At 33.6% G+C, this 41,579-nt stretch carries 35 protein-coding genes and 1 pseudogene; 5 read left to right on the top strand and 31 right to left on the bottom strand.

What is annotated here, in order from left to right:
• Positions 1-213, top strand: a pseudogene (locus BUB48_RS14380) (IS982 family transposase); the annotation flags it as partial.
• Between the two features lie 744 nt (positions 214-957).
• On the opposite strand, the gene BUB48_RS18340 reads toward BUB48_RS14380, so the two are convergent.
• The 8 genes from BUB48_RS18340 to BUB48_RS14335 form a co-directional block, all read right to left on the bottom strand.
• Entirely contained in the window at positions 958-1,419 is a 462-nt protein-coding gene (locus BUB48_RS18340) for a hypothetical protein (RefSeq protein WP_207648348.1), read from the bottom strand.
• Positions 1,420-1,691: 272 nt separating this feature from the next.
• Entirely contained in the window at positions 1,692-2,363 is a 672-nt protein-coding gene (locus BUB48_RS14365) for a hypothetical protein (protein WP_073026995.1), read from the bottom strand.
• 774 nt (positions 2,364-3,137) lie between these two features.
• Positions 3,138-3,476: a hypothetical protein gene (locus tag BUB48_RS14360; RefSeq protein ID WP_073026992.1), complete on the bottom strand. Its 339-nt coding sequence runs from the start codon at positions 3,474-3,476 to the stop codon at positions 3,138-3,140.
• Positions 3,477-3,553: 77 nt separating this feature from the next.
• Positions 3,554-4,390 carry a DUF1848 domain-containing protein gene (locus BUB48_RS14355; RefSeq protein WP_073026990.1) on the bottom strand — a complete coding sequence of 279 codons (837 nt, stop codon included), beginning with the start codon at positions 4,388-4,390 and terminating at the stop codon, positions 3,554-3,556.
• Between the two features lie 62 nt (positions 4,391-4,452).
• Positions 4,453-4,911 carry a DUF5680 domain-containing protein gene (locus tag BUB48_RS14350; RefSeq protein ID WP_073026988.1) on the bottom strand — a complete coding sequence of 153 codons (459 nt, stop codon included), beginning with the start codon at positions 4,909-4,911 and terminating at the stop codon, positions 4,453-4,455.
• A 470-nt stretch (positions 4,912-5,381) separates the two neighbouring features.
• Positions 5,382-5,612 (bottom strand): hypothetical protein, encoded by a 231-nt coding sequence (locus BUB48_RS14345; protein WP_073026986.1) that lies wholly within the window; start codon positions 5,610-5,612, stop codon positions 5,382-5,384.
• Positions 5,613-5,968: 356 nt separating this feature from the next.
• Positions 5,969-6,964 carry a hypothetical protein gene (locus BUB48_RS14340; RefSeq protein ID WP_073026984.1) on the bottom strand — a complete coding sequence of 332 codons (996 nt, stop codon included), beginning with the start codon at positions 6,962-6,964 and terminating at the stop codon, positions 5,969-5,971.
• Between the two features lie 121 nt (positions 6,965-7,085).
• On the bottom strand, positions 7,086-10,166 hold the full coding sequence (locus BUB48_RS14335; RefSeq protein WP_073026982.1) for a TrlF family AAA-like ATPase: 3,081 nt from the start codon (positions 10,164-10,166) through the stop codon (positions 7,086-7,088).
• Positions 10,167-10,499: 333 nt separating this feature from the next.
• Between BUB48_RS14335 and BUB48_RS14330 the strand changes: the two genes are divergently transcribed.
• Positions 10,500-11,390, top strand: coding sequence for a tyrosine-type recombinase/integrase (locus BUB48_RS14330; protein ID WP_073026980.1), 891 nt, complete (start codon positions 10,500-10,502; stop codon positions 11,388-11,390).
• Between the two features lie 263 nt (positions 11,391-11,653).
• On the opposite strand, the gene BUB48_RS14325 is transcribed toward BUB48_RS14330, so the two are convergent.
• From BUB48_RS14325 to BUB48_RS14235, 18 genes are all read right to left on the bottom strand, one after another.
• The gene (locus tag BUB48_RS14325; RefSeq protein WP_034843320.1) at positions 11,654-11,854 is read right to left on the bottom strand and encodes a hypothetical protein; all 201 of its coding nucleotides are present in this window, start codon (positions 11,852-11,854) and stop codon (positions 11,654-11,656) included.
• 327 nt (positions 11,855-12,181) lie between these two features.
• Positions 12,182-12,454 carry a hypothetical protein gene (locus tag BUB48_RS14320; RefSeq protein WP_073026978.1) on the bottom strand — a complete coding sequence of 91 codons (273 nt, stop codon included), beginning with the start codon at positions 12,452-12,454 and terminating at the stop codon, positions 12,182-12,184.
• Positions 12,455-12,486: 32 nt separating this feature from the next.
• Complete coding sequence (locus BUB48_RS14315) at positions 12,487-13,224, bottom strand: DUF1444 family protein (protein WP_073026976.1); 738 nt, start codon at positions 13,222-13,224, stop codon at positions 12,487-12,489.
• 170 nt (positions 13,225-13,394) lie between these two features.
• The gene (locus tag BUB48_RS14310; protein WP_073026974.1) at positions 13,395-13,976 is read right to left on the bottom strand and encodes a DUF7713 domain-containing protein; all 582 of its coding nucleotides are present in this window, start codon (positions 13,974-13,976) and stop codon (positions 13,395-13,397) included.
• A 29-nt stretch (positions 13,977-14,005) separates the two neighbouring features.
• Positions 14,006-14,899, bottom strand: a complete 894-nt coding sequence (locus BUB48_RS14305; RefSeq protein ID WP_073026972.1) for an ADP-ribosylglycohydrolase family protein — start codon at positions 14,897-14,899, stop codon at positions 14,006-14,008.
• A gap of 29 nt (positions 14,900-14,928) precedes the next feature.
• Positions 14,929-15,939: a PDDEXK family nuclease gene (locus BUB48_RS14300; protein WP_084524675.1), complete on the bottom strand. Its 1,011-nt coding sequence runs from the start codon at positions 15,937-15,939 to the stop codon at positions 14,929-14,931.
• Between the two features lie 96 nt (positions 15,940-16,035).
• Positions 16,036-18,066 (bottom strand): protease Lon-related BREX system protein BrxL, encoded by a 2,031-nt coding sequence (gene brxL, locus BUB48_RS14295; protein WP_073026970.1) that lies wholly within the window; start codon positions 18,064-18,066, stop codon positions 16,036-16,038.
• 13 nt (positions 18,067-18,079) lie between these two features.
• Positions 18,080-20,638 carry a BREX-1 system phosphatase PglZ type A gene (gene pglZ, locus BUB48_RS14290; protein ID WP_073026968.1) on the bottom strand — a complete coding sequence of 853 codons (2,559 nt, stop codon included), beginning with the start codon at positions 20,636-20,638 and terminating at the stop codon, positions 18,080-18,082.
• Positions 20,639-20,697: 59 nt separating this feature from the next.
• Positions 20,698-21,858, bottom strand: coding sequence for an RNA-binding domain-containing protein (locus BUB48_RS14285; RefSeq protein ID WP_073026966.1), 1,161 nt, complete (start codon positions 21,856-21,858; stop codon positions 20,698-20,700).
• Between the two features lie 18 nt (positions 21,859-21,876).
• Positions 21,877-25,491, bottom strand: coding sequence for a BREX-1 system adenine-specific DNA-methyltransferase PglX (gene pglX / locus BUB48_RS14280; protein ID WP_073026964.1), 3,615 nt, complete (start codon positions 25,489-25,491; stop codon positions 21,877-21,879).
• Positions 25,492-25,504: 13 nt separating this feature from the next.
• Entirely contained in the window at positions 25,505-29,065 is a 3,561-nt protein-coding gene (gene brxC, locus BUB48_RS14275; protein WP_073026962.1) for a BREX system P-loop protein BrxC, read from the bottom strand.
• A gap of 36 nt (positions 29,066-29,101) precedes the next feature.
• Positions 29,102-29,686, bottom strand: coding sequence for a DUF1788 domain-containing protein (locus tag BUB48_RS14270; RefSeq protein ID WP_073026961.1), 585 nt, complete (start codon positions 29,684-29,686; stop codon positions 29,102-29,104).
• Complete coding sequence (locus BUB48_RS14265; protein WP_073026959.1) at positions 29,687-30,292, bottom strand: DUF1819 family protein; 606 nt, start codon at positions 30,290-30,292, stop codon at positions 29,687-29,689.
• 593 nt (positions 30,293-30,885) lie between these two features.
• Positions 30,886-31,359, bottom strand: coding sequence for a hypothetical protein (locus BUB48_RS14260; protein ID WP_073026957.1), 474 nt, complete (start codon positions 31,357-31,359; stop codon positions 30,886-30,888).
• A 919-nt stretch (positions 31,360-32,278) separates the two neighbouring features.
• On the bottom strand, positions 32,279-33,346 hold the full coding sequence (locus BUB48_RS14250; protein WP_073026953.1) for a DNA sulfur modification protein DndB: 1,068 nt from the start codon (positions 33,344-33,346) through the stop codon (positions 32,279-32,281).
• A gap of 361 nt (positions 33,347-33,707) precedes the next feature.
• The gene (locus tag BUB48_RS14245) at positions 33,708-33,920 is read right to left on the bottom strand and encodes an aspartyl-phosphate phosphatase Spo0E family protein (protein ID WP_034835510.1); all 213 of its coding nucleotides are present in this window, start codon (positions 33,918-33,920) and stop codon (positions 33,708-33,710) included.
• A gap of 166 nt (positions 33,921-34,086) precedes the next feature.
• Entirely contained in the window at positions 34,087-34,371 is a 285-nt protein-coding gene (locus BUB48_RS14240; protein ID WP_073026951.1) for a stage V sporulation protein S, read from the bottom strand.
• 191 nt (positions 34,372-34,562) lie between these two features.
• Complete coding sequence (locus tag BUB48_RS14235) at positions 34,563-35,447, bottom strand: GGDEF domain-containing protein (protein WP_073026949.1); 885 nt, start codon at positions 35,445-35,447, stop codon at positions 34,563-34,565.
• A 104-nt stretch (positions 35,448-35,551) separates the two neighbouring features.
• Between BUB48_RS14235 and BUB48_RS19200 the strand changes: the two genes are divergently transcribed.
• Complete coding sequence (locus tag BUB48_RS19200) at positions 35,552-35,797, top strand: helix-turn-helix domain-containing protein (RefSeq protein WP_034835500.1); 246 nt, start codon at positions 35,552-35,554, stop codon at positions 35,795-35,797.
• 244 nt (positions 35,798-36,041) lie between these two features.
• On the opposite strand, the gene BUB48_RS14225 is transcribed toward BUB48_RS19200, so the two are convergent.
• Positions 36,042-36,329: a stage V sporulation protein S gene (locus tag BUB48_RS14225; protein ID WP_073026947.1), complete on the bottom strand. Its 288-nt coding sequence runs from the start codon at positions 36,327-36,329 to the stop codon at positions 36,042-36,044.
• A 372-nt stretch (positions 36,330-36,701) separates the two neighbouring features.
• Between BUB48_RS14225 and BUB48_RS14220 the strand changes: the two genes are divergently transcribed.
• Together BUB48_RS14220 and BUB48_RS14215 are read left to right on the top strand one after the other, a co-directional pair.
• Positions 36,702-38,768 carry a CHC2 zinc finger domain-containing protein gene (locus tag BUB48_RS14220; protein WP_073026945.1) on the top strand — a complete coding sequence of 689 codons (2,067 nt, stop codon included), beginning with the start codon at positions 36,702-36,704 and terminating at the stop codon, positions 38,766-38,768.
• A gap of 98 nt (positions 38,769-38,866) precedes the next feature.
• Positions 38,867-39,154 carry a hypothetical protein gene (locus tag BUB48_RS14215; RefSeq protein ID WP_052221639.1) on the top strand — a complete coding sequence of 96 codons (288 nt, stop codon included), beginning with the start codon at positions 38,867-38,869 and terminating at the stop codon, positions 39,152-39,154.
• A gap of 120 nt (positions 39,155-39,274) precedes the next feature.
• Here the strand turns inward: BUB48_RS14215 and BUB48_RS19195 are convergent, their stop codons facing one another.
• The 4 genes from BUB48_RS19195 to BUB48_RS14195 form a co-directional block, all read right to left on the bottom strand.
• Positions 39,275-39,481: a sodium ion-translocating decarboxylase subunit beta gene (locus BUB48_RS19195; RefSeq protein WP_084524673.1), complete on the bottom strand. Its 207-nt coding sequence runs from the start codon at positions 39,479-39,481 to the stop codon at positions 39,275-39,277.
• A 134-nt stretch (positions 39,482-39,615) separates the two neighbouring features.
• Positions 39,616-40,125, bottom strand: coding sequence for a hypothetical protein (locus BUB48_RS14205; RefSeq protein ID WP_073026943.1), 510 nt, complete (start codon positions 40,123-40,125; stop codon positions 39,616-39,618).
• A 597-nt stretch (positions 40,126-40,722) separates the two neighbouring features.
• Complete coding sequence (locus BUB48_RS14200; protein ID WP_073026941.1) at positions 40,723-41,013, bottom strand: hypothetical protein; 291 nt, start codon at positions 41,011-41,013, stop codon at positions 40,723-40,725.
• Between the two features lie 4 nt (positions 41,014-41,017).
• The coding region (locus tag BUB48_RS14195; protein WP_139249999.1) for a ParM/StbA family protein at positions 41,018-41,579 on the bottom strand (562 nt) is incomplete at its 5' end.

The raw sequence follows: 41,579 nt of genomic DNA, 5'->3' as shown, positions 1-41,579 counted from the left end.
AGGCAAGCTATCTTTAGATTAAGGCGAAGGATTGAAACGTCAGCATCCCAGCTTGTTTGTCAACTCAATATTGAGAGAGTACTAGCGAAGTCTTTTTGGGGGTTACAAACAAGGATTAAAACCAAATTATTGGCTTATAACTTGTGTTATTACATCAATAAACTTATAGGCCGTGAGTCACATTCAAGAATCAAAGAGTTAGTATTTGGTTAATTAATCCACACAAAATTATCTAGCAAGGATTTTATACCCTTATTAGTTGGTATAATATTCCTTAAAATCAAATCTTACTACCTAGCACAAGAGGTTAATTTATCTTCATCCCAATCTGTTTTCCGTTTAGCCATGCAGATACCTCCCGAGTTAGGAATTAAGTATAAAGGAATACGGAACAAAGGAGAATGATATCGTAATGTAATTCAACCACCACTTCATTAAGTCCTTTACCCCTTGCTTTTAGCCTTTTTTCTAATGAAATTCTTATCGCTTTTCCCTTATTCATCTGTTCTCTGAAAAACAAAATGCCACTGACATCAGTTTGACACCTTTATTATGGTGACTGTGTCAATGGCACTTGGTCCATTTCCCTTAAACCTATTTCTACTCTTATTATAACGTGGAACAACTTTATTTTAAACGTTAAATTTCTATTTGAATTAAGGTATAGTAGTGAGATAAAATTCTATATAACCTTAGATGTAAGGAGGTATTAAGTAGTATGAGAGGAAGTATTTTTAGAACTATAAAGTTGCTTATACTTATAAATATATTCCTGGTTCCATTTATAATCGCAGTTCAAAATATTATCATACGCTTTATCATAGGTCTATTCATAGGTTTTTCATTTATTTTATTATTGTCATTCAGCAGTAAAATAGAAAGTTTATGTAAAAAGAATAATTAATAATGCAGAAAGGCATTGGTAAGTTTTAACCTATCAATGCCTTCTTCATTGATTCATTGGAGTTTACTGTTTTTAGTTTTGTAGTTTTTTATATAATTCCAGTATGCCTTTACTTCATCCCGTTCTAACATTTCAAAGATGCTTTCAATTTCATCAAGAAATTCATTGTATGCCTTGCGGATATGAGGCCTCATTTTTACTTTTAGATGAGGTAATGAGTAATTACAAAATACTAAATCCCTGAGGACTAAAAATTCTGCTATACTTATTTCAAATATAATTTCCTTCCTATTATAGGGTTTGGTCATCAAGATAAACAGTTTAGTCATTATCATTTCTGTGTTGTTGATATTTTCACGTATCGCAAAGTTGTTTATAATTTCTTCCTCATACTTTAATATCTCATAGTGTCTATTTACCTGCTGCATTAATGGCAATAGCAATTTCTTAGGAATATTAATCTCAATACTTTCTGCATTAAATTTCGAATAAATTTCTTCCGCTTTTAAAATCATATTATAAGCCCTCCCTATTATTATGAAATCCCTGTTTACAAAACTCCACTATAATATAAAGAGGGCTATATACTCTTTTCAAGTTTTATGGTTCGTTAGATGAACGGTTCTATTTCTTGTTAACGGGGCTTAAGCACTAAGAACAGATTCAATTTTGCAGCGGTTGCCATGCTATTAAGCAATTTTTTATTTGCTTTGAGGCATAAAATAAAAATATTGCGCAAAACAAGTAATTTAATATAGTATCGTTCTACTTATTATGCAAAGATACTCTACCTCTTTATAAAAGAATATTTATAATATACATATTGTTCTGATTTATTTGGCTCAAAGTATACTTGAAATAATTTTTTATCTTCATCTTGCAAAAATACCGATTTTGCCCCAATTGATTTATTAATATCAGAAACGTATATTTTGCCTTCTCTCAAAATGTATATTTTTGTTTCAGGGATTGTTCCTGAAGTTGAAACAATCTCCTTTTTACCATCATCGTCTAAATCAACTTCCATTGTATGTCCATCTATCTGTATTATGGAATCTTCCGTCTTTTCTTCAACAAACCAGTAAAATGCCTGCGCATAATTTGCACCCAATATTCCATAAATCTTTACTGCCTTCTTTCCAAACACCTGAACTTCAGCAATTCCCATTAAATGGTCTGGTGTGTTCTCCATTGACACTTGACCTATATAATAAGATTTATCATTTAAATTAATTCCACCATTAATTTGGCTGTTTTCATTATCCGTAAAGAGAAATGCGCTAAGTCTTTTATTGATTATTTTTTCTACAATAATTTTATTAACATTATTCAATTGCAGATTTTCTAGTTTTGTATTGCTTATTTCAAAAAATTCTAATGGATATGTGTTATCTTCTTTATTACATCCATTGAGTAAAGAAGTTAAAATTAATAGTATAACTAATAACTTAAGTTTCATCATCTTCGACCCCTATGATAATCTTGGTTGTGTTAAGTAGCATTGATGCAAAATACGTCAAATGCTTTAATTTCAAGCATTAGATGGTTATTAAACCTCAGAATTCGTATACCCCCCTAATTTTCATCAAATTCATGCTTGCATCCTCTTGAAAATGCCTTAAAATCTGCTCATAAATTTTTGTCAAGGTCGGGCTGAAAGTCCGTTAATTTCAGCCTTGACAGAAATTTAATTGAGCAGATTAAAATTCCGTCAGAGGATGAAAGCACTTAAATTTTGCGAAGCATTTTTTCATATTTTACTTTACACTACCATAATCTTTTATTTTTTGCTAACCCTTTTCTTCGACACATAATCCTATAGAAGCATGCAGTCACCTAAAACCCTAGAATTCCTATATATCATACCATAAAATAACATTCGTTAGAATATGCATGTTATTCTATCTACTAGTTGGCAAAATAAGGATTTTTGAGTCTATTTTATGTATAATAATATCAAGAAATTAGTGTTTTATTTTGTAATGTTTCGCTATTTTAAAATTTCGGACTATTAAGATGAAATAAAAAGGCTCTGTATATACGCAGAGTCTTTATTTCATCTTTGAATCAAGCGCTTAACATTATAATAAAAACTTAGTTTTCAAAATCTGTTTCCTTCAGAGTTGATGATTTTTTCCAAGTTTGATATGCATCAATATTATCCTCTCTATCTTCTACCACTGCAGTTTTATAATACCTGCTGAAATATTCGTGCTCAATAAAGTCGTCTTTATCAGTTATTTATTCGAAGATAAACTTGCGACACACGCTGTTTCCAACCAACTTTACGCGCTATTTCATCCATGTTTTCTACAGTAGTAAATGATTTCACTTTTCCCAGGATAGTATCGAGCGTTTCCTGCGTTGGTTCTTTTGTCATATTAACTTTATAAATTACGGCAGGACGTCTAAAACTGATTTCAACACTCTTTATCGCATCTGAAATTCCCATTAAATCCTTTTTAAAAGCCCTGGAAGAATTAGTGCTTACATTATGCTCAATACTGCAGCCAGTTGCCGTCATTAATACGGACATAATCAACAGGATACATAATACAGGCTTTTTCATCATGTTTCACCCCATAATAGTATATTTCCTCTTGATAACCATCAACTCTTACTGGTTAAATACAGGAAACTATATTTCAATTATCTCGCATAGCAATAAAGGCATCCATGTCCGCAACTCTGCCCACTGTATGCTCCAATATCTCTTGACCTGGTACATCCGCATCCTTTTCTTTGCCCTGCATCTTTTGCATGGGATGCTCTTTTACCGAACAATTCTTCAAGATAGGCCCCATCTATACAATGCCCCTTCTTCACCCCAGGTACTCCTTCAATGATGGGGCTGGTACATGTATAAATAGTAGTCCCATATTTATCTGCAATTTCCACTAATTGGCTTACTAATTCAATCTGCTGTTGCTGTGAAGGAATTAAATAGGTAAACTTCGATGCTTTCATTCTTTGTTCCACTTTTTTATATAAGCAAAGAAAACTAATGGTACAGCGATTTACCCCAAAGGAAGAAATATCCCTGCACAAAGCCTCAAACATATTTAGCCTTGCTCTTTCAAAGTTATCTGGTGTCGGACTTTGCTCTCCCTTGATACTAAGAATAATAGGGTCAAATCTCCAGTTTATTTGCTGTGGAGAATACCTTTCTGCCAGTTGTTCCATCTGTTTGACTACTTCATTTGTATCAACAACATTTGGTTCCAGAAATTTGGAGTAGCCTGTGATTGTAAACTGAAAGTACAGATTATACAGCGACAAATATCCAGGATTCTTAAGTACATTTGTAAACGACTTTGACCACAGGCATATGGAATGCACCCTTTCAGGAGCCAGGTTCACCATGTATGTTGACTTATTGTAAGGATTTTTTACCATTACATATTTATTTTTCAAACTTTCCTGAAGCCAATCATAATAAAATGCGGGAATATCCGTTCTTCTACTGCAACTTATTATCTCAAGCATCGGTTTTGGATAATGCCTCCATAAAAAGTTTGTGTTTACGGTGTGTGTAAGAATATTGGTTACTATTTTATATATCCGCCATGAAAAGACAATCTATATATTTCAATACCATCAAAGTATATTGCCTCATTCCCGTTAAACTCAGATATATCTCCCTGCCATGAACATTTATAAACAAACCCATCCTGTTCAAATAAAGCAGGTCCTCTAAATGGGTTCTCAACAGGAACTGCCTTCAATGAACTTTTCAGGCATTTGCTGAATCCTGGCAGAACTTCGTCAACGAGCATCTTCCCATAGTAATTCATTCCCCATATGGGCTTTTGATTTTCAAATACCACTTCTTCACCAATAAAATCAGCGCTCCCGAAGTAAGAGTCTATGTATAGTAAATCCCCTTCACCATAATGTAAATCCTTTGAGTTCGGTCTTGAAGATGCAGAAAGAATCCCATCTCCAGCATATGTATTTATCTTTGCTCTGACCAGAAATTCTTTCAAAGCCAATTCTGTGCAGTTCATTGTTTTCATCACCCTTCCTGTTTATTCTCACTCTTTCTTTATTCTTTTTATATTCATTGCACCATAAACACATTAAATAAACATTACATAACATTAAAGAATGACTTCACCAGTCATTCCATTCGTCAAACCCTTCCCTTGCTCCCGTAAAGAAAAACTCTGTTTGCCTGCATTTAGGTCAGCCATATATGTCAAAAGTCAAATGCTCTTCAATATCAAATAAGGCTCCTAATATTCCCCTATTATTATCCTGAGAATCAAAGCGGTATTCTTTCAGATACTTCATTTGCTCTTTACACTTTAAACACTCAAACTGCTTTCCCATTTTAAGTTAGACTCTTTCCACTTTATTCTTATTAAAATCAATCTATTCTTTAATTATAATATAAAATGCTTATATTCGTGCTATTTTACAGTTATATTTTTATTTGACGTGTAAAGAGTAGCATATGTTTCATTCGTCCTAACGTCTAAGATTGATTTACCCAAATATAATCCTTCAAATCTCTCTTTAAATCAGCAATACTTCTATAATAGCAATCTATAAATAAAGCATTAACATCATCGGCACTATTTCCTATGCAAAGGTTTATTCTATAAAATATATCCAGCCGCTCATCAAAGCCTTTATCAACTTGCACACCATTAAGCATAAAAGTTTCTAATACAGTGAAATTGCCGAAAATCGTTACATCTCTCATAAAAAATCACTCCATTCAGTTTTTGATTTAGAGGTATTATATAAGCATTACCCCATAAATCAACCTTTGAGTGATTTTTTATAAACTAGGTAAACATAAATATTTTTTTAAAGGCAGTTAATATTGTCCAATAATTCAATTTTCGAATGAACATTTAAGTAGATAATTATACTATGTATTTCATTTATCACATAATGTGTTAACTAAACATAAGACAACTCAGAAAATCGTGATTATCATTACATAGCACTATGTAGTTTTATTTGTTGCTACCTGTTATTTTTTCAATCCAAAGTTTAATTTATCATTATTATGTAATTTTTCAAAATATCCACCTATCTACATTATTAGTTCAACTACCAGTTACCAGGATACTGTCTTATATACTTTCCACTTTCATTCTTTTCTTTTATTACACTACCTATCTCATTATCATCTAATGAATTCTTCATCTTTAAAAGCATACTTTTTATTGTTAAATTCCTATTCGAAGTGCTTTTTTCATTAAGATACAGAGAAATAATCGCTGTATCTTTATTAAAACTAATTGTTTCATATTTTTTTATCAAGAAATCAAAAACTTCATTCTGCAATTCTAAAGAATCATATACTAAGTTATAGCACTTATTTTCTTCTTTTTTAGTATCAAAATTCTCTCCTTCAACAGTGACTACACCTTCGAATATTTTTGTAAAAACAAATAAGGTAAATAGCATTGCCTCTAACCTAAAATTATTTTTATCGTAATAGAAGTTTGCTCCATCAAAATAGCACTCAATTCTTCCGAAAGAACAGTGAGTAAATTCACATAGATATGAATAGAATTCAGGATAATAATCTTTCTCGCTCCCCATCTTGTAACTACTGGGCATTTTAACATTCCCTAATATTTCTCCATCTAAAGTTTTTACGCTAAATCCTTCTTTAATGTAGAAACCTAATGAAATTCCAAGTGGATTTTGTATAAATTCATTTATAACTTTTTCTCTTTCAATTTCGATATCTATATGTTCCCTAAAGTATCTACTCAAAATATGATTTTCAAAAATACTCCTGATTAGCATCATAATATCTTCATTAAAGAAATATCTCTTGTCTTTTAATAAGTTCAGAATAGCATGAAGGGTTTTTGTACTTTTGGTAAAAGCATAATAATCATAATCATAAGATAATTTGTTGCTATATAACAAATCTTTTGATACATTATTTGTGTAGGCTTTCTCCATCAGAATATCCATTAGGCCATCTGGCACACAGTATTTATCACAAAATTGCCTTGATATAAAAGCAAATCGTTTTAGCATTTTAAAAATAGTATCTTCATATTGTTTTTCGATATCAATATTCTTCATAAATAGCCCCCCTGTTTCTTCTATTTATAGAGTGAGTTTCTTATTTATTTAAACTCAAATGTGACGAATAGAGGAATATCCGTACCTTTATATTTCTCCAATTTTTTGCGAAAAAGTTAAACTAGTGGCCTTTTTCTCTATTATTATTAACTTTATATTTTAACTCTCTTAGAGTGAATGCTGGCATTGTTCCTTCCAAAACATTTACTATATATTCATTAATTCTAGGATTCTCAATACTACCAGTTTCATATTCAATTTTGCAATTTTCTTTATTCATATTACAATATATAATTTGCTCTGCATCACAAGCCACAGCAATATTGGGATTGTGAGTAACAATAATTACCTGCCTTCTATTTTTTGCTTCCCTTATAAATGGAACCAGTTTTTCATAAACAGATTGATTGTCTAAATTATCTTCAGGCTGGTCAATAATAAGTGGACAATTATCCTTATCCAATACCAAATAAAATATTAGTAATAAAGTCCCCTTCTCACCAGGTGATAATTGTTCCATATTTCTATTTCCAAATTTTAATTTATATTCAACTTTTAGATATTCTAGTGAGTACAGGTAATTATATAATCTTTCTCTATCTTTTAATAATTTGTTAATTTTACTTTTATCTCTTGTAAGTCTATCATAAACATCTTTAATAAAATTTACTGTATCATCCTCGCAACTAAAATTATATTTAATAATTATCTCTTTTAACTTTTCATACCCTTCTCTTATACCTCTAAAATCACTACTAACAGATTGATTAATAGCAAATAAAAACTTATCACTAAAATTACTTTCAGGCAAAATCTCAACAGAAAAATTTAAATTATCATTTTTAATATTACCCATTGCATTAATACGTTCCATAACAGGTTTATATATTTGCTTATAAATATTTACTTTCTTCAGTTTTAATTTATATATATCCCTGCATATCTTCTCTCTTTGTTTGATTGCTTCATTAATCTCTTTACTCAGATTTTGCTTGATGTATCTGCGTTCTGTTGCATAATACTTAAATGAACCTTCTTTATTCGCATCTCCTATTAATTCATTTTTCCGTTTTTCCCATATGCCTAACTCCTCTAAGTAATTCTGGTATTCCTTTAATGCTGAGTTCATCTCTCCAATAATCTTTTCTTTCTCACTAGTTAAATTTTCTTTCATTTTATATAAAGACTTATCCGTCTGTTTTTCTTTATCTTTTTCAAGCAATATTTGCATTTGATTCTTATAATTATTTAGCCTATCTAATAAATTATTTATATCTTTCATATCGTAACTAATATCTAATTTTAGGCTAATATTGAAACTATGCCTATCAAGGATTTCCTTTATCTCATCCTTTGTTTTTTCATATCTCTTACATAACTCAATAATTTTATCTTTTATAAGATTTAAATCGGTTATTTGAACACTAACAGTATTAAGTTCCGCTTGGACCTCTTCGATTTTTTTATCTATACTTTTAATTTTTTCATCTAGTACTTTTAACTTTGAATTTTCATCAGAACTTTGCCCTTCATCAGGCATTTCTTTTTCTTTAGGCTTTATTTTTCTATGATTTTTTATTTCAATATACTTTTGTTTTAGTTGATTCTTTATGGCATCAATATAATCTGGATTTTGTTTATCTTCCAGTTCAATTATCCTATTATTTATCTTATCCAAATCATTCTTTAAAGATTGCATTTCATCTTCAATACCTTGACACAAATAATTAATCAGGTCATCAAATGAACTTTTCATCAACTTTTCATTTTCAGGCAAATATGAAAATACCATTTTATTTATTTCTTGTTCAAAACCATTACCCAAGTCATTACATACATTTTCGATATACTTTTGAGGCAAGTATTTAACTTTCTCAACTTCAGTTAATTTAGAGTTAGTTGAAAGACCTCTCTCATCAACACAGCCATCTAACCATGTAAGTTTAGCCTCAAAGTATTGAGATAAATTTTGAGGTGGCTTTCTAAAACGTTCAGGATTTAGAAATGAAAAATATTTTTCATTCTTGCTATTTCCTAACAAACCTAAAATATCTGATAATGCACTTTTACCACTACCTTTACTTCCAATTATAGCAACAAGGTCAGAATTAAAAACAATTGAATTATCAAACCACTCATCTGTTAATGGATAGTTACTTACTTTTTTTATATCCAATTTATATATATATCGAGACTTATTTAATTCTGTAGTCTTTAATTTTTCAGGCCTTTTACCTATAAATACTCTATCCTTGGGCTCATTTAACAGTTGTAAAAGCCCCTCAAACGTAGTATCTGCTTTTATCCAACAATATTTCTCTTGCTCTGGGTTAAATAGTTTTTCTGGAGAGTGAGCATCAGACCCCCAAATACAAGGTTTATTATCACCGAACTCTTCCTGAAAATTCTTTGATAATGCCCACTGTCTTGTTTTTTCGTTAGAACTAAAAATCATATCGGATATTGATAGAATATTCTTTCTCACATTATGGTCTTGGCCATCCCAATCCACTAAATCCCAGTATTCCTCCGCTAACACCAGAATATATTTGTTTTGAAAAAGTTGAGGCCTGTCCTTTTTTAAAATTTTACATATATCTGATTCACTAACAACTGCATTCATGCATCCAACATAATAATCTGACAACTGATTAAATGGTTGATGCTCAGAACGAAGTTTCTGCCCTAATGCCTCAAGGTTGCACTTTTTTAGTTTTCTTCTTTCTAAACCATGTTCTGTGGTACCTTGATATGAAAACTCCAAATCTTCCAAAAAATTCTCTTCTATGTCTGCAATACTCACTTCATTTGAAAAAATAACATGATAATTTAGCCTTCGTGGTTGTTGACCATCCTTCTTACTGGAAACAATTTTGTCAAGCCTAAATTCTATATTCGGTAATAAAAGTATTTGTTTAATTTTTGAAATATAGTTTTCGTCCTTTGATAACTCGTCCTTAAATAATGTTGCTAATTTATTATCATCATTGATGTATTCTGTTATAATTTTTTTATATCCTTCTATGCTAAAGTAATCTGTAATTCCAATTACTTCAATTTCCCGTTGAATAGCAGTATTAAATAATAGTTTAACATATGAATCCCAATCATTCCCAAATTGGTTGTTCAATACAGATGCTGGAGTATGAACGTGAAGGTCCCATTTTCTCCATTGTGACCCCCTCTTAAAAGTACTATCCACAACTACTCCCCTCCATTGAAAAAATCAAAAATCATTGATTCAAGTCTTTATACTTGTTTCTGATTCAAATTTATTCATTTCAATAACAACTTCATTATATACTAAAATTATCCAATTATCTACAAAATTTTTCTACAAAATCAGGGTTTTGTAGAGAATACAATGAAAATCAAGTGCAATTTTATCTTAATTTGATGTAATAAGCCCTTAAAAATTGTCCACAAAACTTTTTAGCCCTACTTTTAAACTTGAAATCTACCTGGTATATAAACTTGAATTTACCCTTATGTGTCCTTAAAATCATAGTAAAATTTTAAGGAAGGGAGTTTAGTCATGGATACTAAGGAATATTATTTGGATGATTTTGTAGATTATTTAAATAAAAACGATAAATCAAGTGGCACAATATCAACTTATACTACCAATATCAATGATTTTATAAAATACTACACCGAGTCATATGGTGAAAAATTTATCCCAGGAAATGTAATCATGATGGACTTACAAGACTACCGGAATTATCTCTTGAATATCAAGCGCCAAAAAGCATCTACCATAAATAATAAAATTGCAGCACTAAAAGAATATTTTTACTTTCTTCAAAGTCATAGCATTATTAAAAACAATCCTGCTGAAAATCTAAAGAAGATACGTACAAATAAACCTACTGCTCCAAAGGGTTTTTCTAACTCAGACTTTAGGAAAATCAAAAGATATGTGTATAGAAGTCAAAAAATTCTATGGATAGTAGTTTTTGAGTTATTATCAAAAACTGGAGTCAGGGTCAGTGAACTTATAAATATCCGCCTTTGTGACATTACCATAAATGACCGCTCTGGAAATCTAAGAGTTATAGGTAAAAATCAAAAAGAAAGGAATATTCCTCTTCATTTAGATGTCAGAAAGGCTATAATTTCATATATAGAAGAAAGAGATAAAATGTCCATATCTTCTGATTATCTTTTAATAAGCGAAAGGAAACGCCCTTTTACCCGCTCTGGAATCTTTAAAATACTAAAACGCTGGGCAAATGATACCAATATTAAAATTCATCCTCATATGTTCAGACATCACTTTGCAATTCAAATTCTAAATACACCTAATGCTGATATTAATACTGTACAGTTGTTGTTAGGACATGAAAGTATAGAAAGCAGCGCCATTTATCTTAAAGTGAGACAGGAGGATTTGGAAGAAAGTATTAATGCTATATCAGATTATTAGAAACAAATTTACCTTTAGTTTCAGACTAAAAAACAGGCTCATATTGCCTGTTTTTTGCTATATATAATACTTACTATTTTCTTTTCATAATGCCTATTATTGCAGCAATGGCTACAATTGTAATACATACTATAAGGCTTATTATTACATATTTCATAACTCCTACCCTACCTTCTTTATCCTTTACAGGACTTAGGGATAAGGGGTAAGTTTGACCTTATCCACTTATCCACTTATCCCCTTTTCCCCTTACTCCTAATTCTCTAACCCTGCTGCTTTATCATCTTCCACTCTCTCATATTATCTTTTATAACATATCCTGTAACTATAATGAATGGAATTATTGCGAGCCATCTGTATTCAAAAAATAATCTCTGATAGAAATAGAAAATCAGAAAGAACGTTGCGTACCCTACCATTGTAGGTATAACTATGTTAAAAATTATATCTAATCTCTTTTTCATCAATAATCAACTCTCCTTTCTTCTAATATAGTAGCGCGCACAAAGAGATTTGTCAGGTCCAAAATAAAAAATATCATAAATTTGTAATAAAAATTTTGTTGCTAAAATCGCATACAAACCTTACATCTCAAGCCTTTCTTCATACAAACATACTTATATAATATTTTGAAGGTCAAAGGTATAATGTAGCAAAAGATAATAGAGGTAGGATTGTTTAGAGAAAAAAACGAAAAACTTGAGATACCCAGGCACTAATAGAATAAGGCGTTGAGGATAGACATTACATCCCCAAAGCCTTATTCATTTATCCTAATTTCTCCATAAACCTTATACCTTTTTTATAAATTCATATTTTATAAATTCATATAAATCAGTGTTATCCATTTCTTTATAAGCAGCCGCTTTTATTATATTGGTTAAAAACACTTTGTTCCCTTTGATTTCACCAATCAATGTATATCGAAAATCATCATCGTATGCAGTGATAAAACTCTCTGTTCCTTTATCTATTTTCATAAACTGCAATTGTTTCAGGATACTATCCTTGTTTAATTCATATCCATCAATAAGTTCATCACATTCGATTATAACCTTATTCATATTGTCAATCTCCCTTTTCCTATATTAACCATTCAATATCTTTTATTAATAATATCAAATATCCCATTCTTAAACCTATAAATCTTATCTGAAACCTTATTCCGATTATTATCTATCATAATTAATGATTCTATAATTTTTATATACTCATGGCGTAATTTAGCCACTATTAGCGTAGTAGCAGAAGGAATTGCAAAGAGATAATCCCCCCCTATCTTTTTGCTTATCTGATTCTGTAGTGCAGTACTTAATAACAGGGTTGAGTTATAATCTGTTGTGAATTTCAAGGTATATATTTCTAGGGCCTTATCTAATTTAACTAATGGATTTCTCATTTTATTTAGGTTTTCCCATGCTGATTTTTTGACCAATTCAAAATCTACATCATCACTATATAATAAAAATCTGAACAATTCTCCTTCATCTGTAACATAAAGAGTATCTATATCAGCAAACGCATGCTCCCTATAAAACCCTAAATCCTTTTCCCCTTTTCCAAAATCCCTGCTCTTAAGCAGCGGATAAACATTGTTATAGTCAATCTTAAATTTATATTGACTCAGAATATCATTAATAATTTTAATATATGATGCTAAAGTTTTTCCATAATCCTCGGTCTCTTGGTATTCCCCATAAATACTACTAATAGGTACAGACACACTGTTTGGGTTAGACTCCACAATAACATACTTTCCCTGTACCCTGGCTATAGGAAACGTTTTATTTAAATCAAAAACTACTTTCCTTGAAAAATCAGCAATAGTAAGCATTACCTACCTCCTTAATAACTCTATAAAAACACAAAAAGCATACTCTCTTAACTTATTCCAGCATCTGCTGGCTGTAAGAGAATATGCTCTCATTCTGTATACTTATATTCTAAGTTATATTATAGGTAAGCGCAACCTTTTTGTTATAATTTAATATTGCGTATATAAACTTACTCTGTAGGTTCAATTATTTCTAATCTAAAGTTCCATCCTTCGCAGGACATCAACATCCTACCGAATTCTTCCAGGCTATATTCCTGTCCATCTATGATAAATTTGGGCGTTCTGTCATTATATCTATCATCCCATTCAATACGCCCTTCTACAATATTTTCTTTAATGAAGATAAGTTCTTGCCCTTGAAACATTTCTTTTCTTATAAACTTTTGCGATAGTCCTTTCTTTATCTTTTTATAAAGTCTTTCCAGAGCATCATTTGAATCTTCTTCAAAATCCTGATGTGCTTCAAAAGAATAGCCTATTTTATTTTCGCATATAAACTCTACCGCCTTCCAACAAATACCTGTTGGGTTAATCATCTTTCCTACTTGAAAGCGATGTTCTATTCCATCGCAATCTATAAAGGTAGCCTCTTTTTCAAAATCTTTATAATCTTCAATTCCAAGCATATTAGCAGCAAACTCATTGTAGCAGTCTCTACATACAGATTGGGATGGCTCGTCTTCTTTTATAGTTAAAACTACCATTCCAAAACCGCTTGGCACTCTTCCACACCATTGACACCTATTCATGCAAATTCTCTCCTTAACACCGACTGGAATTACTCTTGAATCCTATACTTTTCTATCATCCTCTTTGCAATAGAAGTTAACTGCTCTTTTATCATTATCTTTTCCTTCCATCTGTCAGGGATAGCACCATAGCCATAATACACTCCAGCCATTCCACCGGTAATTGCGGCTATAGTATCCGCATCTCCTCCAAGGTTGGCCGCTTCACATACGGCATCCTCAAAAGAAGATGTGTTAATAAAACACCATAATGCACATATCAAAGTATCAAACACATATCCCGTTGGCTTCAATTCATCTTTTGATAACTGGAATACCTGCTTATATTCTGGATACTTTTCTATGTACTCTCTTATACAAGGCACTTTAGGCTTACCATTGAGATACTGGTAAACTAACAGATTATAAAACTGGCAGGCATCTGTTGCTTTCTTGTCATAATGAGTAAGAACACTCTGAGAAGCAGTTATCTCAAGCATTTTTTTAACATCACTATAATATAATGCAACTGGTAAGCATCGCATAAGTGAACCATTTCCAGCACTCATACCACCTGTTGCCTGATGGGCGTAGTAGGCTGTTTTCATCCAGTCATTGCTTCGTTTATACTCACCAAGTGCAATTCGGATAATATTGCCAATATCTTTCGGTTTACTATCATACCATTCAATAAAGTGTTTTCCGATATCTTCAATAGGATTCTCCGGGTTATCCAGAATGCCTTCCGCAACAGCAATAGTCATCATAGTATCGTCAGTCACTTCCCCTGGTTTAAGGTTCCAACAGCCACCACCGATAATGTCTTTTAAGTATCCATACTTTCTTTTAATCTCATCCTTTGACATAAACTCAAGCGTTCCACCCAGAGCATCACCACAAGCAATCCCAAAAAGGCCTCCGAGTATTCTTTCATATCTATCCATGAAACACACTTCCTAATACTATATTATATTTACTCCTCGTTATCAATCTCTCTAAGTTTCTCACGCCTTAGGCTATCTAAAGTTTTATCACAATCTAACTTTACTGCCCATTCATAGATACATATTGACGACCATCCCGTTACATCTTGCCCCCATTGATTATAGGTAATCTTACTGCCTTTGTAGTTAACAAATCTTTGGTCAACAACTTCGGCCATTGATGCTTCCTTATCATGATTTCTTATATACAACTTATCTCCTTTTTTTAGCAGACCCCATTCGAACAATTTAGGCATTCTGGGAAGATTGGTTCTGATAATTTCAGTTGGGTTTTTCACAATTTCAACTTCTTTGTTATCCTCAATATCTACATAAAAATCCTCTATACTTGAAGGTGGAAGAATCCTATCAACCTGTAAAAACACCTGATTATTAATCTTTAATGGCATAATACTAAAGCAACTGATATCAACATTATTTGATATTAGCCAAGCCACAGCAGATAATGTTTGAGGGTCAAATGATGATGCGACTAATATTATTCTTTGCTTTTGGTTGAAAGTTTTTAAAGAATTATTATTTATTAGAAAATCGTTTATTATCCTTTTCCCTTTTTCAGCAGGTGTTAAATCCCCCAATTCAAACTCTTCTTTATGCTTTTCGATATATTTTGAGAATATTTTATTAACTAACACATCTGGTGACTTTATTTTAGCATAACTTGCTGCATATCTAATTGCCTGGAATTCAAATGCTTCCTTTCTGTTTTTTATATCATCAATATCCCTTTTTATCTCAATAAGAACAATATTACCATTTTCATCGATTGCAGTTAAATCACTTCGTCCTTTTTCCTTATTGCTGACTTGCTGCCCTACTATTAAAAGACTTTCTTCTTCGCCAAATATTACCTCAATGTTTTTCCTAAGGAACTCTTCAATATGCTCTTCTTTCAACTTTAAATCTTTAAAGGTTGAATTACTTATCTCAGTATCACTGGTATCAATATTATTTTCTTCGATACTTATCGGGATTAACATCCTATTTCACTCCTTACATAATGCCGTTAGATAGTTCTTGGTAAACTTTCCATCAATATGTAAGTAAAAATACTCCTAGCCTTGTGCAAACTCAAACTACTCCACTCCAAGAGCCTTAAATACAGCATCCTCCGGACTCTGGTAAAATGAAATCTGAAACTTTGCAAACAGTTCAGGCGGAACCGTAGGAATATCCACCGCAGATGCCATTGGAAGAAGTACCCTCTTAGCACCGGAATCAAAACATACCTGCAGCACATTTGCCAGTTCCTCAACCTTTATTATTGTACCACCTATGCTAAGTGAACCCAGAACAACCAACTGGCTCTGTGGCGGCTTACCCAATGCCCCTGAACATAATGCTACAAAGGCTGCCAGTGCAAGTTCGGAAGTCATCCCTACTCCATGTATATCCTGTACATGCATCAAATAATCCTTTGTGGTAACACTTATACTACCACTTATATTTTTGCTGTTTGCCCTGAAGTACCTGAAGGCTGTTTCTATACTTTCTTTTGCCTCCCTATCAGAGCCAAGGCCTGTCCTTTCAAATTTACCGGTACCTGATATAACCTGAGTTTCAATCTTATAAGCCCCTATCATACCTGATTTCCCTCTTGCAATGGTATAAAGATGACCTGGTTTACCCATGCCTTCAGGTATTATTTTTCCTCCGCCCTGCTCAGGAACTGAGACAAATTCCTCGCTCATTGTTTCATTATCTATGTAGGAAAAATGAACATCATAAAATTCCATACCGCCGATTTTCTTCAACTGCTCCTTAACACGTCTTCTTCCCACCAGTGCATAACGCAGTATTTCTTCAATATCATCCCTTGTAAACTCACCGTTAGGGTATATGAGTTTTACAAGCCCTGAAACTGTTTTTCTTACTGCAATAACATCTCTTTGGTTTAAGTTGTTGCCCATCCTAAAAAATTTATCCAGTGCATCTGAAAATGAGCGTTTTCTCATTTCCCTCATAAATTCAGATACATAATCTGTAATAAAACCATATTCATCTGTAAAAAACTCTGGACGCATTTTAGGTATCTCCCACCCAGGTACGTAATAATGCATCCTGTCAAAAAATGCAGTGTCATTTGCCATTGCCTCAGGGAACGGCTCAAATAGATGGGATGTTTTCAGCAGTACATCCACACTTTGATTGATATTACCCACAAATACCATAGAAGCAGAAGCATTCTTCTCTTCCTTCCCTCTGGCAAAAGAACCCGAAGCCATGTAGTCCTTCATTATCTGAATTCCATCTTTATCTTTAAATGTAATCCCGGCAACCTCGTCGAAGGCCACACAGTCCCAAAGCCCCACAAGGCCTATCTGCCTTGAAGCCATGTTATAAAACAGGTTTGCCACTGTTGTCTGCCCACCTGATACCAGGATACTGTTTGGGGAAATTTCCTTATATACGTGGGATTTGCCCGTACCCCTTGGCCCTAGTTCGCAAAGATTGTAATTGTTCTCCACTAGAGGTATCATCCTTGCCAGAAGGTGCCACTTCACATTATTTTCGAATCTTGTAGGTTCCATCCCTATAGACCTTAAAATAACATCTATCCATTCATCTTTTGTGAAATATTTTCTTCCGCCTAATATCTCTTCCATATCAAGATTTGGCATTTGTATGGGGGTCAAATTGCTAATATTAAATGGGCTTGTCCCTCTGGCTTCTTCATCATAGTAGTAGTCCATCTTTATGATGCACCATATGCCCCCACACAAAAGTTTTTCATATTGCTTTACATAAGTCGGAGATATGGCCACTCCTTTTATTCCCAAGTTTGAAAATTCGGCTTCATAGACATCCTTCTTTTCATTAAGTTTTACACTAACCTTATCAATAACGGTATATTTTCCTATCTCCCTAATCTTGGATTTTACCTTCTCTGCTTCATCAGGACGCACAAAATTTTCAGCCAGGATTCTTTTTACGGTTTCAACACCTTCGGCTATACCTTCTTCATCATCTGTGGCGCAGTACATGCCCAGAAGGTATTCAAGGACATATACGGGTACATTTGCTCCTTCTTTTATCTTTTTTGTTAAATCCTTTCTTACAACCCTGCCGGCAAAATATTGATTCAGTTTCCTGCTTAATTCATCCATCTATTTCCCCACCTTAAAAGCCAAAATCATCACTTATGGCTATATCAATAATAAAAGGTATTTTATCATATATTTTTTCTACTGTTTCCTCTTCATCTTCCATAATAAGATAATATTTCTTCGTTTTATCATATTTTCTATTCTTCAATACAAACTTTTCCCTAAAACTTCTGTCCTGATAATTTTCTGACTTACTGTCAGCAATAATTATATTTTCATTTGATATGCGGTTGCCATCTTCATCTACAAAATATACTTTAAGTCTCAATGGAACACGCTTGTCCTCTATCTTCTCAGTCTGAAAGAACTCCAAATAAGATATGGTGTTGGTTATTTTTCTTGTTATGCTTGTAAGTTTTACATCAACTTTTGTCACTTCGTTTTTACTATCCTTACTCCTGTCATTCTTAAATTTAATTACAGGAATAAGAATCTCCTGCAAGGATGTGCCGCCATGTACATAGTTGGCTCCCGTCCCCTGCACTTTAAATCTGTTTACTCCCCTTGGAGAAATATATTTAAGGCTGGTATCAGGTCCAAGCAAATACTCCATATCAAAGGTTAAAGTGCCATCCAATTCTAAAGCATTTGTACTTAATACAAAACGTCTGTTTTCATAAGCATCTTCAATAGAACCTTTTGATATTTTATCGCTTTCCATAAGGTTTCCACGTTTATATATAAATCCGTGGTCGGCAGTAATAATGATATTTGTTGCTGTAACATTATTTACAAGATTATTTATTAACAGCATTAATTCTTTAAATGCTTCCTCCACCGCGTCAAAAACTTCTCTTTCGGTTTTGCTGTTGTCCCCTCTGGCATCAATCGTATTATGATAGATATATATTAATTCCTTCCCGCCAAAAGTTTTACGCATATCATCACGCTTCATATCAATGACATCAACAAACTGTACTGCTATTGACTCCTGGCTATAATTATTTAGAATTTTATTCCTGTTATCCGTTCCTTCTGAAGATATGCCGTCTACACATACCTTATAATCCTCATCTATTGTAATAGATTTATGAGGTAAAAGGGATGCCATGCCCAAACGGGTACTGGATGGGATACAGCCCTGCATATATTCAATTTCCGTAGACCCTTTCCTTTCTTTGTTGAGAATATCACAAAACTCTCTGGCTACCTCATATCTAAGCGCATCTGAAATAATGACAAATACCCTTTCTTTACGATTTTTAAATGGTTTTATGTACGCATTATAAAAGTCCTTCTGCATAATCATACCGGGAATTGTCCAATTTCCATTTAAAGTTTCCAGACTATCGGACCACTTAATAGAGAGTGTATTGAAATAACCGTTAACATAGATATTTTCAACCTTATCCCTTAATTCCATCAGCAGTTCCTTGTTTTGCAGTCTGTCGAAAGAAGTATAGAATTTTCTGTAGGCAGTATCCAGTTTATAATACTGCTCCGTATATCTTTTAGCAAACTCCAAAGGGGTATACTGTCGTATATTCTGACTAGCACTCTTCCAGCAGTCAAATAACTCGATAGCCCAGTAGATACACTCATATTCTGATTTAAAAAAGTTATACCAGTGCTTTGTCCTCCTGGCTTGAATAATATCCCTATACCTTTCAAACTCTCCTATATCAGAAAGCAGTTGTTCTTTGAGTTTCCTTATAATTGCTTCGTCAAAGGCTTTGAAAGTATCACAGTTGATATAGTCCTCTATTTCCCATTTATTAATGTATTCATGCACTTTCAGTTTCCCTTCCACACTGTTTGCCAACCTGTCATAAGCAGCAAAGTAAAGGGAGTGGTTCATGAAGTTGCTCAAGAATACTACACAGTCAGCCTTCCTTGAAGAAACATATTTTCTCCATGTATCAGGTAATTCACCGCTAAGGCAATATGCTACATTTGTAACCAGCATGAATATAGCCAGTTTCTCAAGAGTAGGCTCCTTATCACTATACCCATAATATTTATCAGCAAGTTTCCACAGTACGTCTAATCTTCCAAACTTCTCGATAGCCTCCAGGTACTTGTTTTTCTTCAAATCTTCTTCCATCAAAAGCACTCTTAAAACTTCATCAAAATCTGGATAAGGCAGTTTGCACAATGACGATAGCACCGCCAAATCCACTGTTTCTTCTGTGTACTTTTCTATTTCATATCCTTTAAAAATCTTTTCTCTGTCCTTTTTGTTAAAGAACTTTATATATTTCCTAAACACGCTCTTTAAACTGTCATCCGAAATATTCAAGTCTCTCATGATGACAGCAGCCTTGTCAGTAGAAAATTCTATACTGTATTTTAGTATATCCAGTAAGTAATTCTCTTTTGGGGACGGTTTCTCAAAAGGAGCATAGAGAAGATAGTTAGAATCCATATCTACCTTCTCCAATTGATATTTCACATAAAAATAACTGTTTTTACTTAATTTAATTATCTTTGCATTTTCAAGATTTAGTTCATCTATATCTTCCTTGAATTCCCCATCACCGTCATACCAGAAAACAATATGGCGTTTCTTCCCTTCACTCAATTCTTTATTAAAAGTATCTTCAAGAAGCATTTTTACCTGAGTTAAATCCATTAAAATCACCTATCTACTATAAAAATTAATAATTCATGGCCTCATCAACAGACAATTATTTATGCTTTATATATTGTCAAAACAAACTCTTCTCCCTGCTCCATGAGTAATGGTTCTTTTGCCCCTGCTTCCTTCATTTTTTTTAGTATCATTGGTATGCCTCTTCCCAACTGGTCAATATATCTCATATTTTCCATGTACTTAACAAGGAAAGGGTTTCGGGCATAGGAAACCCCTATCTTCATCTTCTCTATTGTTACCGTATTAGGGAGCCTTCCCGGGCTTCTAAACTCTATACGGTCATCATACATAAGAACCCTTATTTTAGACCCGCTGATGCTGTAATTTCTGTGCACCAGCGAGTTTACGATGGCTTCCCTCATAACAATCATGGGATATTCTTCCTTATCTTCCCTTTTCAGACCGTTAATTACCGACGGGATAAGCATATTATTTTTTATCACAACCATCAATTGTTCCGCAATATCCTGAATTCTTCCAGTTATTATCTTTTTATCAATTAATTCATCCGTGATTTCATTGCCTTTAAAATGAGCAAAACTCACTCCATTCTGCGGAAGGTGCTTTTCAGGGTTTTTGCCAAATACCAGCAGTCCCCCCACAGTACAGAGTTTTCTGCCATCAACCTCTTTAAGGATGTCTGCATTTACCAGTATCCTTTCTACAGATTCCTCAGGCTCTTCAAGCAAATCAAATGTGTTATACTTCATAAAGTAATCTCTAATAATATCGATGTTTAAATCTTTGATAGATGTTCCTTCAACGGGAGAAATATCAAAATGGAGGCTTCCTCCTGCCTCAAAAAGCCGCAGCAATTCCTCCTTTGATGCAATCCTCTTTGTGGTGCCCACCCGTATATAATATTTATGGTCAGCAGTATAATATGGCTTATTAAGCCCCTTAGGGACAGTAATAACCGCAATCCTCTTCCCTTCTACTTCTATGTTTTCATACAAAGGAATAATATGAGGAATACAATTATTTCTGCATATATTCATCACCGTTTCTTCTATCTTATCATCTTTTACCCCTTTTATATTTCCTTCATCATCAACCCCAATAAGAATCATACCTCCTTCTGAATTGGAAAAGGCAACAATCTCCTCCGCCAGTTCTTTTGCTTTTATTTCCTCTTCTTTGAACTCAATATACGAATTTTCCCCATTTTGAATTATCTTCTTTATTTCATCTGTAGTCATACGAAAACCTCCTGTTAACTATATTTTCGCCAGCAAGTCCGCTTTCAATGGCTTCCTGCCTTCACCCTGAGGTATCTCAATTCCCTGGAACTTAGCATAGTTTACACTTACCCCGTCATCTAAATCTATCTTTATCCTCTGGTTTGCAACATGGGCGATTACCTGGTCATACTGCAAGCATTCATCTATCTGTTTTAGTATCTTCTCCTTTTTCTTCCTTGCATTGGCCTTTTCCCTCTGAGAAGCATTGGAGTCAATGACAATATCCAGCCTCTTAATCTCTGCTTCATAGGATTTCTGCAGTTTATGTAAATAGTCAGTTCTTACCCTTGCCACCGTAAACTCATCATATCGGTGCATGTAGATGAGTGCCTTGAATCCATCTTGCTTACCAGAATCAAAGAGCCAGTAGATAGGCTTTTTCTGGTATACCTGCACATGGTCCTTGTAAAATTCCTTGAGGAAGTATCTTCTAATAGCCTGCCGTGCAGTCTCAGAGGACTTTCTTCCTAATGTATCGGCAATGTAGTCCAGATTTTCTTCTAAAGTATCTTCACCAAATGTGACCTTTAGGAACTGCACAAACCTGCTGACGATGTCATCCTCAAAGTATTCGTCATCGGTAATTGGCAGAACGTTATCCATATCAGGTGCAAAGGCAGCATTCACCCATGTATCCTCGACTACTTTGCCTTCTTCATCTTTTACTATCTTTCTTACTTTCCACTGACCATCCTCACACTTCCACTTGTCTTTGAAGTCGCCGCCAGCGTAAATAAGGCCTTCTGCATCAATCGAATATCGGCCAAACATGCAGCCAACAGCATAGGAGATGAAAGATTTGATATCCCTTACCCTGTCGGCTTTTCTTATAGTTATATCCTTGTCCTCCACTTCGGGAGTGAGTTCATCCTGCAAGCCATATATTTCGATGAATATACGATTTAGTTCCTCCTCATTGGCTTTTAGTTGGTTGAATTGTTTTTCTGCAAAGGATGCCCAGTTGTTGAAGGCTTGTTCTATCGTGGTGCTACTGCCTTTGTGAATGAGCAGCGGGTGTTTTTTGAAGTCCCATGAGGTTTCGAAGGAATCCCAATCATTTTTACAGATTTCCACATTTGATTTTTCAATCAATGTTACTCTTTCTAGTTTGCCGTAGTTTACATATATTGGTACTCTTTTAATGTCTTTTACTTGCATATTTATTGTTGGATTTAACACTGCCAAATATAAACTGACTATTTTAGAATTAAATAATGCAAGAATATAAAATATGTTCTCTATATAGTTAATCGTAGGCCCGCCCATATCGAATACAAATCCTTTGGGCAGATATCTAAAACTTGTACCCTTTGTAGTAACTAATGTGTATGTAATACCTTCTTTATACCAATACTTTTCATTTAATAAATTAGATGTCGGATTCGTATTATAAAAATTTCTCGCTTCTGGTGTCCAATCAATTACAAATTCGTTATTTCCATAATGTTTCCTATAACTCCCACCCTTTGAATAAGGAACCCATTTTTTGTTTTTTCCCATTTTGTTATTTTGTATTTCCCACCACAGTCTAAGATATTTTTCATTATCGGCTGTTTTATTAAACGAACCTGTAAAATCACTATATTTTTCAATACTAAATCCTTTATTGAATGCTTCAATAAATTTCCTATTTACCCAATATGCAATTACATCGCCGGGTATTTTTTTGTAATCACATTGTTTTAAACTGGAGAACTTATTAATAGGATTAAAAAACTGGCTTTCTTTCTCATACCTTCTTGAATCATAAAAGTCGATTAATCTTATCCCAACTGGTCTTATATTAATCAGATGCAATTTTCTAATTACAAACGCGGCAGTTTGAACCACTTTTCCAATAATATTTTCAAAAGCCTCAAATCCAAGATGGACAATTGAGTATATTGAGTAATTATCCAATATATAACTCCTCATTTTTTCAAATGCACCCAAAAACATCCACGAATGCATTGTCACCATTGAATTAAATCCATATTCTTTTGTTAACATAAAACCTTTTTCTATAAATACTGCAAATAAATCGCTGGATGAATTAGGAAACTTATCTTTTACAAATTGCTGTAGTTTACCATTCATTCCTCTATTCCCCATATACGGAGGATTAGTCACTACCACATCATACTTCTGACTCATAATCCTTGCCTGCTTAACCAAAGCCGGTATCTTCTCAAGAATTATATTCCTATACTGATATTCAAATAAATCCTGTGTTCCTCCATTCCTTATCTCTTCCAATCTTCTCTCAATAGCATCAAAATCAATAGGCTTTACTTCAAGTATAGACCCGTACTCTTTGGCATCATAAAATGCATTTATAAGATATTCTACATCCTCTCTGTGTATCCGCTTCTCTATTTCGGTCTCCTCGGGATTTACAAGATAGTCTATAGCCTCTTTAGGAAAACCATTGCTTTCCTGTATAGCACATACATTAACATTTACCTTTTCCCTGAATATCCTCCTGCTCTTACTCCTTGCTTTCATCATAACTGCAAAATAGGCAAGTTGAGCCGCCCTATCGTCTATATCCAACCCGTACAGGTTGTTTTCAAGAATAAGCCTTGGAATATCTCTTTCGGAATATCCCGCACTCTTGTAGATATCATAAAGCACATCAAAGGCATACACCAAAATATGTCCGCTTCCCATAGCAGGGTCCAAAACCTTGATATCTTCCGGCCTTATATTTCTGCTTTTAGCCCGTATTTCTTCCAACTGTTTCTGAACTTCAGGTTCCTGCTCCGCTTCGTCAAGGTAATACTTCCATTTGCTCTTTAATTCTTCATCAGGATGTCCTTCCAGCCATAGTCTCCCCAAGGAGTTTTCCACCATGTATTTGACAATCCAGTCAGGAGTAAACAACTGGGTAGCAGCAGGAATATTCTCCTTAGTTATCTTGATGTTCTTCTTAAGCCCTTCAAATACCTCATCCTTTTTCTCGGAGATGTAATACTGATACATCCAACCGATGATTTCAACCTGGTCTTTGAAATCCTCCTCGGGTATACTGTCTACCAGTTGTCTTATAACAGACCCTTCAGCAAGGAGGTTTGAAGGCAACAGAATTTCGGTATAATCTTCAATCTTTTCAAATAGTCCCGGTAGGATTTCTTTTAAGGCATTACACTGCTTTACAAGAAGATATCTATAAAGGGTCTCAGTATCATTGTCGTCCTGCAATGTATACACTAGTTCTCTGTCTATATTAAGGTCGATATTAAGTGCTTCTTTAATAATATCTGGCTCCTTCTTGCCTGGTTCAATAGATGACAACACTCTGACTCCTGTAGGAAGATATTCATTGACTTCCATGAAACGCAAGGCAATAAACCTATTAAACCAAGTATATGCCACTTCCTCTATCACATTATTAAATCCTTTTTCTCTTATCCTCGACACAAGGCTCCTTCTCTGTTCCATTTCCGCCTTATTCAAGGTCCTGTCTCCTATTATCATAGTGTCGGATGTAGAGACTTGTGGCTCTTTTATTTCTTTCTCAGTTATACCTATCTCATAAGCCTTCTGTTTTATATCTTCAATAAGTTTTTTTCTCGCCCATACTGCAAAATTTTTTATTGCTGTTTTATCCATGTCAATGCCTCCATCATACAAGTTTAATAATGACGTCGTCTTTCAACTCTCTTTTTAGCCTGTTCCTTATTTCATTTACAACATCCTCTATGTCCGCTTCACTCTCAATACTTTTTGCGCCATGCAGGATGTTGGCAACACTGATGTTTACTGTCTTTTTATACTTCCTCGGCGGGTCGTTTATTACTGTTGGCTTGTCCGGTTCTTCAGGTGTTGTTGGAGGTTCAACAGGCTTCCTTTTTGCAAGTTCCTCAGCAATTTCATCAAAACACCTTAGTTTAAGCCTGTCACTTTCCTCTTTCATTGCTATGGCTTCATAGAAGTTGTTGGCACGCTCCAACCTGTTTAAGAGGTCATCGAATCTGGCTTTGAACCTGTCAAAAAGTACAGGTTTTAATTCGTACTTATCCAATTCCTCAAGAACCTTGCTGTAATCACTCTCAATCACCTGTCTTACAGGTTTGCACTCCTCTTCCAACAGTTCTGTAAACTTGGACACAAACCTGTCAATAAGACTGGGTAGTTTATGTATATCAGAATAGGGCTCCTTGCTTTCAACAATCTTTTGCATCTGTCCTACCAAATCTATGACTTCTTTATCCAATACATAGGTCTTGTTGCTGTTGTATACATTTATCTTGTGAACCGCCTTGTCAAAGAAGTCCTTCTGGTTGCTGTCAAAAAATTTCTTAACATCTACGGAATCATCAGCATAATCCAGAAGTACATCTTTCTCTCTTTGAAGTTCATCATAAAATTCTTTTGCATCATTGATTTTGCAGACCTTTTCTAATGTTTTCTTTCCTTCCTCTAAAATATCCTGTCCAGGATATTTGGACTGTTTGTAATAAACCAGCAATTCATTGATTTTTGCAATTTCATCCCTTGCCAGGTCTTTAAATCTTCTCATAAGTCCATCTTCGTCAGAAGGGACAGCAGTAATATTGAACAATTCTTTGCATAGTTCTCTGGCATTGCTAATCTGGTGTGCAGGTACCTTTATCCTCTTTTCAATAAGAAGCCTGTCGGCATAATCCCTCTTGGTAAGATATTTGACAATCTCCCTATCCTGAACATCAAGGTACTGGCTGTTTAATTGCAGTTTTATTTCCTGTGCCTTAAACAGTTTGGCAACCAGCCATTCAATATCCTCCTCAAGCCATCCATAAGGGGCTTTTCCATATATGCCAAGGATTGTTTTCATGGTTACAGGAATACTTCTTGTTGTATTTCTCTCAATATAACCTGCCATTTCATCAAGGGCTAGTTTATTTGGGGCTTCAACACCATTTAATGTAATCTGTTCATTATCTGCAAATATATCGTATAAGTCTTTGGTAGTAGTAAAGTGAGTAATATAGCCAAGTTTCGTATAAATTCCTTCAATAAGCACCTTGAAACCATCATTTATCCTGTCAACAGGGTGCTTTGACTTAATCTCAAGCCTTTGGGAATTGGCATACATGTCCGCATTCTTGATGGCCTCCGTCAAAAGGAATTTTACCCTTTCCTTGCGCTCAACAAGTTCCCTTCTTTTTCTATCCTTGATTTCTTCAATCTTCTGAGTAAGGGAAGTTCCTCCTTTCCTACGCAGGAAAGTTTCAATTTTCAATACTTCTTCCATTTCGTCAAGGAAAGTAGTATCATTGGGAAGTTTAACAATTAAATTATTTTCCCTCATAGTCATTAGTTTTAGTTCATTATCCGTAAGTTCTACTCCAGTATCATAATAGGGGGTAATAATTTTAAGACCAATATCATTTCCCTGATTGCCTCTGAAAAATCTATCGTCTACAACCTGGTTAAAACTAAAGTTGTACCTTGAAGAATATTTATATTTCTTATCTGGATAGATTTCCTCAAAGACGATTTCGGAAATTTTTTGAATTACCTCTCCCAAATCCACACTAATGTTCTTTATTTCCCTATTAATATCCTGCTCTTCATGGGTAAGGAAGATATATTGGTCTCCATTTTTTTGGACAAGGGTTTCCTTTACCAGCCTCTTTAGAGATTCTTCTATTTTCTTTTTGAGGTCTATCTTATCCTCGTCTATATGAGATACCATTAGAGTAGCCAGATTTTCTATGTTTGCAGGTATCTCCTTAACATATTTAATCATAAAGAGAACTTTCAACAGTTCTACGTCAAAATCATTCAAATTGCCATTTTCCTGGGCATGAATAATAACCGTCCTGATATTGGAATCAAGGAAGGCTTCAATGGTATCATAAAAGGCTGAAAAGGGTATTAATGTTCCTTCTTCACTGTTCATATATTTTATGGCAGACTCCTGGAAGGAACTAATCATGGAGCGCTCCCCTTCTGCCAGATGCTTACCGGATGCCCCGTGTATCCTTATAGAAGTCAGCACTTGCTGAAGAAGATTGAATTGATACGGTATAAAAGGATAGCATTCTGCAAAATCCTCACTATCCTTATATACCTTTTTCTCCGGTGTATCTGCTGAGAAAGTAATAAGATTTTTAAGTATGGAATTTTTATTCTCATAAAGGAGTTTTAATGTATCCTTTGCTACATCCTCCTTTAAAAGGATTCTTTTTCTGATTACCTCGTCAACATTGGCGCTGGAAAGGCTAAGACGGGTATTAAACCTGCCCTGAATCTTGGAAAAATCATTGCCTTTTACTTTTGTAACAGAATCAATATCCTGCTGGCTTGTAACAATAACCCAGGCTTTTCCACCACATTCGGTTCCCAAATCTTCTACAACAGTTTGAAGATTTAGCATCAATTGAGAATTATCTCCGATATATTGTCCAATTTCGTCTACAAGGAAAATAACATGATGATTCTTGCCTTTTCTTTCTATATACTCCCTTACACGTCTGGCAAACTTTTCAACGCTTAAAGTATAACTTTCTTCTGCCTTTGCATACCAATTCCTGGCTGCCTCAGGACTCATCTTGGTACTTTTAGACAGGGCTTCTACAATGGCATCTTCTTCATAGTAGAAATCCTCCCTTGCATCTGCCCATTCTCTTCCTGATATATCTTTAAAGGTTTTTTTAAATTCTTCATAAACACCATCTGTTACCATCTGTCTTTCCAAGTCCGCTATCCAAGGCATAGAGCCACAAAAACCCTGCATTTCATTGAATACTTTATTAAATACTTTTACTATGGCATCTTTATTGGCTTTTGAATCAGAATCACTCTTGGAATCAATGTTAAATAGAATTACATCTGCTGAAGTATCCCCGGCCAATTTCATATCGGCTAGAACCATATTGTCTTGTATCTTGTCTTTGAAATATTCAATTGCTCTTTTTCCTTCAACTTCTCTGTTCTCAAGAAGATAGGAAAGTATTTTAAGAAAATGGGATTTACCACTTCCGAAGAAACCCGAAATCCACACTCCCATTTTGTCGGTAGTACTTACTATTCCTTTTTTATATGCTTCAAAGAAAGTGTCAAAATGCTTTGCCAATTCTTTTGTAACAACATATTCTTCAAGTTCCTGTTGTACATTGCTGTCATCGTCCTGACCAACCTTGATTACACCTCTGATATCTCTATCAATAGGTTTTTTAAACATATCCTTTATCAACACATTTAATCCCTCCCCATATTATTAGCCTAATTCCCTCTAATATCTGTCCACTAACTTAAATGCTCTATAATAGTTGTCATCTTTTATTTCTTCAAAAAGCACCAGTTCAAGTCCATCATATACTCCTGGGAAAAACATAATTACAGGTACTTCATCCAAAACCTGATGAAGATTATTTAATACCGTATGTGAGCGGATAACCGGCCATACTTTCCCCACACCGGTTATAAATACTACATCTCCTTTTACTACCCTATCTTTTATATATTGAATTATAAGGTCATCTTTCTCAGTAAGTCTTAATGTCTTTTTAGTAGCATTAAATACAAATTCACTACCCTTTACCTGTTCCATCTTAAAGTTCTTCTCAAGATAACCTTTTGTCTCAAGAAGTTCCAGCATTATTTCGTACAAGTCAAATTCCTTTATATGAAAACCATAATCTCCGTCATTAATCTTCTGTTTAAGAAAATGCACATGCTCTCTCACAAGCATTTCATACCTTGGTTCATAATCGAATATATAGTATCCTATTTCATTCCCAAGCCCTGTATTTTCTCTAAATGATTCTTTCGTAATCCGCTGTATGATTTCATCAAGCCTTTGATAAATAGTTTTCACTTATATCTCTCCCATCAGTGCATTAAGGTATTTTATGTCTCCAATCTCCTTAAGATGCTGAACCACTTCTTCTTCAAGAATTGGCTTAACAATTTCCCTGTCCTTTTTTGGGCCTTTTATAAAACCAGCCTCAAATAGGATACGAATATATACCTGTTTCAATTTATAGAAGGTGTAGTCATCCCATGAGGCCACCCGTTCGCTTTGCTCTTTCTTTCTATTAAAATATAGATTAAAATCCTTATCCTGCAATGTTAAATCCCGAAGTAATATCTTTTCTCTAAACACCTCATACATAAATTCAAAGAATAATCTATCAGTCTTCATAATAGAGTAGATAACCACCTGCTTGCTCGTTTCTATATCACCGTTTACTATTTTTTCAATCAAAAAGTCATCAATAGCCTTTAGTCTCTGCAGCACTATTGACGCAATTTCGCTTCTGCGCGTTTCTGTGTTTACCTGAAATATGTTATCTTTTTTTGCTTTTTCTTTTATCTCAAATTCCTTAAAACCTTTATTTATAAGTTCTGCAGCCTTTTTCGTTTCCCTGAAAAGGAACGGTCTTGATTTAATTGTGGATTTGTATTCTAACTCTTCAACCATACTTTTCCTTCTTTCTGGTCCACTTTTTTGATATTTTAATTATACCTATTAATAAAAAAATTGTACAGGCTTAAGTATAAAACTGTAATATAAATGACGTGTATATTGTCTAAAAATCAGACTATAACTTTAATATAAAATAATAAACAACCTTTCAAATCTTGATTTCTACAAATACTGGTTCAATATAATCCTGTCCTCTACTCCATTTTGATAAGCAAAAATTAATTTTCTCCTGTCAAAAACAGGTCTTGCTCTATGGATAATCCGATGATGATTCGGACAAACAATAATCTGATTTTCAGCATTGTTATTGAGTGATTTAACAAAGGGGTCTAAATGGTGTGATTCTACTCTATATTGACTCCATATCTTACACTAATATTTTCTCCACATATCTGGCAGCAATAATTATAAAGAAGTTTCAAGGTTTCCCCTATTGCTCTGTTAAGTTTATGAATCTTACTATTTTGTTCATTGTAGCAATAGAAGAATCTAGTTTATTACAATGAAAAATTATTTTAGCCTTTTATTAAAAAGAAAAATTTGTCTACTTTTTAAGTAGACAGTTGAATAATAAATATAATTAATTTTTATATATCATTACAATGTTCACAAATATATTCCCACACTTCATCATCAAATTCATATTTCATCATTGCACTACTAAGAGCAATTTTAAGCATTTCGTCTATTCTATGGACGCTAATATCTCCACTACATCCAATTGAATTATAAATTTGATAATATCCTTGACCAATAAAATTAATATATGCTTTTTGCAATGCTTCTTCATATTCTAATAATTCATACCCATCTAGACCATATATATCTTTAAGATATTCTCTTGTTTTTTCTATTAACTCTTCTTTTGTATTTGCATATATTTTAGCATATTCGATGTTCTCATCAAAATAATATGTTTGGATTTTACTCATATATTGTTCATATAAATCATAATTATTAGCAAGTTTATTTTCTTTCAACAATTCTTTTTCAATATTTTTGAGTTCTTTATACTCAGCAAGATACTTTTCTAAATCACTTTGATTAAAATAATAGGTCATAATTCTTCATCCTTTCATGTTATTAAATCTTAATTTTCTAATCTTGATTGACTAAAACTAAATTTGATTTTTCTAATTTTTCTCTTTATCTATAAGTTTATATTTTTGATATAATTTATAGTCAAGAAATATTTTATATTCGAATTCTTATATCTAGGAGGCATCCGCAAAATGCCTCTCATTTTCTTTATCTGGTGCTCTAATATTTATCACAAAACCACCTCCCTTGATTACCTCATATCGTTAGAGTAAAATGTATTTCTAAAAGCAGAGGGTTCAAATTTTTCAAACTTTATTTGAACCATTAAACCCCTACATATATAAGCATAACATAAAAAATTTTTGGTATTTATTATGCATCTCCCTACATTTTGAGTGTAACATATAGGAAATCCAAAATTTTTATGCCTTTTTCTCATACTCCTTAAACCCTCTTTACCTCTTCTATTTATGAACATAACACATAAAAAAATTAGTCCCTCCAATTTTATATAGGTCTTTTATCCTATTTTTTATAGGACTTTTGTCTCAATTCATCTATTTATTGAAAAATCTTCATAGTAACATACTGCTTTGAATTTTACATTAAAAAACTGCCTACTTTTTCAGTAGACAGTTTAATAAAAGAGGCATTAATGATGAAACCAGTTTTTGCTGAAGCATTTTATAAATAATTAATTATTCATGTCAAGTATATTTTTCATACTATACCTTTTTAACTTAAACCATAACCATTACCCTGTAGTTAGGTCAAAGGCTCATGGGTTAAGGGTTTGATAGATTTTTTATACGACAAAAATATAATCATGCATTAAAACAACCTTATAACTAATTCCCTAAACCTTCCCCCCCTCTGACCAAAAAGGCTGACAGATTAGCCTACTATCAGCATCCTGTCAGCCATATTTATTGCATTTAATTATGCAGTTTTTTCATTTAGTAACTTTTTAAACATCTTTTCAATCTTATTAGCAAATGTTTTTCTGCTTTCATTGTTATTTACTATAGTATACCCCTTTCCCTTTCCTCTTTTAATAACATCTCCGTACCACTGCTTAGAGCCTTTTGATAAATCTAGTTCATTAATTAATGGCAAATACTCTTTCCAATTCTCCTTCTCCCTTAGAACTTTGCTTATCGCCACATACCCGTAAAACATAAAGTTTTCTCCCGTCAGCGATGTCTCTTTGCTCTGTGCCCTCTTTTCGTAGTTGTGAAGTTCAGGAATAAGGTTTATAAGTTCGTTGAAAAATTCCGATAGATACTTTGCAAGTTCCATCGCCTGAACCCTTGTTTCTAAATCCTTGTAAACTATCTCTATAGCGTTTACAAGGGTAGCAAAAGTAACAATATGCCTTTCGTCCTTTTTAGGTATTGAATTTCTTACCACTTCTACCCTGCCAGCCAGGTCACTGTTTTTCATCAATTCTCTCACAATAATGTTTGCAAGGCCGGTTTGATTAAAATATTCCGCACGGCTTGAACTGATTTTGAGCCCAAGAGAAAACTGGTGGAATTGCTGTTGTGCAGTTTGAACATCGTAATTAGTTATTTTTACTGGAAATTTAAGTTCAGTCAAATCAAAGGCTAAACCCCCTTTTTCATTTCCTTCGAGAATCATAGCCAAAGCCCTGATTCTGTGCTGTCCGTCAGAGATATCTATTTTAGCGTCCACATTAAGGTTTCCCTCGTCATCAAGTTCAATCTTTTCATTGCCGTCTGCAAGAATATTTAAAGTAATCATATCGGTAAAATACTGCCCACTTAACATAGATTCGTAAATCTTTTTTACATTCGCTTTGCTGTACACAGCAACTTCAGTTTCCGTGTTGTCCTTTCCCCTTTTAACTTTTGTACCCCTTTGGATTTCTGGGTTATATGTTATTATCCCATCCCTCCACATCTCTGCTAATTCCTGTCCATCAATTACTGTCTGGTATTCCTTTTCGCCTATTTGACTCACATTCCTGAACACGTATTCCGACATATGTACTTTCCTCCCTCGTTTATATGCTTATAATAATACAGCAATCTTTTACAATACTAAAATTATGGACAATATTTTCTGGTTGTATTCTATCAGATATAGGTTAAAGGCACAAGGGAAAAGTTAATAATCAGTTTTATAGATTTCGTTAATACATAATTGATATGCCATTCAACTTTGATTTAATCCATATAATTTACCTAAAGCATATTTGGGTTGAATTATCAACAAATCATGTGGATATTTTGTGGATATCTTGTGAATAAAAACAGGCTGATACTGCGATAGGTATCAGCCATAATTTTTAATAAATACTGCATTCTTTAATTCTTATTTTGCTTTTCCTTTTCTGGATATAATCTTAATCATTTTTATTAATCTTAATGCTTTTTAAATAATAATCCCGTATAAGTATGTCCAATTGCTGGCTTATTTCAATAGTTCTCTTATCTGATTTTAAGCCTTCACCAACCAATTTATTAAGTTTTTCCCTCATGACTTCTATTGAATTATTAATTTCCTGTAATTCCTGCCTGATATTATTAGATTTTATAGGTATACTTTTGCAAAACATCTTATACTCCCCCCTTCTGAACAACAAAAGCATCAAAAAAGGACACACCAACCCTATACTCTTACATTCCAGGCACTAAGCCTGGCAGTATAGGGAGGCATGTCCTCCCGTCCGTATATTCTTATATTACCATAATTGCTATTTTTCTACAATAACAACTTCTATTTTATTTTTTCTTTGCAACTATAGTCCAGCGTATGGCAGTTTTTTGTACCATTTTGTCATTATCCTGTACATCCACTTCCGTATAATAAGGGCGCAAATTAAATTTGTAGCCTTCCTTTACCAGATACTCTGTTGCCAATATTATCGCTCTTACGGCTGTGTAAGTTGCTTTTACCCCTATGCAGTCTACATGCACTATTCCATCGTTCACAGCATGTTGGATTATTTTATCAGAAACAGAATTAACGTTGCTGTCTCCAGCAACTTTTAAAACCTGTATATTCATACCTTATTATGCCTCCTTAGTTTGTATTTATCAGCATAATAAGGATTGATTGTTAATAGTTTCAAGTGTCTTATGCTTTCCTTTCAATGCTTCATTTCAAAACAAATCCTCCATCAATTAACAGGTCAATATCACCTGTAAATCAATTTGTATCTTAACAGGTTAATAATATACCTGCTTCTTTTATGGGATTATTGTGCATCTTTTAAATGCTTTTTAATCAGATTTTCCAGTTTTATATTTACCTCCATCAGTTCTTTGTCAACCGACCCGTTTGGTTTCCAGATAACTTTATTTTTTAATTCATCCCTCACTGCCTCTATTTTCTGTTTTAATTCCAATAGTTCATCTGCTATCTGTTTTGCTTTAACCTTTTTCCCAGCCTTCTCTTTGTACATTTTGCTGTCGGCTATGGTTATTACCTTTTCCATCTCGCAGGTACAATCTGAGCAGGCCGTCCCTGCACTTATTTCAATACGAATATTTTCTTTCTTCCCCCTTTTTCTTATATTTTCCTTAATCCTGTTTATCACCTTTTCTACTATAGCCTTTTTCGTATTTGCAAGAAGTATAAAGAACTCATCTCCCCCGTACCGTATGGCAATATCCTGTTTCCGAATACTTTCTCTAATAGACTTCCCGACAATCCGTATAGCCTTGTCCCCCGCCAAATGGCCTTTATTATCATTAAGATTCTTTAGATTGTCAACATCAATAACAATTAAAGTAAACCTTTTGGGTATGGGGCGGTGCATCATACCTGATATCAACTGCTCCCAGTAGTTTCTGTTGTATAAGCCCGTAAATGAATCCCTGTATGCATATCTGTATATGTTCCCATGCGGTTGAATAAGAATCAAATAGTATCTTCCTTCGTCTAAAACAACCTTATCAGCAGTGATACTATAATTCCCAACTTTGTAACTAACAGTACCGTCAACAGGCAAATGGTCAAAGATATGGATATCTTCCAGGTACTTTCCAGCAGCGTCCTTACCGATATTGCTGTAATATATCTCACCTTGATAGTTTGTCAATATGCATATTGTTTTGTCGGCTTTTACAAACTCCTCCATAGCACATTCTCCTACAAAACCATGTTATGTGCTTTATTAGAACATAAAAGTTTAGATGTTCGGTTAAACTTAAAATGTTCTAATAAAACACAAAGGTGGTAAATATGAAATTGGTACTCGACAATGATAATCGAAATATCATCGGGCCTCGGTTAAAAGTTGCAAGGTTAAAAAGCAATCTAACCCAACAGCAGTTATCAGCCAGGTTGGAGACAATGGCTGTATATATAGACAGGGCAAGTATCAGCAAAATCGAGCAGCAGAGGCGTATTGTGACTGATTTCGAATTATTAGCCCTGTGTCAAATCCTAAAAGTCAGCCCTGGCTGGCTGTTAGGGTTAGAAAAATAGTTTATAATGTTCTTTATTAGAACATTATAAACTATATCCTCATCTTTGTAAATCCTACAGCCCTTTTCCTTCCCTTATACCTTATACCCCATTTGTTATTTATTTAACCATCTTCCTACATCTTCCTAAGAGTATAAACAAAAAACACACCTCTCCTATACTTATGCAGTATAAGAAAGGTGTGTACCTTTCGACTGTGTGTATTCATTTTACCATATTTCGGTTATAAATACAAAAACTTGTATTATTTCCCCTTAGCAATCAAAGTCCACCGAATGGCAGTCTTACTAATTGGCTGTATATCATTTCCTGCTGTGTTTACTTTAACGTAATATGGCCTCAAATTAAACCTATACCCTTTACTCACCAGATATTCAACCGCTTGTATAAGGGCTTTCACTGTCATATATGTTGCCTTTACACCTATAGCATCAATATGGACAATGCCATACTCATCTACGTATTTATTAATTGTATCAGCAACAGCATTAATATTACTATTCCCTGAAACTTTTAATACCTGTATGCTCATGTCTCATATGCCTCCTTAACCTGTTTTATGAGGCATATTATTGATTGATTATAAAGCATTTCAAGTATTAATTTTCATTCTTCATTACTTCAGTTCAAAACAAGAATTGAACCAAAACTAAAATTGATTAGAATATTTCATTAATACTTCATACTTCATTAACTTCAAGGCGTCTCTCAATGTTTCGCAAAGTTTTCTTGAACTGAAGTACCTTGAAGTATTAATAACATATTAACCATATTTTTAAGTTTGTCAAATTTTTAGGCTTTATTTTTTTGTTACATTTTTGTTACAAAATAAAGTTCCTCTTGAAATACACTGATTTATGGCTATAATACGTTCATTAAAAATTACGGAACGGAGGAATAGCCTATGAACAGCAGTTTAGATAACATCATTGCCAAAAAGACATCTCACGATGTTGGTGTATTAATATTTCAATACCTTAATGATATTGAACCTCTAATCCAGCAGTCTCTCACTGCTGCAAAGTTAAAGGATTTTTACAGGCTTAAAGGGAAATATAACAAAGGGCGTTTTGTCTGCCCATTCCATTCTGGAGCAGATAACCCTACCTCTCTTTCTCTTAATGACAACAAACGGAACTTTCACTGCAACGCCTGCGGTAAAAGCGGTACATACCTTGAATTTATCATGTATATGCAAAATTTCTCAGGTAGGAACAGCCTCAACGAAGCAAAAATTTTTGCTGCAAACAACTTTGCTGGGCTGAATCTAGGATTCAACTCAATCGCTGATTTTGAGCAGAAGTTAAAAGATAAAATACTGGAACGCTATCATAAAACAAATAGCCTTAGATATACAGATTACTATAATATCTGGCTGCTTCCTGAAAGATATTTTTCTTATACAGCAGAATCGCAAGGCCGCCAATGCCAAGGAGAAGAACAACAAATAAAGCCTTCCTTCAAGGTTTCTCCTTCCAACTCTACAAACAAGCCCGGTTTTATACTGGAAGCACTGGACCTTGAAATGACCATCAGGCATCATAAAGCCCAGAATATAATTGACAATGGGATTACTGATTATGATAAAGCAATTCAGGATGCTAAAAACAGTAAACTGATTAATGACTTTACTCAAAATGCAGATAAATTAAATTCTGTCGATAAACTCTCTGATTTCATGAGTAAGAAATATAATATAGACATAGATACTGCTTTGAGATATGAACTTATCTATTTTGATAAGGCTAGCCAGAAGCAACTCTACTACAGTGATTTCTTTATGCTGAATGACAGAGTCCTGTTTCCCGTTCAAGACCATGAAACTGGCATAGTTGTCGGGTACCAGTGCCGACAAACAGATTTAAATGCTCCAAAACAGTACAAATATCTTAACGTGACCGATTATCAGGATAACTTGACAGCAAATAAAAACGGAACGGCTTTTAGAAATTTTGTTCCGTTTAAACCTGGAAACTTCCTTTTTAACCTTTACGAACTGAAGAATAAATGCATTAATGCATTATGGATTACAGAAGGCATTGCAGATGCAATAAAACTTTCCTGCATGGGATATGACGCCGTTTCTCCAGGGCAGGCAAATTTAACCGACTTCCATATATACTTAATTGATAAATATTTCGGCAAAGATGTGGTTATTAACTTATTCTTTGATAATGATGACCATAAGGTTGGACAAAGCAAAAGCATTGCAGCCGCCTACCGCCTTTGGCAGTTTGGTTTCAGGAATATTAGAATTATAAGTACCTTTAAAGAATTAGGAAAAGATATTACCGATTGTTCCGTTAAACTGCGTGATGATAACATGCTAAGGCTTTTAATTAGTCTATGGGAAAAACAAGCCTATTCTTTTACCCCTGCAAGTAATGAAGATTTAAACACTCTATTAAAAACAGGCCTGTACACTGAAAATGAAATTATATGTATTGACCCAAGAGATATAAACCAGATGACTAATTTTGCTGAAGCAATTGTTAAGCATATAGATTTAAAGGATATGACATATCAGCAACTTGCAGTATTAAAAAAATTATGTTGCTTTAGAGAAGAAGAAATAAAAATTCTCTTTAACCTTTCTACAAAGGATTATCATGACATGCAGGATACTGATGAAACAGAAACTGCCATAAAAGAAAATAGCAATATTAACGCAGGCAATGCTCAAGAAGAAAGAAATGCAGGAGAAAACCTAATCAACATTTCTAAAGCACAACTGTTTCATCTGAAAAAGAGATTTGATTTAGATTTAATTAAGAAAATAGACAACGAATGTTCCAAAAAACAGATTGCTGCTATTGTAGGCAATATAATAAAAAATAAAGATTTTGATGTATGTGATTATATCCCTAAAAATGAAAGTTACCATTCTTCAACTGGTATAGCCCCTATCACCGCTGTACTGGATGATGGCAACTTCACCCCTATATATGACGATGTCAGTATTCCTTTTTAATGAGCCGTAATCTTAAAAATTTTTTAATCAAAAAAAACTTGACTTTCAAAACCATAATTCTGTATCCTGTTTAAAATCAAATGAAAGGACGTGGTTGTATGAAAGCCAAGAATTTAAAACAAGAAATTAAGAATATACTTTCTGCAATAGACAAGAACTTTGGTAAAGACTCAAGGGAATATCAGGATGCCGAATATTACCTTGACATCCTTGAAACTGTTTACCATTATAACTACAACGACGGGATAGATTTACTGAATGAATTAAAGGAATTGCTGAATAAATTGTCAGATAGAGTGCCCGAATTGGCACCTGAAAGGTTCTCACAGCATTATCCAGATGTAAGTGAGATGATAAAATATCTGGATAAATGGTTATCTGATTAATAATCTTATGGCTTTTCAGTTTTGACTGGAAAGCCTTTTTATATAATATGTTATATTATCTTTTCTGTACAAACAAACCTGTTGTTACATCTTTGCTCCTGATAAATAACTGATTCTGGATTAATTATGATTTTTCTTATATTTGATAACAACTAGATATATGAATCCCAATATTGTTAGCAATGCAAAGATTGCAGTAAACAAGTGCGAAGAAGACTGACCTGACAAATAAACTGCTGTTGGTCCATCTGCACCGCCTATAATTCCTATTGAACCAGCATCTCTTGTATCTATAGAATTTATGAGACAAATATAATGACAGCAGATAACTGGGAAATAAACTGATAAATGCTACTAAAGCACATATAACAGTAAATATAGTAATCATCTTTATTGATTTTTCTTTTTTCATACCTTATTCACTCCAAACATCCTCTTTTTTTACGAAAGCATCGTATTCTCTATTGCTTACTTATTTTAATAATATTTCTTCCATCTGTTTTATCAATGTCAAATAAGACATTATCATTTATAACAGGACTATTAATTTGTGTAAAATCTACATCGCTTCTGTCGAGCGTAACATCCAGAACTACTTTATTATCTTTTACAAAAACTAATTTATGAAATATATCATCATCGAGTGGATGCTCTCCGAGCCAGGTTTTATCAAATATCAGGTAACCAATATATGTATCGGCAGTAGTCCATTTTGTGCCTACTATTTTCTGCATTTCTGTTCTGCTGGTATAAGGCCATATAACATACATTCTGTCCCATTCAAAATAAGTTATATTTTTCATATCAAAATATGATTTTTGCTGGACGGTTGTCATAAGGTTATTTTTGAAACTTTCTAAGTGCTCATTATTGATTTTCTGACTACGAAAATTTATATAACTTGATAAAAACAGTATTAAAGGTATTATTAAAAATACTGATATAATAATTGTTTTGCTTTTGATTTTCATATATCTCCACCTCAAAAAGGATACATGCAATATTGTGCTATATTTTCCCAAGAATGTCTGTTTACTATTATATAGTACAACCGAAGTTATTAATAGAGTCTTTTTTATAGATTCTTAATAAGATAATGGGTAAGAAAATTTAATACTTTAATAGTTACTATCATATTATGCAGTTTTTAATTCCAAGCCCCCTATCCCCTTTAACCTATAATCCCCATACACCTGCTTTTTTAGAATCACTTTTTTACCCCTTATCCCTTAGAACCGTTTCTAACCCCTTTTGCCTATTAAAAAACTATCTATTTGCTCCGTTTCTCATGCAAAAAGGATGAATTCTAAATAATTATCTTATCAGTTTTCTATATAAGGAAATCGTTTCTAAAATCGATTCATATGAAATTAATAATCAAACCTTAGTTCTTTTTAGTTCCATACATTTTATTCCAGTTCATTTAGGAACTACTAGGGGGTGTGGAGTAAGGAGCAAGGGGTAAGGATATAACTTAAATGAAGTTATGGTTCACTAGATATCTCTCCATCTTATATATTCATTCAAGAAAAAAAGCAGGAAGTCTGGAACTTCACTGCTCATAATGGTTACAGATTATTAAACATATCGAATATGTTGTCAGGTAATTCATGCTGAACGCAATCATTATTATCTTTTCTGCTGTTCCCTGTAGTAATTCCTCCGCATTCTGCTATTGCCTCCTTTACAGCCTGTTTTACTGCTTCCTTGTCAAAATCCTTATCCCCTTTTCCCGTAAAACTTAACACTGCCTTTATAACATAATCTGTTTTATACTTTTGTGCAGAAAGTATGTTATATACCTTTGCATCATCCTCCCTATCCATAGAAAATGAGAGGTTTATCCTTTTTGTTGCCATAAACTCACCTTCTTAGTTCTTGCTCTAATAGGATTTTAAAACCTTTGGCATTTGCAAACTGGTCAAGAAAGTCCGTGTACTTTACTCTATTTGACTTTTCAATGTAATCCTGAAGCATTATGCTCCCTCCCCCTGTAAAAACAGTAGGATTGTGAAACTCAAATCCATATTCTTGAATTTTCGCTAATATATTTTCTACATACTCTTCTGACATCACTTTAATTACTTCCTTAATATCTGCCTCGAAAAGAACAGGTTCTTTTCCTGTGATAATCTCCTGTATCTGAGTTTCCGTAAGTCTGATATTTGTTTTAAGAAGTTCCTGCTGTATATTGGCAATTAATGTGATGATTCCGTTGGGAAGCGAATAGCATGCTGAAACATCTATGATTCCATTTTCTACTCTGAAAAAATCAATTGTATATCCACCAATATCGATAACATTGCATAGAAGATTCCTGTAACTGTTAAACACAGTTATTAGTGCGGAATACCCTTGAGGATAAGTACGGCAATCAACTATATTAATTGCATAATCCTTTTTGTTAAAATTAAACTTTATATCC

Source organism: Lutispora thermophila DSM 19022 (assembly GCF_900142105.1).
In the GTDB taxonomy this organism is placed as follows: Bacteria; Bacillota; Clostridia; order Lutisporales; family Lutisporaceae; genus Lutispora; species Lutispora thermophila.
The sequence above is the reverse complement of the archived record's forward strand: the minus strand, read 5'-3'. Positions and strand labels throughout refer to the sequence as shown.

Excerpts from the sequence above, each read along its gene's own strand:
- BUB48_RS18340 (WP_207648348.1), bottom strand. The coding sequence starts at position 1,419 with ATGATTTTAAAAGCGGAAGAAATTTATTCGAAATTTAATGCAGAAAGT.
- BUB48_RS14365 (WP_073026995.1), bottom strand. The coding sequence starts at position 2,363 with ATGAAACTTAAGTTATTAGTTATACTATTAATTTTAACTTCTTTACTC.
- BUB48_RS14360 (WP_073026992.1), bottom strand. The coding sequence starts at position 3,476 with ATGATGAAAAAGCCTGTATTATGTATCCTGTTGATTATGTCCGTATTA.
- BUB48_RS14355 (WP_073026990.1), bottom strand. The coding sequence starts at position 4,390 with ATGCTTGAGATAATAAGTTGCAGTAGAAGAACGGATATTCCCGCATTT.
- BUB48_RS14350 (WP_073026988.1), bottom strand. The coding sequence starts at position 4,911 with ATGAACTGCACAGAATTGGCTTTGAAAGAATTTCTGGTCAGAGCAAAG.
- BUB48_RS14345 (WP_073026986.1), bottom strand. The coding sequence starts at position 5,612 with ATGAGAGATGTAACGATTTTCGGCAATTTCACTGTATTAGAAACTTTT.
- BUB48_RS14340 (WP_073026984.1), bottom strand. The coding sequence starts at position 6,964 with ATGAAGAATATTGATATCGAAAAACAATATGAAGATACTATTTTTAAA.
- BUB48_RS14330 (WP_073026980.1), top strand. The coding sequence starts at position 10,500 with ATGGATACTAAGGAATATTATTTGGATGATTTTGTAGATTATTTAAAT.
- BUB48_RS14325 (WP_034843320.1), bottom strand. The coding sequence starts at position 11,854 with ATGAAAAAGAGATTAGATATAATTTTTAACATAGTTATACCTACAATG.
- BUB48_RS14320 (WP_073026978.1), bottom strand. The coding sequence starts at position 12,454 with ATGAATAAGGTTATAATCGAATGTGATGAACTTATTGATGGATATGAA.
- BUB48_RS14315 (WP_073026976.1), bottom strand. The coding sequence starts at position 13,224 with ATGCTTACTATTGCTGATTTTTCAAGGAAAGTAGTTTTTGATTTAAAT.
- BUB48_RS14310 (WP_073026974.1), bottom strand. The coding sequence starts at position 13,976 with ATGAATAGGTGTCAATGGTGTGGAAGAGTGCCAAGCGGTTTTGGAATG.
- BUB48_RS14305 (WP_073026972.1), bottom strand. The coding sequence starts at position 14,899 with ATGGATAGATATGAAAGAATACTCGGAGGCCTTTTTGGGATTGCTTGT.
- BUB48_RS14300 (WP_084524675.1), bottom strand. The coding sequence starts at position 15,939 with ATGTTAATCCCGATAAGTATCGAAGAAAATAATATTGATACCAGTGAT.
- brxL (WP_073026970.1), bottom strand. The coding sequence starts at position 18,066 with ATGGATGAATTAAGCAGGAAACTGAATCAATATTTTGCCGGCAGGGTT.
- pglZ (WP_073026968.1), bottom strand. The coding sequence starts at position 20,638 with ATGGATTTAACTCAGGTAAAAATGCTTCTTGAAGATACTTTTAATAAA.
- BUB48_RS14285 (WP_073026966.1), bottom strand. The coding sequence starts at position 21,858 with ATGACTACAGATGAAATAAAGAAGATAATTCAAAATGGGGAAAATTCG.
- pglX (WP_073026964.1), bottom strand. The coding sequence starts at position 25,491 with ATGGATAAAACAGCAATAAAAAATTTTGCAGTATGGGCGAGAAAAAAA.
- BUB48_RS14265 (WP_073026959.1), bottom strand. The coding sequence starts at position 30,292 with ATGGTTGAAGAGTTAGAATACAAATCCACAATTAAATCAAGACCGTTC.
- BUB48_RS14260 (WP_073026957.1), bottom strand. The coding sequence starts at position 31,359 with ATGACCTATTATTTTAATCAAAGTGATTTAGAAAAGTATCTTGCTGAG.
- BUB48_RS14250 (WP_073026953.1), bottom strand. The coding sequence starts at position 33,346 with ATGTCGGAATACGTGTTCAGGAATGTGAGTCAAATAGGCGAAAAGGAA.
- BUB48_RS14245 (WP_034835510.1), bottom strand. The coding sequence starts at position 33,920 with ATGTTTTGCAAAAGTATACCTATAAAATCTAATAATATCAGGCAGGAA.
- BUB48_RS14240 (WP_073026951.1), bottom strand. The coding sequence starts at position 34,371 with ATGAATATACAGGTTTTAAAAGTTGCTGGAGACAGCAACGTTAATTCT.
- BUB48_RS14235 (WP_073026949.1), bottom strand. The coding sequence starts at position 35,447 with ATGGAGGAGTTTGTAAAAGCCGACAAAACAATATGCATATTGACAAAC.
- BUB48_RS19200 (WP_034835500.1), top strand. The coding sequence starts at position 35,552 with ATGAAATTGGTACTCGACAATGATAATCGAAATATCATCGGGCCTCGG.
- BUB48_RS14225 (WP_073026947.1), bottom strand. The coding sequence starts at position 36,329 with ATGAGCATACAGGTATTAAAAGTTTCAGGGAATAGTAATATTAATGCT.
- BUB48_RS14220 (WP_073026945.1), top strand. The coding sequence starts at position 36,702 with ATGAACAGCAGTTTAGATAACATCATTGCCAAAAAGACATCTCACGAT.
- BUB48_RS14215 (WP_052221639.1), top strand. The coding sequence starts at position 38,867 with ATGAAAGCCAAGAATTTAAAACAAGAAATTAAGAATATACTTTCTGCA.
- BUB48_RS14205 (WP_073026943.1), bottom strand. The coding sequence starts at position 40,125 with ATGAAAATCAAAAGCAAAACAATTATTATATCAGTATTTTTAATAATA.
- BUB48_RS14200 (WP_073026941.1), bottom strand. The coding sequence starts at position 41,013 with ATGGCAACAAAAAGGATAAACCTCTCATTTTCTATGGATAGGGAGGAT.